Annotated in this window: 49 protein-coding genes and 2 pseudogenes; 31 read left to right on the top strand and 20 right to left on the bottom strand. The window is 65.4% G+C overall.

The annotated features are described in order from the left end of the window. Positions 1-9 precede the first annotated feature (9 nt). Positions 10-159 (top strand): SDR family oxidoreductase, encoded by a 150-nt coding sequence (locus ACFQ50_RS05815; RefSeq protein WP_377994691.1) that lies wholly within the window; start codon positions 10-12, stop codon positions 157-159. A 408-nt stretch (positions 160-567) separates the two neighbouring features. Next, the gene (locus ACFQ50_RS05820; protein WP_377994579.1) at positions 568-1,098 is read left to right on the top strand and encodes a GNAT family N-acetyltransferase; all 531 of its coding nucleotides are present in this window, start codon (positions 568-570) and stop codon (positions 1,096-1,098) included. A 13-nt stretch (positions 1,099-1,111) separates the two neighbouring features. Here the strand turns inward: ACFQ50_RS05820 and ACFQ50_RS05825 are convergent, their stop codons facing one another. Together ACFQ50_RS05825 and ACFQ50_RS05830 are read right to left on the bottom strand one after the other, a co-directional pair. Then, on the bottom strand, positions 1,112-1,570 hold the full coding sequence (locus ACFQ50_RS05825; RefSeq protein ID WP_377994580.1) for a hypothetical protein: 459 nt from the start codon (positions 1,568-1,570) through the stop codon (positions 1,112-1,114). 90 nt (positions 1,571-1,660) lie between these two features. Continuing rightward, the gene (locus tag ACFQ50_RS05830; protein WP_377994581.1) at positions 1,661-2,065 is read right to left on the bottom strand and encodes a VOC family protein; all 405 of its coding nucleotides are present in this window, start codon (positions 2,063-2,065) and stop codon (positions 1,661-1,663) included. A 1,764-nt stretch (positions 2,066-3,829) separates the two neighbouring features. Here ACFQ50_RS05830 and ACFQ50_RS05835 point away from each other — a divergent pair. From ACFQ50_RS05835 to ACFQ50_RS05845, 3 genes are all read left to right on the top strand, one after another. Continuing rightward, positions 3,830-5,578, top strand: coding sequence for an Ig-like domain-containing protein (locus ACFQ50_RS05835; RefSeq protein ID WP_377994582.1), 1,749 nt, complete (start codon positions 3,830-3,832; stop codon positions 5,576-5,578). A gap of 636 nt (positions 5,579-6,214) precedes the next feature. Further along, positions 6,215-6,931: a glycoside hydrolase family 16 protein gene (locus ACFQ50_RS05840; RefSeq protein ID WP_377994583.1), complete on the top strand. Its 717-nt coding sequence runs from the start codon at positions 6,215-6,217 to the stop codon at positions 6,929-6,931. 55 nt (positions 6,932-6,986) lie between these two features. After that, positions 6,987-8,057 (top strand): alkaline phosphatase family protein, encoded by a 1,071-nt coding sequence (locus ACFQ50_RS05845; RefSeq protein ID WP_377994584.1) that lies wholly within the window; start codon positions 6,987-6,989, stop codon positions 8,055-8,057. A 244-nt stretch (positions 8,058-8,301) separates the two neighbouring features. Here ACFQ50_RS05845 and ACFQ50_RS05850 read toward each other — a convergent pair. Continuing rightward, positions 8,302-9,285: pseudogene (locus ACFQ50_RS05850) on the bottom strand (phospholipase C); the annotation flags it as partial. Beyond that, a complete protein-coding gene (locus tag ACFQ50_RS05855; RefSeq protein WP_377994585.1) occupies positions 9,168-9,689 on the bottom strand; it encodes an alkaline phosphatase family protein in 522 nt (173 codons plus the stop codon). The gene ACFQ50_RS05855 and the pseudogene ACFQ50_RS05850, both read right to left, overlap by 118 nt. 290 nt (positions 9,690-9,979) lie before the next feature. Between ACFQ50_RS05855 and ACFQ50_RS05860 the strand changes: the two genes are divergently transcribed. Continuing rightward, a complete protein-coding gene (locus ACFQ50_RS05860) occupies positions 9,980-12,808 on the top strand; it encodes an alkaline phosphatase family protein (protein WP_377994586.1) in 2,829 nt (942 codons plus the stop codon). 545 nt (positions 12,809-13,353) lie between these two features. Then, the gene (locus ACFQ50_RS05865) at positions 13,354-13,794 is read left to right on the top strand and encodes a universal stress protein (RefSeq protein ID WP_377994587.1); all 441 of its coding nucleotides are present in this window, start codon (positions 13,354-13,356) and stop codon (positions 13,792-13,794) included. 29 nt (positions 13,795-13,823) lie between these two features. Here the strand turns inward: ACFQ50_RS05865 and ACFQ50_RS05870 are convergent, their stop codons facing one another. Further along, the gene (locus tag ACFQ50_RS05870) at positions 13,824-14,033 is read right to left on the bottom strand and encodes a hypothetical protein (protein ID WP_377994588.1); all 210 of its coding nucleotides are present in this window, start codon (positions 14,031-14,033) and stop codon (positions 13,824-13,826) included. A 142-nt stretch (positions 14,034-14,175) separates the two neighbouring features. On the opposite strand from ACFQ50_RS05870, the gene ACFQ50_RS05875 reads away from it, so the two are divergent. Then, positions 14,176-14,421, top strand: a complete 246-nt coding sequence (locus ACFQ50_RS05875; RefSeq protein ID WP_377994589.1) for a hypothetical protein — start codon at positions 14,176-14,178, stop codon at positions 14,419-14,421. 297 nt (positions 14,422-14,718) lie between these two features. After that, on the top strand, positions 14,719-15,135 hold the full coding sequence (locus ACFQ50_RS05880) for a helicase associated domain-containing protein (RefSeq protein WP_377994590.1): 417 nt from the start codon (positions 14,719-14,721) through the stop codon (positions 15,133-15,135). A 74-nt stretch (positions 15,136-15,209) separates the two neighbouring features. Here ACFQ50_RS05880 and ACFQ50_RS05885 read toward each other — a convergent pair whose 3' ends face one another. Next, a complete protein-coding gene (locus ACFQ50_RS05885) occupies positions 15,210-15,800 on the bottom strand; it encodes a hypothetical protein (RefSeq protein WP_377994591.1) in 591 nt (196 codons plus the stop codon). 404 nt (positions 15,801-16,204) lie between these two features. Here ACFQ50_RS05885 and ACFQ50_RS05890 point away from each other — a divergent pair, with 404 nt between their 5' ends. From ACFQ50_RS05890 to ACFQ50_RS05935, 10 genes are all read left to right on the top strand, one after another. Beyond that, positions 16,205-17,317: a hypothetical protein gene (locus ACFQ50_RS05890; RefSeq protein WP_377994592.1), complete on the top strand. Its 1,113-nt coding sequence runs from the start codon at positions 16,205-16,207 to the stop codon at positions 17,315-17,317. A gap of 108 nt (positions 17,318-17,425) precedes the next feature. Next, the gene (locus ACFQ50_RS05895; RefSeq protein WP_377994593.1) at positions 17,426-18,826 is read left to right on the top strand and encodes a hypothetical protein; all 1,401 of its coding nucleotides are present in this window, start codon (positions 17,426-17,428) and stop codon (positions 18,824-18,826) included. A 263-nt stretch (positions 18,827-19,089) separates the two neighbouring features. Beyond that, entirely contained in the window at positions 19,090-21,948 is a 2,859-nt protein-coding gene (locus ACFQ50_RS05900) for a hypothetical protein (RefSeq protein WP_377994594.1), read from the top strand. Continuing rightward, a complete protein-coding gene (pstC, locus tag ACFQ50_RS05905) occupies positions 21,945-22,967 on the top strand; it encodes a phosphate ABC transporter permease subunit PstC (protein WP_377994595.1) in 1,023 nt (340 codons plus the stop codon). Before ACFQ50_RS05900 ends, pstC begins: the two co-directional genes overlap by 4 nt. Before the next feature lie 2 nt (positions 22,968-22,969). Further along, entirely contained in the window at positions 22,970-24,331 is a 1,362-nt protein-coding gene (locus tag ACFQ50_RS05910; RefSeq protein ID WP_377994596.1) for a PstA family ABC transporter permease, read from the top strand. Then, positions 24,331-26,100 (top strand): substrate-binding domain-containing protein, encoded by a 1,770-nt coding sequence (locus tag ACFQ50_RS05915; protein WP_377994597.1) that lies wholly within the window; start codon positions 24,331-24,333, stop codon positions 26,098-26,100. Before ACFQ50_RS05910 ends, ACFQ50_RS05915 begins: the two co-directional genes overlap by 1 nt. Next, the gene (locus tag ACFQ50_RS05920) at positions 26,097-27,092 is read left to right on the top strand and encodes a sortase (RefSeq protein WP_377994598.1); all 996 of its coding nucleotides are present in this window, start codon (positions 26,097-26,099) and stop codon (positions 27,090-27,092) included. The genes ACFQ50_RS05915 and ACFQ50_RS05920 overlap by 4 nt, the downstream gene beginning before the upstream one ends. A 14-nt stretch (positions 27,093-27,106) precedes the next feature. Further along, complete coding sequence (gene pstB, locus ACFQ50_RS05925; RefSeq protein ID WP_377994600.1) at positions 27,107-28,045, top strand: phosphate ABC transporter ATP-binding protein PstB; 939 nt, start codon at positions 27,107-27,109, stop codon at positions 28,043-28,045. Between the two features lie 4 nt (positions 28,046-28,049). Beyond that, the gene (locus tag ACFQ50_RS05930; protein ID WP_377994601.1) at positions 28,050-28,916 is read left to right on the top strand and encodes a lytic murein transglycosylase; all 867 of its coding nucleotides are present in this window, start codon (positions 28,050-28,052) and stop codon (positions 28,914-28,916) included. A gap of 930 nt (positions 28,917-29,846) precedes the next feature. Beyond that, on the top strand, positions 29,847-30,614 hold the full coding sequence (locus ACFQ50_RS05935; RefSeq protein WP_377994602.1) for a polysaccharide deacetylase family protein: 768 nt from the start codon (positions 29,847-29,849) through the stop codon (positions 30,612-30,614). 6 nt (positions 30,615-30,620) lie between these two features. Here ACFQ50_RS05935 and ACFQ50_RS05940 read toward each other — a convergent pair whose 3' ends face one another. Both ACFQ50_RS05940 and ACFQ50_RS05945 read right to left on the bottom strand, forming a co-directional pair. Continuing rightward, positions 30,621-32,183, bottom strand: a complete 1,563-nt coding sequence (locus tag ACFQ50_RS05940; protein ID WP_377994604.1) for a N,N-dimethylformamidase beta subunit family domain-containing protein — start codon at positions 32,181-32,183, stop codon at positions 30,621-30,623. A gap of 168 nt (positions 32,184-32,351) precedes the next feature. Next, a complete protein-coding gene (locus ACFQ50_RS05945) occupies positions 32,352-32,627 on the bottom strand; it encodes a hypothetical protein (protein ID WP_377994605.1) in 276 nt (91 codons plus the stop codon). 300 nt (positions 32,628-32,927) lie between these two features. Between ACFQ50_RS05945 and ACFQ50_RS05950 the strand changes: the two genes are divergently transcribed. Next, positions 32,928-33,230 (top strand): DUF4193 domain-containing protein, encoded by a 303-nt coding sequence (locus ACFQ50_RS05950; RefSeq protein WP_377994606.1) that lies wholly within the window; start codon positions 32,928-32,930, stop codon positions 33,228-33,230. Positions 33,231-33,502: 272 nt separating this feature from the next. Here the strand turns inward: ACFQ50_RS05950 and ACFQ50_RS05955 are convergent, their stop codons facing one another. Beyond that, on the bottom strand, positions 33,503-33,808 hold the full coding sequence (locus ACFQ50_RS05955; RefSeq protein WP_377994607.1) for a transketolase C-terminal domain-containing protein: 306 nt from the start codon (positions 33,806-33,808) through the stop codon (positions 33,503-33,505). A 5-nt stretch (positions 33,809-33,813) separates the two neighbouring features. Further along, positions 33,814-33,999: a transketolase C-terminal domain-containing protein gene (locus tag ACFQ50_RS05960; RefSeq protein ID WP_377994608.1), complete on the bottom strand. Its 186-nt coding sequence runs from the start codon at positions 33,997-33,999 to the stop codon at positions 33,814-33,816. Between ACFQ50_RS05960 and ACFQ50_RS05965 the strand changes: the two genes are divergently transcribed. Then, complete coding sequence (locus ACFQ50_RS05965; protein ID WP_377994695.1) at positions 33,914-34,216, top strand: hypothetical protein; 303 nt, start codon at positions 33,914-33,916, stop codon at positions 34,214-34,216. The genes ACFQ50_RS05960 and ACFQ50_RS05965 overlap by 86 nt on opposite strands. A 354-nt stretch (positions 34,217-34,570) precedes the next feature. Here ACFQ50_RS05965 and ACFQ50_RS05970 read toward each other — a convergent pair whose 3' ends face one another. Next, positions 34,571-34,729, bottom strand: a complete 159-nt coding sequence (locus ACFQ50_RS05970) for a hypothetical protein (RefSeq protein ID WP_377994609.1) — start codon at positions 34,727-34,729, stop codon at positions 34,571-34,573. A gap of 142 nt (positions 34,730-34,871) precedes the next feature. Here ACFQ50_RS05970 and ACFQ50_RS05975 point away from each other — a divergent pair, with 142 nt between their 5' ends. The 3 genes from ACFQ50_RS05975 (at position 34,872) to ACFQ50_RS05985 (ending at position 38,126) form a co-directional block, all read left to right on the top strand. Then, complete coding sequence (locus tag ACFQ50_RS05975; protein ID WP_377994610.1) at positions 34,872-35,378, top strand: hypothetical protein; 507 nt, start codon at positions 34,872-34,874, stop codon at positions 35,376-35,378. After that, the gene (locus tag ACFQ50_RS05980; RefSeq protein WP_377994611.1) at positions 35,345-36,064 is read left to right on the top strand and encodes a nucleotidyl transferase AbiEii/AbiGii toxin family protein; all 720 of its coding nucleotides are present in this window, start codon (positions 35,345-35,347) and stop codon (positions 36,062-36,064) included. The genes ACFQ50_RS05975 and ACFQ50_RS05980 overlap by 34 nt, the downstream gene beginning before the upstream one ends. Before the next feature lie 688 nt (positions 36,065-36,752). Continuing rightward, positions 36,753-38,126, top strand: a complete 1,374-nt coding sequence (locus ACFQ50_RS05985; protein ID WP_377994612.1) for an MFS transporter — start codon at positions 36,753-36,755, stop codon at positions 38,124-38,126. Positions 38,127-38,222: 96 nt separating this feature from the next. On the opposite strand, the gene ACFQ50_RS05990 is transcribed toward ACFQ50_RS05985, so the two are convergent. The 3 genes and pseudogenes from ACFQ50_RS05990 to ACFQ50_RS06000 form a co-directional block, all read right to left on the bottom strand. Next, the gene (locus tag ACFQ50_RS05990; RefSeq protein WP_377994692.1) at positions 38,223-38,876 is read right to left on the bottom strand and encodes a helix-turn-helix domain-containing protein; all 654 of its coding nucleotides are present in this window, start codon (positions 38,874-38,876) and stop codon (positions 38,223-38,225) included. Positions 38,877-39,449: 573 nt separating this feature from the next. After that, a pseudogene (locus ACFQ50_RS05995) lies at positions 39,450-40,052 on the bottom strand (GAF domain-containing protein); the annotation flags it as partial. A gap of 10 nt (positions 40,053-40,062) precedes the next feature. Beyond that, positions 40,063-41,121, bottom strand: coding sequence for an alcohol dehydrogenase (locus ACFQ50_RS06000; RefSeq protein WP_377994613.1), 1,059 nt, complete (start codon positions 41,119-41,121; stop codon positions 40,063-40,065). Positions 41,122-41,375: 254 nt separating this feature from the next. Here ACFQ50_RS06000 and ACFQ50_RS06005 point away from each other — a divergent pair, with 254 nt between their 5' ends. The 3 genes from ACFQ50_RS06005 (at position 41,376) to ACFQ50_RS06015 (ending at position 45,432) form a co-directional block, all read left to right on the top strand. Next, positions 41,376-42,311 carry an alpha/beta hydrolase gene (locus ACFQ50_RS06005; RefSeq protein ID WP_377994614.1) on the top strand — a complete coding sequence of 312 codons (936 nt, stop codon included), beginning with the start codon at positions 41,376-41,378 and terminating at the stop codon, positions 42,309-42,311. Between the two features lie 73 nt (positions 42,312-42,384). After that, positions 42,385-44,010, top strand: a complete 1,626-nt coding sequence (locus tag ACFQ50_RS06010; protein WP_377994615.1) for a flavin-containing monooxygenase — start codon at positions 42,385-42,387, stop codon at positions 44,008-44,010. Positions 44,011-44,052: 42 nt separating this feature from the next. Next, positions 44,053-45,432, top strand: a complete 1,380-nt coding sequence (locus ACFQ50_RS06015) for an NAD-dependent succinate-semialdehyde dehydrogenase (protein ID WP_377994616.1) — start codon at positions 44,053-44,055, stop codon at positions 45,430-45,432. A 62-nt stretch (positions 45,433-45,494) separates the two neighbouring features. Here the strand turns inward: ACFQ50_RS06015 and ACFQ50_RS06020 are convergent, their stop codons facing one another. Next, positions 45,495-46,124, bottom strand: a complete 630-nt coding sequence (locus ACFQ50_RS06020) for a TetR/AcrR family transcriptional regulator (protein ID WP_377994617.1) — start codon at positions 46,122-46,124, stop codon at positions 45,495-45,497. 116 nt (positions 46,125-46,240) lie between these two features. On the opposite strand from ACFQ50_RS06020, the gene ACFQ50_RS06025 reads away from it, so the two are divergent. Then, positions 46,241-46,654 carry a carboxymuconolactone decarboxylase family protein gene (locus ACFQ50_RS06025; protein WP_377994618.1) on the top strand — a complete coding sequence of 138 codons (414 nt, stop codon included), beginning with the start codon at positions 46,241-46,243 and terminating at the stop codon, positions 46,652-46,654. Positions 46,655-46,673: 19 nt separating this feature from the next. Then, positions 46,674-47,507, top strand: coding sequence for an NAD(P)-dependent oxidoreductase (locus ACFQ50_RS06030; RefSeq protein WP_377994619.1), 834 nt, complete (start codon positions 46,674-46,676; stop codon positions 47,505-47,507). 31 nt (positions 47,508-47,538) lie between these two features. Here the strand turns inward: ACFQ50_RS06030 and ACFQ50_RS06035 are convergent, their stop codons facing one another. The 5 genes from ACFQ50_RS06035 to ACFQ50_RS06055 form a co-directional block, all read right to left on the bottom strand. Then, the gene (locus ACFQ50_RS06035; RefSeq protein WP_377994620.1) at positions 47,539-48,441 is read right to left on the bottom strand and encodes a 3-hydroxyacyl-CoA dehydrogenase family protein; all 903 of its coding nucleotides are present in this window, start codon (positions 48,439-48,441) and stop codon (positions 47,539-47,541) included. Next, positions 48,442-49,248, bottom strand: coding sequence for an enoyl-CoA hydratase/isomerase family protein (locus ACFQ50_RS06040; protein ID WP_377994621.1), 807 nt, complete (start codon positions 49,246-49,248; stop codon positions 48,442-48,444). After that, entirely contained in the window at positions 49,248-50,471 is a 1,224-nt protein-coding gene (locus ACFQ50_RS06045; protein ID WP_377994622.1) for an acetyl-CoA C-acyltransferase, read from the bottom strand. Before ACFQ50_RS06045 ends, ACFQ50_RS06040 begins: the two co-directional genes overlap by 1 nt. A gap of 61 nt (positions 50,472-50,532) precedes the next feature. Next, a complete protein-coding gene (locus ACFQ50_RS06050; RefSeq protein WP_377994623.1) occupies positions 50,533-51,738 on the bottom strand; it encodes an acyl-CoA dehydrogenase family protein in 1,206 nt (401 codons plus the stop codon). Between the two features lie 66 nt (positions 51,739-51,804). Next, the gene (locus ACFQ50_RS06055; protein ID WP_377994624.1) at positions 51,805-53,049 is read right to left on the bottom strand and encodes a CaiB/BaiF CoA transferase family protein; all 1,245 of its coding nucleotides are present in this window, start codon (positions 53,047-53,049) and stop codon (positions 51,805-51,807) included. Between the two features lie 106 nt (positions 53,050-53,155). Between ACFQ50_RS06055 and ACFQ50_RS06060 the strand changes: the two genes are divergently transcribed. Beyond that, positions 53,156-54,079, top strand: a complete 924-nt coding sequence (locus tag ACFQ50_RS06060; protein WP_377994625.1) for a LysR substrate-binding domain-containing protein — start codon at positions 53,156-53,158, stop codon at positions 54,077-54,079. A 658-nt stretch (positions 54,080-54,737) separates the two neighbouring features. Beyond that, a complete protein-coding gene (locus tag ACFQ50_RS06065; protein WP_377994626.1) occupies positions 54,738-55,985 on the top strand; it encodes a multicopper oxidase domain-containing protein in 1,248 nt (415 codons plus the stop codon). Positions 55,986-56,944: the final 959 nt, after the last annotated feature.

Raw genomic sequence — 56,944 nt, forward strand, 5'->3', positions numbered from 1 at the left:
GCCGCCATCATTGGCGGGAACAAAACCTCGCTCCTTGAGCGCTTCATCGAGCCTGACGAAATCGCCAACCTCATCGTCTACCTGGCGAGCCCGCTTTCCTCTGCGACGAACGGGGCCGCCCTGCGTGCTGACGGCGGAGTGCTGACCGCAATGCTCTGACGGTGGGATGTCCGCAACGTGACCGCGATTAGCCCAGGACATGGCCCAGCTCCGAAGGAGGGTGCGGGACTTCCCCTGCCCAACTTCTGCCGCGACTCTCTGCACCGTGGTTGCTCGGGAGAAGAACGGCTATGGCTGGCGGCCCGGATACTCAAGGTCTTCGCCCTGACGTCGGATGTAAGGCTCAGACCTGTCATTGTGCCCCAGCCCTATGGCCAAAACTGCGGACGAAGCGGCTGATGATTTGAGCAGCTGCACGGGCTGCTCACCGGCACCCAGGATGTAAAGGGTTTTCTGGATGCACTTGCCGGCTTCGCCGCCGGGACCATGAGCCGGGTAACCGGGACATCTACGACAACGGGCAGCTTTGGAACGGCCGGTCGCCTAGCAGTCTCGTAGACTCACTGGGTGCAGGACCTGAGCGGGAGCAACATCATGCTGCGGCCTTGGCGAACCGAGGACGCCGGTTTCGTCTACGACCTCTATTCGCGACGGGACGTTCAGCGCCATCTCGGGCATGAACCGAGAGTCATGGAAAGGGCCGACGAAGCTCAGAGCCTGATTGAACGGTTGCGTTCACGGAATGATCCGGTGTTGGGCTACTGGGCAGTTGAAGCGGCCACCACCGACACCGTTGTCGGCACCGTCATGCTGCAAGGGATAAGGCAATCAGGCACGCGCGGACCCTCGGACGAAGTTGAGGTCGGCTGGCACTTCCACCCTGACGCTCGGGGCCACGGTTACGCGACCGAAGCCGCTCGCTTGGTCATGGGGCATGCCTTCGAGTCCGGCCTGAACCGGATCATTGCTCTTGCTCATGTCGACAATAAAGCGTCGCATCGCGTTTGCCGGCGGCTCGGGATGAGGCATGAGGGACCGACGCTACTACGACGCCGAATACGAGCTCTTATCCGCGGATCGCCCCTCCCACTGATCTGACATGAAACTGTAATCAGGTGGGCAGTGGTGGAAGCTGAAAGATGAACCGATCGTCGGGTGACCATGCGTGCCTGTCATCGCAGCGGTACCCACGCAGCCACGCTTGACCGTCTACGACGCGAAGATAGAAGCCCTTCGGATACTCGTCGTCCATAATAAGAGCTTCGGAGGCTACAGTGAGGGCACCGTCGGGTGCCCGCCCCGAAGACATCACCGAGTCGCCAGACGCCACCTGCTCATTCAGAGCCAAGCGCAAGTACGGCCCAGTATCCAACGGGCACAGCAACAGACCCTGTTGCTGTGCAGCCTCAAAGATCTGCGCAAGCGTCGCCCCATCAGGACGCCCGAGTTCGGCGACGGTACGCTCCGTGACCACCACGGGACGACTGGGCTGGTCGTCGAAGACGACGTCCCCAAGCAGGGTTTCTGCGTGACCGTTAAGAAGGACGCCGCGCGAGCTCAGGCTGCTCATCAGCCGTCCCAAGGAAAGCCCTCCGACCCATACTTGGAGCCGTTCGACGCGAGGCAGATCTGGCATCAGTCCCCCTTTGACGTGCGTGTCTTATGCGGTGGCGACGAGCTCCAGCTCGAAGCCATCGGAGTTTACGAGATAGGCGGCGTAGTGTTTGGCCCCGCCGGCATACGGGTACCTGTCTGCGAACAACGGGCTCCAGCCGTGATGCGCGCTCTCGCCAGCCAAGCCGTCTACACTTTCCCGGCTCCCGGCCTTGAACGCCAGGTGATTCAGCCCCGGCGCGGTGCGCTGATGCTTTTGGCTGCTCAAGTCAGGCGATTCTTCAATCACGATATAGGTGGCGCCCAGCCGCCAACTGACTCCGCTGCCCCAATTCTGATTAATCTCGTATCCCAAGCTAGACAGAATCCAGCCCCATTCAACCTTGGCCCGCCTAAGATTCGGTACCCACAGTTCGATATGGTGCAGGTCGCCTTTGGAATCATCGTTCACGATGTGAGTCTTTCATGCGTCCGGATCCATCCCGTTTATGCCAGTCGCGTCGTCGTGTTTGACGACTGCCTCAGCGCGCGCGAGCGACGAAGATCATGATCGGCGCTTTCTCGGTGAGCGGGCCGCGGTTCCAGTCGCCGTTTCCGACATGAGCTGAAAGAAATAGTTACACGCTTCGTGTTCGTTGAAGAAAACCTGTTCGTCATGCCGGTGGCCGCGCTCAGAATAATAGACGGCCCATTCATAGCCACGGTCCTCTAAGCAGTAAGAGTCGTCTGGCGTGCCACCTTCAAAGTTGTAGGCGCCGGCTTTGCACCCGTCAAACTCCAGAGCTGCTTTGAGTTCGCTTCGATTCACACCAACCACCTTACGGAGTTCTGGTGCAACGCTGAGTGGTGGGGCCAGATACCCCCGTCCAGGCGGGACCCAAAAAAGGTTGACATAGTCATCCTTCCCCTCACAACGGGCGGCCCGTGACGAAACGGCCCCGCCAATGACCTGATACGGCCCGTAGTACGCCGGGAACACTCGTTCGTCAACGTCCTGTGGATGCCGGAGGACTTGGCGGCGGTGCCCAGCATTAAGATGCAGCCTGCCCTGGAGGGTCGACTGCCGTTCGCCGGCGCAAACCGGCTCCGTCTGGTGCCGGCCGGTGTCATCGCCTCAAACAGCGAACGAGGGGTCAGCGTCAACGCCGGGCCCGCTTGCGACGGGGGGAGTGCGCTACGGACCCGGCGATCTGAAGCGGCGGTTCGCGGCTACCTTTGCCCCAGTGACATGACCAGTGTGCCGCGCGCACGTTGTGGAATCCGGGGCCCAGGTGAGGGAGGCTGCCTGTTGTTTGAGGGGGAGTTTGCGGTGTGTTCAGGGTTTTCTCAAGCTTCGACCGCGCTTCTGGTGCGGCTTCTGTCCACGACGCCGCTCCCGCCAACCGGGCGGGGCCACTGGTTGCCGGCAGCCCGGTCAGCTGCGGTGGCGCAACCGGCTGGCCGTAGAGTGCGCAGGAGCAGTTAGCCACGTCGGCGTAATCTTCTCCCATGAGTGGGGCGGGCATTTACATCGTGGAGGTGAATCCGGCAGACGACGGGTCAGTTGCATCTGCAGCAAACGAATGGTGGCCGTGCTTCATGCGCGGACTCAAAAATCGACCGGTCCCAGGCGGCCCGGAACGGGCGTCCGCCAGTGAAGGCCGCCCTCGCCACCCGGCCCACGTCCGAGCCCGGCTGTCGGACCGACTTTGGTCTGCCGCCACGAGCCACTGTCAGCGGGGTCGGCCTGATCGGGTCCCCCTTGCCCCGGCTATCGCCAAGATTTCTGCAGGCTTCCCGACCAGTTAGTGGCGCCGGCCAGCAGGCCCGGGCCGCTTCGGTCGGGATTGTCCGGGTCAGCGCTGATCGCCTGCAGTGAGTGCAGCGTTGGCCCCCACGACCCGCTGGGGCTGAAATCCGTCGGCAAGAGGGCAGGAAAAAGCCCCCGCGGCCTTTGAGGGTGGTACGGGGGCCCTTCCTAGCGGCAGGACCGCCAAGTCCGGGACTCAGTGGGCCTGACATCCACGCTAAAAACCTATCCTGAGAATTGCCTCCAAAAGTCCGAGGAGTTCGCCTGTTCCCGGCAGTAGCCCTACCTGATGCGATAGTTCTTCGTCAAGGTTTCCGCAGGGTCCCGTCCTGATACTGACTGCACCGCGGACCACTGGCCGGAGTGCACCGGCCGGCCGGTAATCGGTCCGCGTGAAGTCTGGGGATATTAGTAGGGGAGCTTTCCATGCAATCACAAAGAAATCGTCAACGTGTCGCGGCAGGTCTCGCTGCTGGCGCCCTGGCCGTCGCGGTCGTCCAAACCGCCGCAGGACCGGCCTCTGCCGCCATTAACCCGGTACCGGCCGCCCCGCACTCCATCCTTGTTTTCCCTGTCAGGGACTTCGTCTCCGCGTCCGGGTACGCCAGGACCGACGTAGCCACTGTTCAGGTGCTCAGAGGCGGTGCCGTCATCGGCACAGCCGCCAACCTCATCCCGCAGGACGACCCGGCCACACCAGGCTTTGACGGCCTCGTGGAAGTCAACCATCCCGGAGGTGGATGCTGGGATGGCGCCACCCCGGACATCCGCACAGGCGACGTCGTCAGGGTCCTCACGGCGCCCGGCGTCGGTGACGAAACGTTCACGGCGAATGTCACCGTGACGCAGCAGGCGACCAAGACCGGTCCCGGGACCGTGGTCATGAAGGGAACCGCCGTCGCCCCCGGCGGCGGACAGATCCCCATCGACCAGCTGCAGGCCAGGATCGTCGCGAAGAAGCAATCGTTCGTGCTCAACGGGAAACGGACACTACGGGCCAGCGCCGCCGCAGGCGACGACGGCACGCTGGCCTATGACGGCCCGGGACTCACCACCTGGACGGCAACCTGGACAGGGCTGACCGGCGTAGGGATCGATGGTCTTTCCGACGCGGACAGGGCATCAACCCCCGTCAACTCGGAAAGCCGCGGGATGTGGCTAGGACGCAACCCTGCCCTGCTGACGGAGAACACTATCTTCGAGTTCGGGCAGATCGGCGGTCCTACCGCACCGTGCACGGCGCCGCTGGCGAAGGGCCCGTCGGTTCCGGACATGACCGCCGCGTCGGACACCGGCAGCTCCGCCACGGACAACATCACCCGCAACACCACTCCCACGTTCGCGGGAGCCGTGGCATTGCCTGACTCCACGACGGCAACCCTGTACGTGGACGGGGCCGCGAATGGCACGGCAGCGGTCGCAGCGAACGGCGGCTTCACGCTCACCCCGGCCACGCCCCTGGCCAATGGCCGCCACACCGTCACTGCCAGTGAGACCACCGCTGGCGGAACCGAAACCATGTCCGCCGGTTCCCTGGCCGTGACCGTCGACACCGTGGCGCCCGCCGTGACTGCCAAGGCGCCGGCGCTTAACTCGATGGCGGTCAGCCAGACCGGCAACGTCACCGCCACCTTCAACGAGGCGATTTCCGGTCTGAGTACTGCGCGCTTCACGCTGAAGAACGCTGCCGGGGCGGTCGTGGCCGCACCCGTGAGCTGGACCGCAGCAACCCGCGTGGCCACACTCAACCCGACGGCGACATTGACAGCGGACAAACGATACACGGCCAGCCTCACGGCCGGGATCACCGACGTCGCCGGTAACCCGCTGGCCACGTCCTCCTGGGCCTTCACGACCGGCCCAGGGCCGGTCATGGCCACCAGGACGCCCGCGCCAAACGCGACCCGTGTCAGCCGGACCGCCAACGTCACCGTCGCCTTCACCGAGGCTGTCAGCGGCGTCACCAACGGAACCTTTGCACTCAGGAACGCCGCAACGGGGGCCCTGGTCAGCTACGCCGTCAGCTACAACGCCTCCACCCGGACCGCCACCCTGAACCCGAACGTGACCCTGGCGGCCAACACCAGGTACACGGCGTCGATGTCCTCGAGCATCAAAGACGCCGCCGGAAATACTCTGGCCGGTGGCTCGTGGAGCTTCACCACCGGGCCGTAACCCAGCCACGGGGCGAAGTAAGCCCGGTGCCGGCCAGAAAAGCCGGCGCCGGGCTTACGCCTGGGAACCGGCGAATTGACGGTCACCTCCGGCTTCGTGTCCGGCGGTCGGGTTGTTGCCCTGTCCCGGGGGGTATTGCAGCTACCTGCCGGAGTGCCGCAACGCGGCCCTCCGGCAGCGGGACGCCTGCGTTCCCTTTCCAAGGTCCCGGGGCACGGGTATCTTTTGACAATGTTCAGGGTGCTGGGACATCTCAAAGGGAAGGCCTGCGGCCGCTACCGCACGCTGATGGTAGTCGGCGGCCTGAGTGTTCTGACGATCCCGATTGCAGGCTGTGACCCAGGTGCCCCGCGGACGTCTGCGGTCTCGGTCGAGTCAAGCCCGGCAGCGACGTCCACAGACGGTGCGATATATTCGGCCGTCCCCCTCCCGGGAGGATCCACCGCTGCCGTTTCTACCGGGTCAGTCCCGGCCCCAGGGCCGCACGCTGCCGGGACAGCACAGACACCAACTCCGGGCGGCCCCGGAACGGTGGCGCCCAGTCCGACGCACGCGCCTGTGCCGAACCCGGCCGGAACGCCGGGTTCATTCCCGGAGGATAAGTCGGTTTCGGGGCAGCGCCTGCCCGTCGGGGATATGTCGGGGTGGCGGCAGGTATTCGCCGAAGATTTCACCCACGGCGATGTCCCCGTCGGCGAATTCCCTGGTGCCGCTTACCGCGGTAAATGGAGCTCGGGCTACGCCGACGGCACGCCCGACACAGCCGGACAGGTCAGTGGTGGCCAATCCGGTTACTACCCCACGAAAGTCCTCAGCGTCGGGAACGGCGTTCTGGACTGGTATTTGCACTCCGAAAACGGAATCTCCATGGGCGCGGCCCCTGCACCCGTGATCGCGAACACCAGCACCGGCCCGCACCGGCCCAACAGCCAGCTGTACGGAAGGTACGCCGTACGCTTCAAAGCAGATTCGCTTCGGGGCTTCAAAACTGCCTGGCTGATGTGGCCCGACAGCGGCATATGGCCCAGGGACGGTGAACTGGATTACCCGGAAGGGGATCTCGCCGGGCCATTCTTCGGTGCCGTGCACCGGAGCGGATCCTCGCACAACATCTATGACGTAATCCCCTCACATGCCCTGTTCACGTCCTGGCACACCGCCACCACAGAATGGATACCCGGACGGGTCACCTTCCTTCTCGACGGAAAACGGCTGGGCACTCTCAGGACCGGCATCCCCAATAAGCCCATGCATTACATCCTGCAAACCGAGTCATGCCTGACCGGATGCCCGCTGCCCGGGACCGCCGGCCACGTCCAGGTCGCCTGGGTCGCGATCTGGTCAAGGATCTGACGGGAAGCCCTTGCTACCACCAGCGTTGAACCAGCCCCACGGGAACCCGCATGGCATGCAAGGCCTACGCCGGCTCTTGCTGGCCACTGCGGCGACCCTGGCTGTCGCCGCCTGCCAGGGTCCGTCGCCGGCACCGCCGGTACCCGGCGGCAGCACCGGCATGGGGCGGGCTGGGCATGTATTCGTCATCAACCTTGAGAACAAGGGCTTCGAGACGACCTGGGGCCCTGACTCGGAGGCTCCCTATCTGTCTGAAACGCTCCGCTCCCAAGGCGTTCTGCTCTCGAAGTACTACGCGATCGCCCATCACTCAACGCCCAACTACATCGCACAGATTTCCGGGCAGGCAGCGAACCCCGCGACCCGGAACGACTGCGGCACCTATGTTCCCTTAGTTCCGAAAGGCACCCCGCCACCGGGACAGGTCAAAGGATCCGGCTGCCTCTACCCGTCCTCGGTACCGACAGTCGCCGGCCAGCTCACCGACGCCGGGAAAACCTGGAAGGGCTACATGGAGGACATGGGGACCCCGTGCCGGCACCCGGAGCCCGGCGCCGAAGACCAGGGCCAGGACGCCTCACCCGGTGACCAGTACGCGACCCGCCACAACCCCTTCGTGTACTTCGCCGCGATCATCTCATCCCCGGACTGCACGCGGAACGTGGTCGACTTCACCGAGCTTTCCAAGGATCTGCAGACTACAGCAACGACGCCCAACCTGTCCTACATCAGCCCCAACCTGTGCAATGACGGGCACGACAGCCCTTGCATCGACGGGCGGGAAGGCGGCCTGATCAGCGCCAATGTCTGGCTGAAGAAACACATCCCCGCCATTCTGGAATCCCCGGCATACAAACAGGACGGGATGCTGGTCATCACCTTCGATGAGGCCGACGGCAACAGGCAGGGCCCACGAGGAGTACCGGGCGGCACCGCCGGAGGCCGGGTCGGCGCCCTCGTCCTGTCGCCCTTCGTCAAGGCCGGCACCGCCTCAGACAGGATCTACTCCCACTACAGTCTTTTGGCCACCATCGAGGACACCTTCGACCTGCCCCGCCTCGGGTACGCCGGAGCACCCGGCGTCAACAGTTTCGGGCCCGACGTGTACAACGGCGGGCCCTCGTAGGAAGCACAATGGCGGCGGCATTGATGAACCGCGGGCTGTGTTCCGTGGGGGCCGGCTACCTCCCGCACCGTCTTCGAGGGAAGAAAAGGATGGCCGGCCGGCCGCGGTCGGTGACGGTTGGCTGCTGCATCGACGCTCTTCCCCTCGCACGACCAAAACCGCCCCCGGGCCCGCGGGTGCGGGGACCGACAACAGAAGCGCCGCCGGGCGGGAATGCCGGGCGGCGCTTCTGTTGTCGTGGTGTTTACAGCTGCCCTTTGCAGGGCGGCAAGGGATGTTTAGTCTCCGGCGGTGCCGTGACCGTTTCGGATTGGTCATACCAGCCGTCCGAGTCGTCGTAGGCGAGCACGACGGCGGTGCTGTCCCAGTTCCTGGACTGCTGGATCTGGTTCACGGTCTTGGTGACGAAGTTCTGCTCATTGACTGGGTCTGAGTAGGCGGCGTGGCCGTCCTGGAACTCCTAGGCTTTCAGGAGGGACACGGCGGGCATGTTGTTGCTGTTGACGACCTTGCTGAAGTCGTTCAGGTCGTACTGGTGGTTGGCCTGTCCATTGTGCCCGATTTCAGCGTCAGAGGCGGGGGCCAGGTGGTGCGGATTGGCGGTGGAGGCGTAGTACTGGAACGGCTGGTGGTGCGGGGAGTGGTCCACCACGGAGGCGCCGGCGGCGTTGGTGTGGCTGGCCATGCACGAGGCCGGAGTGGTGCCGGTGGCCGCGGTGGTGGGTGCGAAGCCGCCCTGGAACCAGCCCCAGGACGCTCCCTGGGCATTGAGCAGGTCGCCGATGTTTTTGCCGGTCATGCCGGCCAGGTTGTTGGCCATGGCGTGGCTGTTATTGGAGCAGTCGTCGTAGACCGGGTCGGGGTCGTTGATGACGGTGCCGACACCGTTAGCGTCCGGCTGGCGGACCGCGCTGGTCCCGGCAGCCGGGGTCGTCACGGGTGCTCCGGCTGCCGTGAATTCTTTGACACCGTGGGTCTGGCCGGAGATCAGATTCAGCGCGCCCGGGGTGGAGGGGCCGAAGACGGTGCTGAAATGATTGTCGCTCATGGCGTAGTTCTGGGCGTAGTTCCAGATGCCGGTGACGGTGTTGCCGTCGTAGTAATCCATGGTCAGGCCCGGACGGCCGTACTGGTTGGTGCCGCAGGCGTCGCGGCTTGTGAACTGGACGAACTTGTCCATGAACCCGTCGTTGTAGGCGTTCTGCTCGGCTTTGTAGCCGTGGTCCTGGTCGCAGGTGACGGCCTGCATGGGGGAGAGCCTGGAGGGCTGGACGGAGTTGGGGTTGTTCGGAGCCAGGAGCCCGGCGCTGGCCAGGGTGTTGATGGCCTTGGGCGGTCCTCGGAAGCGGTGAAGGCTGCGGCCGGGGCACCGGAGCCCTGCTGGGTTTCACCGGGAGTGTTGGCGGCCTTGGGGTAGGTGGCGAAGTAGTGGTCGAAGGAGACGTTCTCCTGGAAGAGCACCACCACATGCTTGATCGGTGTCGCTGTGCCCGAAGGGCTTTCGGCGGCGGTCGCGGTGTCAGTGCCGAACCCGACCAGACCGGATGTCAATGCTGAAGCGGCGAGGACGGCCGCGCCCGTGGCCGCGACGCATTTGTGGTTGAATCTGCGTTGTGCCTGGAGATGAGGCATGGGGGACCCAGTCTTTGGTGTGTGAAGGGGGATGGCCGTAAAGCGCTCCCAATTGTTACTAGCCGGTAAATAACTCCCGGGGACGGCTTCGTGAACACGAGATGGCGGGCAGTCAGGGCCCCTCACGAGCGGACCCTTGGCGCGGATTGGGTGTCCAATCGTTGCCTGAAGTAATCAAAACCGTCACCTCGATTTAAGCCGGGGTCCGTAGGTTCGCTTGCGTGAAAAGACCTTTCAGAGCCGTCCACCCATCCACTGAGCAGCAGCCCGGCCTCCCCGGTCCGGGAAAGTTGTCCGCATTCGTACGGGGCCGCCAGCCCCTCGCGATCGTTGCCGCCGGCTGCACCCTCGCCGTTCTGGGCGGCGCCGGCATCGCCGCCGCTTCCACCATCCCCTTCGGCCAGCAGCAGGTCGGCTCGCAAAATGAAAGCGGGGAGCAGGTCTCCTCGAACCAGGTGATCAAGCCCATCGGCGACCGCCTGATGACCCCGTTCGGCAAGATGATGGGCTCGACGGTCAGCCCGGACGGCCGATATCTCGTCGGGACCAGCGCGGACCGCTCGGTTGACCTGCAGGTCTTCGACCTCACAACCTATAAGCCCGTGGCTGCGGCGGGCACCCAATCAGCGACCGCTTTTGCAACAGCGGCAGGCAATGCGGGCTACGCGAACATGGCGTACCAGCACATCACGGATGGCTCGGTGGGCCAGGAAGGCCCGGTCTTTTCGCCGGATGGCAAGTTCCTCTTCGAGCCGGTCGCAACCGGCATCATCCGGCATCCGTTCAACACGGACGGCTCGCTCGGTGTCGGCACAAAGATCAGCATTCCGACCGCGGGCAGCAAGCAGGCCCTGACCGCCGGCATGGCATTCTCTCCCGACGGTTCGACACTGTACGCGGCAGTGAACGGCCAGAACACGGTGGTCTCGATCGACCCGGCGGCTGGCACCATCAAGCAGACCTTTAGTACAGGTATCGCCCCGCGCCAGCTGAAGTTCGTCGGCACAAGGCTGTACGTCTCCAACGAGGGAGGCCGCCAGGCGGTCGCGGGCGAGGCGACCATGAACTCCTACGGCACGGAAGTTCCCGCGGACACCAAGCTCGGTACCTCCACGACCGGCACCCTCAGCATCATCGACACGGCCAACGCGTCGGTGCCCGTCTCCTCAATCGACGTTCAGCTGCACCCGACGGCGATGTTCCTGGACGGCCCCACCCTGTACGTGGCGAACACCAACAGCGATTCTGTCTCCGTGGTGGACACGGCCACCAACAAGGTCCTGCAGACCATTGCGACCCAGCCGTGGGCCTCCTCACAGGTCGGCTACGAGCCGACCGCCATCACCATGCAGGGCGATCACCTGCTGGTCTCCCTGGGCCGCGCAAACGCGATCGCGGTCTACAAGGTCAACAAGAAGGACCCGAAAGACCCGGCCAGCTACATTGGCCTGCTGCCGACGGACTACTACCCGGGCAACGTCACCACGGCGAACGGCCAGATTGTGGTCACCAACGTCCGCGGCATCGACGCGCGCGGCCCTGAGGTGACCATCAGCGAGGGCCCGAACACGACGACTGCGACCGGTCACGGCACCCACTCCACGACGGCCTCGCTCACCAAGTTCACGTTGCCCGGCGATGAGCAGATCAAGCAGTCGACTGAGACGGTCTTCGAGCAGAACGGCTGGGACGGCAGCTCAGTCAAGGAAGCCACGGCGGCAGCCGCCGCGAAGATCCCAGCCGTGGCTGTGCCGAAGCGGATCGGGGAACCGTCAACGATTAAGCACGTGTTCCTGATCGTGAAGGAAAACCGAACCTACGACCAGGTCTACGGCGACATGAAGCAGGGAAACGGCGACGCGTCGCTGGCCCAGTTCGGCGCGAAGGTCACCCCGAACCAGCACGCCCTCGCCGGCCAGTTCGGCCTGTACGACAACACCTATGACATCGGCACGAACTCGGCCGAGGGACACAACTGGATGATGCAGGGCGACGACCCCGCCTACACCGAGACCAGCGGCGGTGAGTACAAGCGGTCCTACGACACCGAAGATGACGTCCTGGGCCACCAGCGCTCCGGGTTCCTCTGGACCGCTATCGGGGCCGCAGGCAAGACCGCCAGGAACTACGGCGAGTTCGACTCGGACGAGGGCAAGCCGGCCGGTGCCACCTGGCAGCAGTACTACTGCGCTGCAACGAGCACGATGGGGGGCGGCGACCCGGCCCAGCTCTTCACCCCGGCGCTGCAGATGCACGCGAGCTCGGCCATCCCGTCGCTGAACGAGATCACGGACCCGAACGCGGCCCCGTTCGACACTTCGGTGCCGGACATCTACCGCTACGAGACCTGGAAGCAGGACTTTGAGAAGAACGGTCCGAAGAACTTCCATATGACCTGGCTCTCGAGTGACCACACCGGCGGGACTGCCGGCCCGCGGGCCCAGGTCGCCGACAACGACCTCGCTGTCGGCAAGATCGTCGATGAGATCTCGCACTCGCCGTACTGGAAGGACTCCGCGATCTTTATCGCCGAGGATGACAGCCAGAACGGCACCGATCACGTCGACGGTCATCGCGCCCCCGTTCAGGTGATCAGCCCGTACGCTGTGCACGGTAAAACCGTCAGCACCTTCTACTCCCAGATCAACATGGTCCGCACCATTGAGCAGATCCTCGGTGCACAGCCCCTGAACCAGAAGGTGGCCGCGGCCACCCCGATGTTCGACGCCTTCGGCAACAAGGCGGATCTGACGCCATACTCCGCGGTCCCGAACCAGGTCCCGCTCACCGAGGGCGTCAAGACCGCCCCTGCCTGCGGCCCGGACACCCTGGGCCAGAGCGGAGCGGCCGCCGCGGCAGTCAATGACGCCGCAGCCAAAGACACCGCTGTTCCGGCCCCGATGAAGCAAACCGCCGAAAAGTGGGAGGACTGGTCCGAAAAACAGCACCTGACCGGCAACGGCGCGAAGGAAGACTACGCGGACCCCAACCTGTTCAACCGCTGGACCTGGTACCAGACCCACAAATGGGAGAGCCCCTACCCGGGCGACGAGAAGATCTACGGCCCCGACGAGGTGCCCGGCATCCCCGCCGGATCAACCAGCCACGAGGACGACTGACAACTCATTGACCGGGGAGTTGAGCGCCAGTCGCTGACATCCCACCTGAGCGGGCTGGGCGCAAAGCGCTCAGCCCGCTCTTTTAGGAGCCCACGAAGGTCGGGTCAGTACTGGTTCGTTCTCGAACATGAAGCGATCCCCTGCCCGTCGACTTGCGGGCCATACCCGTGGCCGTCCCTCCCGGGGGAGAGGGGGAGCATCGCGGTGCCCAGCAGCGCGGCACCCAGAAGACTGGCATCTGAGGTTTACGGGTGTTCACCCGCCAGACGCTAGGGCCGGTGATTTCCCAGCTGGCCTACAGGCGGGGTACGCAGGCTGAATAGACGCTTAACCAAGATGGTCATGACCATAGAACGGAAAGTCCCGCTTGAAGACTGCCTGTTTCAAATCGCTCCAACGGGGTGGCACTCTGGTGACATCACACTCTGTTCCATGGACGGGGCGCCGGCTGTGACGTCCCGGCCACCCCGCATTCGCCTTGCGAGGCTTCGATGTCGGATGAAATATGGCTGGACTGCGATGAGGGATGGCCCGACGGTCCTGTCGTGCTTGGCGTAGGGTGGGGCGTTTCAGAACACCTGGTCCGGACCGCGGCCGCCATCGCGGCAGCGCTGGGACAACATCTTGTCTGCGCCTTCGTAGACCCGGCCGGCTACCTGGCGGAGTGGGAACCGGAGCATCAACGGACAGCTCTTTCCCTGGAGCCGGCCAGCAACGAAGAAGCCCACTTCCCATCACAGCAACTGCGTCGGAGCCTCGAATCGGTTCTCGGACAGCCGGGCGAGACCTGGTCCTACCGGGTGCTGGACGGCGACGTTGCCAAGGCACTTATCCGCCTGGCCGAGAACACAGACGCGTCGTTGCTGGTCGCCGGCGCCGGCGGGGCCGGGGCCCTGGCACGGATCGAAAGGCTCCTCGAAGGATCTGTTTCCGCAGCACTGATTCACCGTCAGCCACGGCCAGTCCTCATTGTCCCGCGGAGCTGATGCGGGACGGGGACTGCCTTCACTGGGACCTAAACAGGATTGTTGGCATCCGTTCCGTCTGGATCCTGATCTTCACCATAGGGAGTGGTGGAGGCCAGGCCTGCGACCTGTTGGCCGGCGTTCGTTTGGCTGGGTGCGAACCGGTCCGCTGGTTCGTCAGGGGTTTCGCTGGAAGCAGCGGAGATGTCTTCCTGGAGGTGGTTGTCTGCCGGCAGGTTCTTCGTGTCGTCGTCTCTCATGCCCACAGCCAACCATCCCGGGCAGGTGCGGACAAGGGAGCAGGCGCCGGGTCTGGGAGTTCAAGGGACCTAAGGTACCTGCGGCAGGCGTTTCGCGGGCCAGGTTCACGGACTGTTCACCGCCACCTGATTAGATGATCAAATGGACACAAATCCTCCCGCTGCAGGCGATGCTGAACCCCAGGTAGCATGGACGAAGCTGACGCCCGGACAGGACGTGGAGGTCCGCGAAGCCGGACGGCCGGCCGGACGGGGTGTCGTGGACAACGTGACGCCTGACGCGTCCGTGGTGTGGGTCCGGATCGACGGTCATGCCCCGCGACGGATGTACTTGGCCGGCGACCCCGTGGAGCTCTTGCCTGTACTGGAAAACCCCGAGGCTTTCTAGGCCGCCGCACCGGCCAGCAGAGCCAGGCAAGGCAAGCCCCAAACGCATGTGGGAGGATGCAGCCGTGACGAAGAACCGGCCCGCCGCGGCGGCGCACCCGGAGTGGGTGCTGATGTACCGCAAGGGGCTGTCGCGGAAAAAGATCGCGGAACTGACACGGAACGACGTCGCCGCGGTTTCCCGTGAGATTGCCGAAGCGAAGGCTGCCGATCCCGGCCTGCACGCCGAGCACGCGGCAGCAGCGAAAGGGTCACCGCGCACGGTACCCGGCCTGAACGCCTGTACCAGGTCGTCGCGATGGTCGAGGCAACCGGCCGCCACCCTTCCCGTAATTCCGAGGACCGCGCGGAGCGGGAGCTCGCGCAATGGCTGCGCCGCCGGCGCCGCGACACCGAGGCCGGGATTCTGACCCCGGTCATCCGCGACGGACTGGCCGCGCTGGCCGACTGGCAGCGGAAACCCCGCGAGATCCGGCACGAACAACGATGGCAGGCCCGGCTCCAGGAGCTGGTCGTCTACCGGGCACCGGGACAGCCGTGGCCGCGTTCCGCGCCGTCCTTCACCGGGCACGAGCACGAACCCGGCGTCTGGCTGCGCGGGCGGCGGCACAAGTACAGGCGGGGCCAGATGGACCCCGCCCGGGCGCAGGCGCTGGACGCGGCACTGCCCGGATGGGCCGACGGACGGAAAACCGGTCCCGCCCCGCTCCAGTAAAAGGGTACGAGAGCCACCGGAGGCCCGGGATGGTGTCAGGTGTGAGGAACCAGGCAGCGCGCAGTTTCGTGCGCTCAGCACGGTTGAAGTGCCGGGACGGCATCCCCTGGCGACTCGGTGGCATACCGCGGACCGTGCTTGGCCACTGCGGCGCTAATGGTGGCGTCCATCAATGCGCGCAGGGCGGAGGCCGCGGACTTTTCACAGTCGCGGGCTGTGCCGTACCAGGCGGGGGCCATTATCAGTGGGCGGCTGCCGGATCCGGCATGCCAGCCGTAGGTCCCGGTATCGGGGTGCCGGATGAAGCTGACTTTGAGAGTGCTCGCGTGGTCCAGTGCTGATTGCGCGTGGCTGACTGCCAGGGCTTCGGAGGCGAAGGTGCCGGCTCCGCGACCGAGCTCCCTGTGGTTGCCGGAGATGAGCCGCCAGATCGTCACTGGCTCCCGGTATCCGGGCACCCGTCTCGTCAGCGGCCGGGGCGCCACTGGTGCATGAGGCTGGACCAGCGGGACGGCGGGGCGGTGGCGGTACAAGAGTTGCGGGTTCCGCAATGTGAAGCCGGGATGCGGAACTGAGGCGAGCACCTCGGTCTCCCGTTCCTTCCAGCGTGCGACGGCGGGGGCCGCCTGGTCCTTGAAGGACGTCAGGGCAATGCGCTCGTTCACCAACTCGTTCTCCTCCATGGCTGGGCCCCGATCAAGTTGTCAGGCGCGGATCAAGATTTGCCCCAGTGAAGATCAAGATTCGTTCAAGAACGGCGCGGGCTGCGCGAGGCCTCCGGGATGTCTCCGCTGGGCATTTCCGGTCGCTAAGCATCGGCCTTTCAGGCCCGCACGGTCAGACCGCATTGGGTTTCCCTCCGGGTCGGCTGATGTTCACCTGGAAGGCGCCGTTCCTTTATCCGGGGCTTCGTGGGGCCGGGCCGCCCTGCCGCAGACTTTCTCTGGCTCCACCCGTACACAGCGGCGTGCCAACCAAGAAGCGGCTGCTGACCAGCGGCAGGAGGGCATCGTTGATGCCCTCCCGGCGGCCATCCGTCAATTAACTGATTCCTAGATGGGGAAACATCATGAATTCAAAGACCCTCAAGAAAGCCGGGGTCATCAGCGCGTCTGTGCTGGTTCTGGGGCTTACCGGTGTCACCCTCGCCTCGGCCGATCCGGTATCGGCCGGCCGGCCGTACGCGGCCGTCGGCTCCGACACCACCCAGGATGTCTGGAACGGCCTGACCAACGCCGGGCCGCTGAAGACCGTGGCCTCCTACGACGCGTTCGGGACTCCGACCGTCACGCTGGAAACGGGCAAGCAGTTGTCCCGCCCCGCCGGCTCCGGCGCGGGCGTTAAGGCACTGAGTGCGGCCCACAACCCGCTGAACCACGTCTACAAGGACACTGCCGGCAACGCCTTCACCCTGGCACCTGAGGACATCAGCATCGCCCGGTCGTCGTCATCGCCGTCGGTGGCGGGGAACGATCTGACGTTCCTGCCGTTCGCGCGTGACGCGGTCACCGTCGCCTACAAGGACTCCGCCGGCACCGCGGCGCTTGACCTGACGGCTGAGCAAATCAGGAACATCTTCACCTGCACCGCGGGGGCAGGTGTCACGATCGACGCCGGCGGCAAGCCCGTCGTGAACGGTATCACGCTGACCCCGAAGCTGCCCCAGGCAAGTTCCGGCACGCGCAGCTTCTTCCTGAAGGCGGCCGGCGTGAGCGTCAGCACCACGTGCATTCCGGCCGGAAACCAGACGTCAGCGGAGAACAGCGGTGCGGCACTGGCCAATGAGGGCGACATCATCCCCTTCTCCGCCGCACAGTGGATCGCCCAGAAGAACGGGGCCACCGCCGACACCACCGCAGCCGGCCAGATGATTGCCGATATTGACGGCCTGAAGGCCGTGGATCCGGCATCATCGGGCTCCTCCCTGCGCCCGGGAACCCTGTTCGGAAACCCCTCTCTCGTTCCCGACGGAGCGGTGGGCACGTTCGCCCGCGACACCTACAACGTGGTGCCTGCCTCCGTGCAGACGGCGACTGATGGGCGGTCCATCATCCTCCGGAACACGGTGACCACGCTGCTGAAGACAACCGCAGGCAAGAGCATCATCACCCGGTTTGGCTTCAGGAACGTCGATTACGCCGGCGACTGGACCAAGGGCAAGCCCTCCGGCTACACCAACTAGCAGCCACCCCGGGCCGGCTCCCGCTCCCGTGCCCGGACAAAGTCAGTTCCCGCACACAGCAATCACACTTCCCGCTTTCGGGCGAACCATTCATGAAAGAGAAGGCTCATGGCCATCGAAGGCACTACATTGATCCGCCGGGGGGCCAAGGCCGCCGCCGGCGTTGCCGCCGGCGCGCTGCTGTTGACCGGCAGCATCGTCCCGGCCCATGCTGTTGTACCCGCCGGTTCCGCCGGCACCGTGACCTCGGATAAAACCACGGGTGCCTGGTCCGCCGCGGACCTCGCCGCAACAGCCCTGACAACGGACATCACCTGCCCCGTCATCGATGCGATGTCCGGCGCCCTGGTCTTCCTGTCCGAACCTGGCGCCGAGACGCCCGCGGTTGCCGGCCCGGACGTCCGGGTGGAGACGCTGTACCCGTTCACGCAGGACGCGCTGTTTCAGATGTCCCTTGACGGCAACGGCAACCTGGCCGCGCCGAGCACCCTGGAAAACGGCTTCCGGGACAGCAGCAACGCCGCGGTCGCCAGCATGGCTTCGGCGATGGCGCCCAACCACACCTACAGCATCGGCTACGTCTGCACCCAGCAGTCCGCCGACTTCGCCACCGCGACCGTCAACGCCGTGAACGGAAAGCCCGTCGCGGCCTGGGCGACCCTCACCACCGACGCCGCCGGGCAGTGGAGCATCAAGGCCGCCCAGGGAACATTCACCTCGGTACCGGCCCCGGCCATGAGCGGAACAACCGCCGTCGGCTACACCCTCACGGCCAAGGTCACCGCCCCCGTGCCGGCCCCGGACAGCACCTCGTTCCAGTGGCTGCGCAACGGAGCCCCGATCGCCGGGGCGACGGCGGCCACCTACAAGCAGGTTGCCGCCGACCAGGGACAAAAGATCAGTGTCCGGGCCAAGCACAGGAAGGCCGAATACGCCGACGCCGAGGCAACCTCGGGCGCCGTCACCGTCCAGGGAGTGTTCGGCGGTCTCGCCGCACCGAAGATCTCCGGAACAGCAGCGGCAGGCTACACGGTGAAGTCCGCGGTGACCCTGCCGACGCCCAAGCCGACTGCCGTAACGTACCGGTGGCTGCGCAACGGCGTGCTGATCAGCGGCGCAACATCCTCGAGCTACAGGCTGACCTCGCTGGACACCGGCAAGCAGATCCGGTCGCGGGCCTACTTCGCCCGTGCCGGGTACCTGTCGACGTACCGGGATTCCGCAGCCGTGGTTTCCAAGGCCGTCTTCAGCTCCGTCACGGCTCCTGGCATCACCGGGACCGCAAGGTCCGGCCACACCCTCAAGGCCGTCGTCAAGAGGCCCAACCCTGCCCCTTCGGCCACCAGCTACCAGTGGCTGCGGAACGGAGCCGCCATCAGCCGCGCGACCGGCGCCAGCTACAAGCTGACGGCCGCCGACCGCGGGAAGCAGATCCGTGTCCGGGTCATCTTCAGCCGCACAGGACACCTGAGTGCGTCGGCCACTTCGGCCTACAGGCTCTTCCGCTAACAACAATCCACCTGGGACGGGCCGGCGAATCCGGCCCGTCCCAGGTGTTTTACCCACTGTTCACCTGAAGGCTTTCGTTCCTTCGCCTGCCGACAGATGCCCCGGACCGGCGCCCCCGCATACTTACGGGGTGCCCGCCGCGGCGCTGCTGACGGGGCCCGTGCGGCCCGCTCCAGCACCCGCTGCCGGCATCCACAAAGACCCCGTTCCGAACCCGCCTGGCTCCGCCGGCACGTGCTGTACCGAAAGAACACGAACCCTTGATGACTCTTCCCAGCGTGCGCGCGCACACTTCCGCCGGCGGCGCCGGCTCCCGGGTCCTCCCCGTCCGGTTGGCTGCGGCGGCCGCCCTTCTGCTCGCCCTCACCGTCGCGGCACCCCTCCAAAGCGCCTCGGCCGCACCGGTTCCCGGATCCGACTGGGGCTCCCAAGGCACCATGGCGAGCGATTCGGCGGTCACGGTCAACTGGGACAACAGCGGCAACCCGGCCGGCGCCGTCGTCCCGCGGGGAGCCGACCAGCTGTTGCCGCACACGGCCGGGAAAACCTACGCTGACGTCAGCGCCCGGCTCAGAAGCGAAGCGGCAGCCACCTTCGGCTCCAATAACGGCCTGGGCGGACTCGCCGTCACCGTGTCACAGACCCGCAACCTGCAGAACCAGGCCGTCACCGTCTCCTTCTCCGGCGCCAAGGCGGTGGCCGGAAGCAACGGAAAGACCTCGACGTATCTGCAGGTGTTCCAGTGCTGGGGTGCTCCGGGTGCGGACGGCAAACCCGACCCGGACGCCGCCGCGCCCGACCCGGCCACGTGCCAGCTCGGCGCCACGGGACCAGACGGGGACATTTCCAACCCGGCCCACCAGCGGGCACTCCTGAACGACCCGCTGGTGCGCGGCGGGGACTGGGAACAGGCGGACAGCAAATCACCCACCATGAACCTCCCGGCACCGTTCCTGGCCATCAGCGGACAGTCGACCCGCATTACCGACGGCTTCAACCTCAGCGAATACCGGAACCCGTACTTCAACCGGACCTCCACCAACGAGCACTCACGCTTCATCGCCGCTGACACCGGCTCCGACACGGTGGCGGCCGCCGGATCGCGCACCTTCGAGGTGCAGACCGGCGCCGAAGCGTCAGGCCTGGGCTGCGGATACCGCCCCGACGCCCCGAGCGTGCGCAAATGCTGGCTTGTGGCGGTCCCGCGGACCGAGGTCATCGACAGCATTCTTGGCGCCGGACCGCTTTCGCCCAGCCTGTGGGCCACCCGGATACAGATCCCGCTGTATTTCCAGGACGTGGCCGCAGTCTGTCCCTCAGACCAGGCAGCAACCCTGAGTTTCGGCTCGGAATCCCTGGCCGCCGCGATGAAGTCCTGGATCCCCGGCATGTGCGCCCAGAAGCACTTCACGCTCGGGTTCTCACCGATGGCGGACATGCAGGCCCGCTCCCAGCTCAGCGGAGGCGAACCCCTCGCCTTCACCACCCGGCCGGTCACCGGCACGAAGCGCACGCTGTACGCCCCGGCCGCGGTGAGCGGCGTCGTGATCGCCATGACCATCGACAACGTCTGCACCCGCCGCTTCACGCAATACACTGCCGCCGACTGCGGCTACGCCAACGTTGCCGAGTTTGAGGCCGACAGGGCCCGCAACGGATCCCTGGTCCGCAACCTCCGCCTCAACGCCCGGCTCGTGGCGAAGCTGCTGACCCAAAGCTACGTCCTGCACACCGCACCGGCCTCCGCCGACAGCGCAGCCTTCGCCAAGCCGGGGAACACCCGCTACGGCCAGCCCATGACCTACAGCCTCCAGCAGGACCCCGAATTCCTCACCCTCAACCCCATCGGACTCGGCAGCGCCGGGAACCTGGCCCCTCCGATCGTGGAAGGGCTCCGCTCCGACGCCGCCTCGGCGGTGTGGGACTGGCTGCTCCACGACCCGGCCGCCAAGGCGTTCCTGGAAGGCTGCCCCGACCCGTCCGGCATGGTGATCAACCCCTTCTACTCCATGCGGACCTACACGTCTTGTGCCGACCGGGCCAGCGCCCTGGATGCGGCCGCGCAGCAGAAGATCGCGGACACCAAACAACCCGCCTCCTTCACCTATGCCACGCCGGTCTACCCCTCCGACAGCGCCCCGTACCCCCAGTCCTACTGGGCCGAAAAGCCTGCCGTTCTGCTCCCTGACGGCAGGACGGTGGACCAGCCGGCCCTGACCGTCGGCGACCAGTTCGCCCGGGTTGCGGACATGGCCACCGCCGCCCAGAACACGGTCCGCGCCCAGCCGGCGTCGGTCACCGAATGGTGCGCGGACTGCAGCCCGCCGGCCTTCAAGTCCGTGCCGCGGCAGGGATTCGGCAGCAGGAACGTCATCTCCGTCACCGACGCCGCGTCCGCCGCCAGGTTCCAGTTGCCGACCGCCCAGCTCTGCAATACCGACGGCTCCGCCTGCGTCGCGGCCACGAACGCCAGCCTGCAAACCGCCGCCACCGCCTTCGAACCCACCGGAACACCCGGCGTCGTGGGCCCCGACAGCACCCCCGACTACACCGCGGGCGCCTACCCCCTGACCGTTCCCGTCTACGGCGTAGTGAACACCGCCGCCGTCACACCGGGGGAGGCGGGCACCTACTCGAAGCTTTTCGACTACGTCGGAACCACCGGCCAGGAGCCGGGATTCGGCTCCGGCATGTTGCCCCCAGGCTATGCCCCGCTGAACACGGCACTGAAGGCCCGGGCCGCCGCAGCCGTGCAAACCCTCCGCACCATGGCAGAGCACGGCAGCAGCCCAGCAACCGCGGTGAAACCAACGTCGCCGCTGGCGGCCATCATCCACTCAACCGCGCCCGCTGTGCCCGAGCACATCGCAGCCGTGACCACCGGCGACGGGCCGGACCCCGGAGCCGCCGGAACCGCGGCCGGAGCCGCGGCCGGAGCCACCCCGGCGGCAGGCAAGGCACCGGCCGCTGCAGCCGCCGGCCAGGCCCCGGAACCCGTCGCGGGCAGCCCGACGGCACGGACCTCCAGCGCATGGCCCCAGCACCTGCTCCTCATCGGATTCGGCCTCGCCGCGGCCGCCGCGATCTCATCCCTGCTTCTGTCCCGAGGAAAACGCCGATGAGCACCTACCTGCGCGACCACACCGATGAACACCTCCAGGACGCGAAACCCCGGGCCCTCAAGTACAGGTTCGAACCGAAAGATTACGTCTTCCGCAGCATCACCCGCGCCGGCGGCGTCATCGTCCTGGTGGTGATGGCCATGGTCGGCATCTTCCTGGCCACGAACGGAATCCGCGCCATCACCGAAGTGGGCCTCTGGAAATTCCTGACCACACAGAACTGGGCACCGGAAAGCAACGACTTCGGCATCGCCGCCGTCCTGTGGGGCACCGTTCAGATCGCACTGGTCGCACTGCTCGTGGCGCTGCCGCTCTCCCTCGGAACATCCCTGTTCATCACCGAAGTGGCCCGCGGCCGGGTCCAGCGCACACTGACCTCCGTGATCGACCTGCTCGCGGCTGTCCCGTCCGTCGTCTTCGGCCTCTGGGGCGCCTACATGCTCCAGCCCAACATCGTCGACTTCAGCAAATGGATCTCGGTCTGGTTCGGCTGGATACCGATATTCCAGGTCCAGGGCGTGGACCCGGAAAGCCCGCTTCGTGACACCGTGCCTTTCACCGCCTCGACGTTCATCGCCGGCCTCGTCGTGGCGATGATGATCGTGCCGATCCAGACCTCCATCATGACCGAATCTTTCCGGCGCGCGCCCGTGGGTGAACGCGAAGGCGCCTTCGCCCTCGGCGCGACCCGCTGGGGCATGATCCGCGCCGTGGTGCTGCCCTTCGGCCGCGGCAGGATCATCGGCGGGACCATGCTGGGCCTGGGCCGCGCCCTGGGGGAGACCATCGCCATCTACCTCATCATCAGCCCTGTCTTCGAAATCAAGTTCCACATCCTCGAAAAGGGTGCGAACTCCATCGCCGCGATGATCGCCCTGAAGTACTCGGAGTCCAACGAGTTCGCGATGAGCGCGCTGATGGCTGCAGGCTTCGCATTGTTCATCGTGACCATGATCGTGAACTTCACGGCCTCGGCCATCATTGCCCGTTCCCGTTCCGGCGCCGAAAGCGAGGGCTGACCATGTCCCTGATCGACGAAATCAGCGTCCGCACCGCCGCGCCCGGCACCGCGGAGAACCGCACCCACCTGCCCCTGCTCGACAAACCCGACGCCGTGACCGACGAGCCACGCATCCGCCTGGGAGCAGCCCGGGAACGCACGCTCGTGCTGGCCGGGGCAGCCCTGGGCGCCCTGGCCATGGGACTGCTCCTGACCGTGGGCACAGGGCTGATCCCGCCGGGCTGGCTGTTCGCCGTGTCCTTCTTCTGGTTCCTGGTGCTCTACACGGCACTGGTCGCGCTGAAAGAACCGCTGCCCGTGGTGCGGGACGGCTTCGTCACCGTCCTGCTGTGCGCAGCCGGCGCCGCCGTCGTCGGCACCCTCGCCCTGGTGGTCTCCTTCACCTTCGGCCGCGGCCAGGAGGCCCTGGCCCATCTGAACTTCTTCACCCGGGACATGACCGGCGCCGGGCCCCTGTCCGGCCTGGGCGAAGGCGGCATCCTGCACGCCCTGGTGGGCACACTGCAGCAGATCTCCATCGCCCTCATCATCACGATTCCCCTGGGCCTGACCACCGCCGTCTTCCTCAACGAGGTCGGCGGCCCGTTTGCCCGCCTCGTGCGGACCGTCGTCGAAGCCATGACCGCGCTGCCGTCGGTGGTCGCAGGCCTGTTCATCTACGCCGCCGTCGTCATGGCCATCACCCGCCAGACGAACGGCTTCGCCGCCTCCCTGGCGATCACCGTGCTCATGCTGCCGATCATGATCCGGTCCGCGGACGTGGTACTGCGCCTGGTGCCGGGCAACCTGCGCGAGGCAGGGCTGGCCCTGGGCGCGGGGCAGTGGAGCGTCGTCTGGTACATCGTGCTGCCAACCGTCCGCTCCGGGCTGGCCACAGGCGTCATCCTGGCCACCGCCCATGGCATCGGGGAAACCGCACCGGTCCTGCTGACCTCCGGATTCACCGGAGTCATGAACCTCAACCCCTTTTACGGACCCCAGACCCCGCTGCCGCTGGCGGCCCTGGACCTGGTCCGCTCACCCGTCCCGGAAATGGTCTCCCGCGGCTTCGCCACCGCGGCCTTCCTGCTCCTGGTCGTCCTGCTGCTGTTCATCATCGCCCGGCTGATCGGCGGCCAGGAAGCCGGAAAGACCACCGACGCCCAGCTCCGCCGCATGGCCGCCGTGTCCCGCCGCGACCTGCCGCGAATCGAAGAGAACTACACCCGGCTGCTCCACGACCGGGACCGGTCCGCGGGAGAGCAGCCAGCGGCCAAAGACCACGCGGAACCCCCGCACGCCACCGAACCCACCGCTGAATCCGCCACCCAATCCACGGGTCAGGACAGCGCCACCGATGTGAACTGGCAGGAGAAGCCATGATGACCCGCAGACCGACCAGGACCCGCACCTTTGCCCGCATCGCCGGCATCCTCATGGCACTGGGGCTGATCTTCGCCGGGCTGGCCCCCGCCCAGGCCGCCAGCTACATCAGGATCGGCGGCTCCGGGTCGTCCTGGGCCGGCAACGCCCTGCAGGACTGGGTCTCCCGGGTCGGCTCCCAGGGCGTCACGGTCGATTACGAAAACAAGGGATCCTCCACCGGCCGCAAGGAATTCGCAGACAAGATGAAGCAGTTCGCCGTCTCGGAAATCCCCTACACCGGGGACACCGCAGATCCCCGCGACAACAGCCTGCCGTCCTTCAAGTACGCCATGCTGCCCGTCGTCGCCGGCGGAACGGCATTCATGTACAACCTGAAAACCGGAGCCAACCGGCTGACCAGCCTCAAACTCTCGCAGCAGGCCATCGCCAAGATCTTCACCGGGCAGGTCCAGAAGTGGAATGAACCGATCATCCGCGCCGACAACCCGGGCGTGCCGCTGCCGGACGCCCGCGTCAACGTCGTCGTGCGCTCCGACGGCTCAGGCGCGACCGCCCAGTTCACGCTCTGGCTGCTCCGCCAGTTCCCCGGGGACTACGCCAAGCTGTGCCAGAAGACAGGCTGCGATCCCCAGCGTGCGACGTCGTTCTTCCCGATAGGCAACGGACAGCTTCAGAACTTCGTGGCCCAGAACGGCTCCCAGGGCGTCACCACCTACACGGCCAACAACCAGTACACGATCAACTACGACGAGTACTCCTACGCCAAGGGCATCGACTTCCCGGCGGCACAGGTGAAGAACGCCGCAGGCTTCTACACACTGCCCACCGAATCCGCGGTCGCCGTCGCCCTGACGCAGGCGAAAATCAACCTCGACAGCAAATCGGCCAACTACCTCTCCCAGGACCTGTCACGGGTCTACGACTACCGGGATCCCCGCTCCTACCCGATGTCCGCCTACTCCTACATGATCGTCCCCACCCAGGCCACCGAGGCCCTGAACAACGCCCAGGGTGCAACCCTGGGATACTTCGCCAACTACGCCCTCTGCGAAGGGCAGCGGCCCATGGGCCAGCTCGGCTACTCGCCGCTGCCCATGAACCTCGTCCTCGCCGCGATGGACCAGATCCAGAAAATTCCCGGCGTCGACAAGTCCACCGTGGACAAGATGAACCAGACCAAGGCCAGCGTTAAAAGCGGCGGAACGCCGGCCTGCAACAACCCCACCTTCAAACCCGGCGACTCGCCCGCGATGAACCAGCTGGTCAGGGGCGCACCATTCGACCCCGCCTGCAACGCTGCCTGCCAGGCGCCCTGGGCCGGCTCCAACGCCGCTGAGAACCAGGGCCCGGGAAGCACCGGATCCAACACCGGCAACGGCGGCGGCAAGGCCGTGCCCGCGGCTGCCGGCGCCAAACCCTCGGGGTCAACGGCAGGGACGGCGGCAGCAGCGGCCGGATCCGCCGCGGCACCCGCCGCTGCGGCAGCTGCCGCCGGCATGAACACGTCTGCCGGATCTGCCGCCGCCTGCGACCCGGACACCGGCGCCTGCGGCACCACGGTCCAGGCCCAGGGCGCAACCGCCGGACAGGCGCTCACCCCGGTATCAACCACACTGGCCTCCACCAACGGCTGGGGACAATCCCAGACATTGCTGGTGGTCATCGGACTGCTGATGCTCGTGCTCGTGCTGGCCCCGCCGCTCGTGGCCCACCTGCTGGGCCGCCGGACCGCCTCCAAGGCCGGAAAGCAAGGATCCCCCACGTGAGCACCCTGACCAGCCCGGACACAGCCGAACCAGCCACCGCCGCATCGACCCCAGCGGAAGAGTCCGGAAACCGGACAACCCCCCGTACCGCCGGCGCGCGCCGCCGCCGTCGCCCGAACCGCCGGCCCAGGACCGTGACCCCGCCCAAACCCCTGGCAGTGGTGCTCTCCATGGCGCTGACCATGGTCGCGGCGATGATCACGCTTCAGCTGGTCAACATCATCGTCATCTCACCCCTGCAGCACGGCACGGCGCAGGCGCGCTTGTACGAGCAGCTGCGGCTCACCCTGAGTGAAGGCTCGGCGCCGCTGGGCCAGGCCGACTACGAAGGCAAGCTCGTGACACCGGGAACACCAATGGCACTGCTCACCATGCCGGACCTGAACGTGCGCGAGGTCATCGTCGAAGGAACCGCCGCCACGCAGACAATGGACGGGGTAGGGCACCGCCGCGACACACCGCTGCCCGGGCAGCCGGGCATCAGCGTGCTGATGGGCCGCTCGGGAGCCTTCGGCGGGGTCTTCCGGAATCTCCATCTGGCAGGAGCCGGCACAAGATTCACCGTTACCACAGCCCAGGGCGTTGCCAGCTACGAAGTCATCGGGCACCGCAGGGCCGGTGACACCGCACCGCCGCTTCCTGCGGCCACGGAGGGCCGGCTCACCCTGATCACTGCCGAGGGGCCGGCCTTCATGCCAAACGACGTGCTGCGCGTGGACGCCAAGCTGGTGTCCAAGGCCTTTGACAAACCCGCACCCGTCATCCTGCCGGGCTCGCTTCCGGACACGGAACAGGCCATGGGCCAGGACACCTCAAACCTGTTCGCCCTTGTTCTCCTCCTGCAGCTGCTGATCCTGGTCTCCCTTGCCGCCGTCTGGTCCTGGACACGGTGGGGCAAATGGGAAACCTGGCTCGTCTTCCTTCCGGTCGTGGGCGCCACCGCGCTGCTGACAGGAACCCAAATCAACCACCTTCTGCCCAACCTGCTCTAAGGGACATATCTGCCATGAACAAGCCTTCAGAGCCACACACCGTGGCCATAGACACACTGACGGACGCGCAACCGGACGGCCGGCCACTGGCCGTCTTCGACACCGACGACGCGTTCGACGCCTCAGCCAGCTTCCAGATCAGCGCCACGAAACGCTTCGACCTGGCTGCCCGGAACCCGGCCGCGGGACTGGACGCCGAAAACATCAGCGCATGGTTCGGCGACCGGAAAATCCTGGACCGCGTGTCCCTGAGCATGCCCGCCGGCACCGTCACCGCACTGATCGGCCCGTCAGGCTGCGGCAAATCCACCTTCCTGCGCATCCTGAACCGGATGCACGAAATGATCCCCAGCGCCTCCCTCGCAGGAGAAGTGCTCCTGGACGGCCAGGACATCTACGATCCGCGGCAGCGGATCACCGCAGCGCGCCGCAACATCGGCATGGTCTTTCAGAAGGCCAACCCGTTTCCGGCCATGTCCATCTACGAAAACACCGTCGCCGGGCTGAAGCTCGCCGGGGTCAAGGCCACCCGGGCCGAAAAAGACTTCCTGGTGGAGGATTCCCTGAAGAAGGCGTCCCTGTGGGACGAGGTCAAGGACCGCCTGCACCAGCCCGGGGGCGGGCTCTCAGGCGGGCAGCAGCAACGCCTGTGCATTGCACGGTCGCTCGCCGTCAGCCCCCGCGTCCTGCTGATGGATGAACCGTGTTCAGCGCTTGACCCCACCTCCACCCGGAGGGTCGAGGAAACCATAGACTCGCTGCGCGGCCAGGTGACGGTGGTGATCGTCACCCACAACATGCAGCAGGCGGCCCGCGTATCCGATACCTGCGCCTTCTTCCTCGCCGCACACAACACCCCCGGCGTCATCGTGGAGCACGGCGACACAGGCGCCATGTTCAACAACCCGCGGGACCAGCGGACCGACGACTACGTCAACGGCAGGTTCGGATAACCGCATGCCGCGCCTGAAACCCATCCTCCTGCTCAACCTCCTCGCGCTGGGCGTCATCGCGGGGTTCTGCTGCTGGGCCGTCCGGCTCCCAGTCCCCGACGCCGCTGCCCAAACTGCCCCGAACCCGGGGGAGGGCATCCGCTCCGTGGCAGGCGGCGTCACCCTGGCCCTGCCCGTTGACGCCGGACAGGCCGGCAGGCCCCAGCCTTTGCCGGCGGCCAGTGGCGCCACCGACAGCGCCGGGAAGGAGCCGGGCCCGGGTGTTCAGCCGCTCTCCGCCAGTCAGGGCACGGCGGAGAAATCGCCAGCGCCCGGCGCCGCGTGGCTCGCCCGCACGGCCGCCCGGACCGGGATCCCGTCCCGGGCCCTGCAGGCATACGCAGAGGCGACCAGCAGGACCAACGCGGCTACGCCCGGCTGCGGCATTGGCTGGAACACCGTGGCGGCCATCGGCCTGGTCGAGTCCGGGCACGGAACCCACGGCGGCGGTTCACTGACTGACACCGGCAACTCGAGCCAGCCGATTATTGGTCCTAGCCTGAACGGGGAAGGGTTCGCGCCGATCCCCGACACCGACGGCGGCGCCCTCGACGGCGACACCACCTGGGACCATGCTGTGGGGCCGATGCAATTCATTCCGTCCACATGGCAATCCGCCGGCCGCGACGGCAACGGGGACGGGGTCGCCGATCCACTGAACATCGACGACGCAGCGCTGAGCGCAGCAGCGTACCTGTGCGCGGAGGGCCGCGACCTCCTGTCGGGCGAAGACTGGACCAACGCCGTCCTGTCGTACAACCACTCGGAAGCCTATGTCAGCCAGGTCCGGGACCAGGCCAACGCCTACTCAGCCCTCGCAGCTGCTGGCTGACCGCGCTCCCAGCGAACCGGTGCCCGAAGCAGCGTCATCCTAGGCGGCGGGTGCGCCGGGAAAGTCACTAATCGCAGAAACCATCCGGTCCAGGAGTTCTGCCCGTCACTTCACGGCACGTACGGACGGGGCCAACGCTGCAGCGGATCCAGACAGGGGCGTACGGCGGCCCAGCATCGTGGCCAGGGGTCCGCCGAAGAGTTCGGAAACCAACAACCGGGTACCGCCATTCACCGGGGGCAAGGGTGCAGGTACGTACAGCACGGAACAGGCCGAACGCTCCGGAGTACACGAGGGACATCGGGCGCCTGGCCTTGCGCGGACGCTGAAACTGCGGGGTCTGGCTCCGGCTTTCCCAAGCCTGATTTTCTGACCGTCAACGATGGCGCCGTCGTGATGCGTCAAACCGGAGTCCCAAACCTCGAAATTGCTCGTATCAGTCAGGACATTCCAGACGGATTCCGGGGCAGCAGCAACGAACTCTTGGACCTGAAGGCTAACAGTTGGGCGGCCGCGATTCCGGCCCAGGCGGCCGGCCCACGCCCGGTTTCAGGCCGCGAGCCCCACGCATAGCAGTCGCACCCACGGCCTTCAACGGCAAGGCTTGTTCCACCCGGCAATTCCGGGTTACCGGCGTTGACGAAGCGGGCCCGCACGGAAGCCGATTCGCCACAGTCTGAAACAGACAGTTCTGGCCGGTGGTGCGCTTAGAGTCTTTGTGTGACTCCGACCGCTCACCCCGATTCCACCTCCGGCGCTTACCTCCCAGCCGGCCAGGTACCTAAGCGCAATTCATCCCTCCGAAGCCGGCGCGTATTTCTGTTGGCAGGCGCTGCGGCTGCCCTTTCCGCCTGCGCACCCGCGACTGCGCCCAGTGCCACGGAGCCGGAAATGCCCGCGGTCGGCCGGCATCCGGGTACAGGCGCCCGCGTGCCGACCGGGCCGACCAAGGCGACCTTGTCGGCCGAGCGCGCAGGCATTGTCAAGAAATTCGGCGAGGCGAGCCCGCGTTACTGGGGCTTGGAGGCGCCAGGGGTGCAACTGCGGACGGCCGCCCACGACGCCGTCGCACTGACGTTCGACTGCTGCGGCGGCCACGGAGGGAACCGGGTGGACTGGGACCTGCTCGACTTCCTGGAGCGCAACGACGTCGCGGCCACATTTTTCCTCAATTACCGCTGGGTGCACGCGAACAGGACCGCAGCCCGGCGCCTGATCGCCAACCCGCTGTTCGACGTCGCCAATCACGGGTCAGCGCACCTGCCCTTGTCCGTAAGCGGAAGGAGCGCCTACGGAATTGCCGGTACGCGGGACGCGGGCTCCTGTTTCGACGAGGTGAGCATTAACCAGGAGTACCTGGCTGGCCTGATGCCCAAACCCCCGCGCTATTGCCGGTCGGGTACGGCCTTCTTCGACGACGTCGCCGTCGAAATCACCAGGACGATGGGGTTGCTTCCGGTGGGCTTCAGCGTCAATGGCGACGGCGGGGCGACCTTCCCGGCGCCGACGGTCGCTGCCCAGGTATCCGGGGCCGTAGCCGGGGACATTGTCATCGCGCACGCCAACCACCCCCGCGGCGGCACCGCCGACGGTATCAAATCAGCCGTCCCCGTGCTGCGCCGGCGCGGGCTGAAGTTCCTGCGTTTGTCCGACGTGGCCCCTGCCCCGGCTTCCGTTCCCGCGCCGGCGGCCTCGTGAACAGATCTAGCTGTGGCGGTGGCCCAGGGGGCCTGTTGCGGCTGCGGCGATGATGTTTTGGGTGACGCGGGTGGCGAAGGCCCGTGAGCGGGCGGGGACTGTGCTTTCGGTCTGGGCGAGGAGCCAGTCCATGGAGGCCATGTCGAGTACGCCAGCGCCGGCGGGTGTGGTGTAGAAGGTGGAGTCGGCCCAGCCGTGGTGGGTGTGGTGACCGGATTCGGGGGAATGTGCGAACACGTGCAGGTTGGCAGGGTATCGCAGCAGCGGGTACCTGGCTGTCGGGTAGACCTCATCGGTTTCGCCTTGTACGAGTCCGGGATAGGTCTCGCCCCTGGCTGCGCCGGTCCCTGTGAATGCGAAGAAGCGGGGGGCTGTGACGGTGAACGTGCCGGTGGCCTGCAGGTCCCCGTAGACCGCGCCGGTGAGGGTGGATTCGGCGTCGGGCCTGGGTCCCTGGCGCCATTGTGTGGTCACCGCGTCCGGATGGCTGAACCGGGCGGGGTCCAGCCGCGCCTCGCGGTAGCAGACCTCGACCCGGTTGGCCCCGGTCCGGGATGCCTCCAGCCGGGTCCGCCAGTACACGTTGTTTGCCCCGAAGAAGACGACGTTGGTGCCGCCGTTTCGGGCTGTCTCGATATTCCGTCGCAGGGCCGGGGACCAGTATTCGGAGTGTCCGGCAAAGATCACGGCCGCGGCTCCATTGACCAGGGACGGGTTCCCACTGATCCGGGCCTCGGTGGTGTAGGCCAGGCGCAGGCGAGGGTCGCGGATGGCTTCGGCGGCGCGGATCAGCGGGGTGTCGCGTCTGTCGATCTCGGTGAAATTCCTGTACGGCCGGTCAAAGGACACCTTGTACGAGCGGGTCCGGTACCGGTTTCCTGGGCCGGCGTAGAGGGAGTAGCCGCCCCACCTGTTGTAGGCCTGCATCGTGCAGTCGTTGACGACGAGTACGGCTTTTCCCTTGACTGCCGCGGACTCGACGACGAGGGGGATCATGTGGGCCTGGCCTGCGGCGCCGGTCAGTATCAGATAGTAGAGACCCTCCGGCCAGTTGCCGGTGTCCAGCCTGGTTGTCATGGCCCACGGGCACGAGACCATCCGGGTGACGCGCTGGACGGTGCAGGAGCGCTGCCTGCGCACGCTCACGGGTCCGGATGCCCAAACCAGGCGCTGGCCGGCTCCGTTGTAGTAACCGACCCGGAAGGCCCGGACGTTGATGCTGCCCAGGGTGGAGTTGATATAGAGATCCACGGTCCGTTGCCGGGGCGTGGAGGCGTTCTGGCCCAAGAATCCTTCCAGCGCCGCCGTCGACGACCAGTGGGTGGGGACCTGGTCGCGGGGAGTGCCCGGGCGACGGTTTTCCTTCGCCACATCGAACACGCCGAGCGAACCGGTACCCGCAGCCGACGCAACAACACCAACGGCGGGACTGGCGGCGCCGCCGCCTGTGCGCGGATATTCCAGTGGCGCCAGAAAGGAAAGTGCCAGGGAGAAAATTGTCAGGCAGGAAAGCGCAAAACCCGCGCTGAATGCGATGCGGCGCCAGGAGGCTGCATACTTCACGGTCATGTCCCCGGTGACCTTTCTCCCGAACCCCGTTGAGGGGGCGCACCTGAATGCATGAACAGAACGGACGTCCAAACCTCTACGGACCGGGCAGCTGCCTCAGACTTTGGAGGGTTATGTGTTCTTCCCGGAGGGCCGGGTGGCGGTGCTGCCGCGCCGCCTTCCGGCTGTTCATCGCTCGTGGTGGCCTGGTCTTCGAAGGTCCGGGTCGCGAAGATGATCAAAAAGTGCTCTTTCCGGGTGTCCGGGGTTGTTCGCAACGTGCCTGAGCAGCTTCTCCCGGACTTGCGGACGTACGGGTGAAGAGAGGATGTCCACGATGATGCCGATGACCTGTTCGTAAAGGTCGGAGCGGGCCGTTGGCTCAGGCGTGCGGGAACCCGGCGCTTGCAGCTTCTGTGCGCCATCCGTGGCGTGTCCGGTGACGGGCTGAAATCCAATCAGCATGTCAGTATCCTTCCTGGCGCTGTTGGTTTCATCATGGGGCTGCACTCTGAGCCGACGATGAGACGTCGCTGAGACTCTTCTCATCATGAGTCGATGGAACGCATGCGCTCCGGGGGAGCACGCCCGGTTGGGCTCCGTTACGGTGCTTTGGCAAGATTCCCGCTTGGGGACCGGGCTGAAGCGAAGGACAAGTTTGCGGTCTCCCGGGCACTGCATGCGGTTGGCCAGTTGCGGGAACACCGGAGACATCATTTGCGTTGCAGTTCCGTCAGGCAAAACGCCCGAGAGAGAAGGACCGAAGTGGCAACGGATTACGACGAGGTACGCTCCGACGTTAAGGAGTCCCAGGACCGTTCGCTGGAGGCCCTGCAATCGGCCAACGCCCCGGATGCGCGGAGCGTCGTCCGTGAGCTGGACGAAACCGATGCGCTGGATGAGGCCATGACCCCGGGCGGGGAGTTCGTCGCCGAGGAACTGATTGTTCAGGTGGTTCCCCAGGCCAAGGATGAGTTCACCTGCTATTCCTGCTTTCTGGTCCGGCACAAGTCCCAGCTCGCACGGGTAATGGATGGCCACTCATATTGCATCGAGTGCGAGGGATAAGGGCGAAACTGGATGCCGGCCAGCAACAGCCGCAACAGCTGGATACAGTTTGAAGTTCCGGTGGGAGCCGGGCCGCAGGGGCGCCCAGCAGCAGGCGAATTGCAGGGAAATGTGCTGTTGCCGCTGAATGGTGCGCCAGCCGCCGGGCACAGTGGGTGCCATCTCAGGCGAGGATGATTTCCAGCAGTGTGGCCAGGGCAGGGATGATGTTCAGTGTTGAACGCCTCTGCGGTGACCCCGGCGAATTCCCGTGGCCTGGCGTCTCGCGAACGTCAGGGTTTTTGGCCAGGAAGGGCCAAGTCACTGCGACCGGCGGGTGTTCCTGCCTGGATCAGGTGCCGGGCCGCCTGGGCGATGTGTTTGGCATCGATTCCTGCCCATGCGAGGAGTTCCGGCCCGGTTCCGGACCCGGGCATTCCGTGCACCGCCAGGTGCGATATCGACAGGTCACTCGGTGGGGCCAGGAGTAACGCGTCCTTGACCGCCGAGCCGAGGCCGCCTTCGGGGTGGTGGTCTTCTGCGATGATGACGCGGCCGCGTGTCTCGCCGGCGGCGGTGAGCAGCGTTTCTGCGTCCACGGGTTTTACGGAGTAGCAGTCGATGACCCGTCCTGGATTCCTTCAGCACCGAGGATTTCCGCCGCCTTGAGTGCCTCGTGAAGGGTGACACCTGCCCCTATCAGCGTGACGTCGTCTGTGTCCGATGAGCGCAGATCGTCGGCGGGGCCGCTCCTGCTCCATGGAGTGCTGGACCGCGCGACAAGGGACATCGACGCACGATACGCCCCTGGCGACCTGGTCGACGAGGTGGCGGACGATATGGCGCGGGAGTACGGTCTGCCCCCGAAGTGGCTGAACCCCAATGCGGCGGCATTCCTGCCCGACCAAGCCCAGTGGATCGCGGGACCGGAGGGGACATCCCCAGCGGTCAGGCTCGCTGATCTGCCCACTCTGGCCGCGATGAAAATGGCGGCAGAGCGGACTTAAGACATCGAGGATCTCGGACACATAGTGCTCGCATTGGGCATTGGGCATTGGGCATTGGGCATTGGGCATTGAGCATTGAGCAGGCCGGGGAACTCGTGGGGCTCGCGTTTGAGAAATATGGCGAACATTCCGTGGCTCTCAGTGCGCCGGCCGAAAAGCGCATGGCCAACCTCCCCAGGGATAACGCGGCCGGTCGTAGCGCTGTTGCTCGGTAAGGAATCACAGAGCAGTCACGTTGAGTCCCCTGAACCGCCCCAGCGGCAGGGGAAGGGACGGCGCCGGCACGCGGCAAAGCGTCGGCCTAGGAGTTCAGCCGTACTGGGTGAACCCGTCACCCAGCGTGTCTCGCTGCGGTTAGAGGAAGCCTTGGACGGCGCGTTCGATGGCGTCCGCGCCGTCCTGGAGTGCCTGCGGCATGAGGTGCCCATAGACTTCTTCGGTGGTTCGGGTGGCGGCGTGGCCGAGCCGGCGCGAGATGGCGAACATGGAAACTGTTCCGTCCTGGATATTCATGGCACGGCTCCCGGCTGGCTGCGTGGCTGTCACCTCAAGCCCGGTTGCCGCTGGCAGACCTTGACAAAAGCATTCCTCGGTGTCATGACACCCTGTAACGTTAGAAGCGGAAGGAACAGGAAGGTAGCGAGGGGATGGTGCTATGTCAGCCGGTACAACGAGGCATACGATCCGCATCGAGGACGACTTGTGGGACCAGGCCCATGCCAAGGCTGCCAGCGAGGGTACGACGGTTTCTGAACGCGTGCGGGCGGGACTGCGGGAGTATGTTTACGGGCCGGGGGCCCGGCACACCATTGCTGATTCCCTCGTCTACCTGGTCCCGCATGCGCTTGAGGATTTGAAAGGGCCGGTGTCGGGTACGGTGCAGCTGCCGATCCATTTGGACTGGGGCCCGGACAGGGTCTACGACGTGGCTGACGATGGAAGCTGCGCCGCGGTGTACCAATTGACGCTGCAGAACTCGGGGTCGGTCGATGAAATGGGCGCGATCGTCAATGCCGGTCGGCTGCTTGCCCTGTGGCCCTCGATGCGGCTGCCCGGCCGGTGCCGTCACCTCTGGGAGAGTGCCTTCCCTCAGCTTCCCCAGCACCGTGAGAGCAGGGAGCATCCGTCGTGGACGACGCTCAGCGCGCAGCCACCGGAATAGCTTTGTCTGTTCTCGCTGAAGCCGGCTTCATCCTCGCCGGTGGGCAGGCGCTGGCCGAACACGGCGTGATCGCCCGGATGTCGGAGGACGTCGATCTGTTCGCGCTGTACCGGAGGCACACCCCCGAAACGTTCGCGGCGTCCGTGGACAAGATGAGAGCAGCCCTTGAAGCGGCCGGGTACACGGTCGAGGTCACGCGCCAGTACCAGGCGTTCGCCAGCGTGACCGTGGAACAGGGCGACACGACAGTCGTCATGGACCTCGGCCTGGACTGGTGGGAGCACCAGCCCGCCGACCTGGACCTCGGTCCGGTCATGTCGCTGAAGGATTCGGTGGCCTCGAAACTTCTGACGGTTTATTCTCGCGGTTACGCCCGCGACTATCTTGATGCGTATTCGATCATCAGCAGTGAACGGTTCACCCCGGGGCAGCTGATCGACTTGTGCCGGCGACGGGACCCGCATTTTGACCGAGAGATGTTCGCTGCGGCCATGACGGGTCACCGCACCGTGCCGACCACCGAATTCACCAAGTACGGCCTTCCGGCCGAAGAGCTCTCACGGCTGGATACCACCCTCACGGGATTCGCCAAAACCATCCGTCAGTACAAATACGCCGGCCAAACCATTGAACCGGTAGACCTCACCGGCCCCGGTCACCCCGGAGGCGGCCCTGAACTAGCGTGACGGACCCTTGACGCGGTCAGGTTTCCGCTGATGGGACCCACACAACCCTAAAACGTCAAGTTGCAACCTGAGAGATTCTCTAGCCATTGTCAGAAAAGATCAATCAGAACCCCTCTCTGACGGCTCCATGGACCGCCGCCTGACGTCAGGCTAGGCTGTGCCAGAACTGGATCTGTGGAGTGCGGCACCAGGTCAGAACCCACGAAGCGACGTCTCGGGCGACGGGCGCCGTTGCATGGGCGACGGGCTACAGGACCTATTTCGCCGCGCTGTCGGGATTCTGAGGAGGCAGGAGAAGTCGGCCTGTAGCGCCGCCTCTACAGCTCCCCCGTGCCGTCGTCCCGATCGATTTCCCTGCCGGGCGCCCTGGAATTCTGGAGCCCATCAGGGAGCGAGGAAGCCTCGCTCCCTGATCAACCTCAGCCCTCCATGTCGGCGGCAAGCTAAGGCTCTGAACTGAGTGGCAAAGCTGGCGGGGGTGCGGGTACAGGACGGGCAATTGACGGCGGCGCTGCTGTTTCACATTGGAACACTGTGCGCTGTGACACGCCTTTACCTTGGATACAGATGCCGCGGCGGCTGTCACTTTTGGGGGCGCCGCGGCAAGACTGCCCGTCGCTTCTTAAAGCGGGTGCAAGCATTCCCACCTGTTCCGCTGGCCAGTGAGCCTGTTTCAAGGGAGAAACACATGACAAGCACCACCACCACGTCGTCGCCGCCGGCGATGACACCCCGCCGCGCGGCGACAGCCGCGCTCCTTGGAAGCGCGCTCGAGTACTACGACTTTTTTGTGTACGGCGCCGCAGCGGCCCTCGTCTTCAACGTGCTGTTTTTTCCGTCCGGGGATCCCGCTGTAGCGTTGATCGGATCGTTTGCCACCTTTGCGGGGGGCTACGTGGCCCGGCCTGTCGGCGCGGTCGTGATGGGTCACTTCGGTGATCGCCTTGGCCGCAAGCGGGTCATGCTTGCGACGGTGGTCATGATGGGCGTGGCCTCCTTCGCCATCGGGTGTCTTCCGACGTACGACCAGGTGGGTGTGCTGACCCCGGCGCTGCTGGTGGTCCTGCGCGTAGTCCAGGGCTTCTCCGCGGGGGCCGAATCTGCGGGTGCCTCGACGTTGACGGTCGAGCACTCCCCGGCTGGGCGGAGGGGCTTCTTTACCAGTTTCGTCATGGTGGGCTACGCCGTGGGCTGCTCCTTGGCGACCATAGTCTTCCTGCCAGTGGCGCTTCTACCCGCCGAACACCTTTACGGTTGGGGCTGGAGGGTTCCCTTCTGGCTCAGCGCCGTCGTGGTGGTGATTACGTACTACGTGCGCAGCCATCTGGATGAAACGCCGGTGTTCGCCGAGGCCAAGGACGTAAGTGCTGTCCGGAAGCTGCCTTTGAGCGACGTGTTCAAGCATCACTGGCGGAGTGTGCTCTGCGTTGCCGGGGCGTCGCTGATGGCAGCGATGCAGACCCTGTTCGCCGTGTTCAGCTTGTCCTATGGTGCCTCGGTCGGGGTGGACCGGAGCGCGATGCTAGCCGTTATCTCCGGTGCCATAGCGTTGTCCATCTTCACCCTTCCGGCAGCCGGCTACCTCTCCGATGTCATCGGCAGGAAGCGGACAATGTTGATCTCCTCTGCCGGCTGTGCGGTTACGATCTTCGGCTACCTGTGGGCGATCTCGACGACGGACATCCTGCTCATTGCGGTCTTCGCCTTCATCAACATGACGCTGTTCTTCAGCTGCTACAACGGCGTGTGGACCTCCTTCTTCGCAGAGCAGTTCCCGGCACCTGTCCGCTTCACGGGCATGGCCGTCAGCAACCAGCTAGGAAATCTCCTGGCCGGATTCGCCCCCATGGTCGCGGCGATACTCCTTGTGCCCGGCCCGTCGGGTTGGCTGCCGGTGGCAATCTTCGGCGCGGTCGCCGCCGGCATCGCTGCGGTCGCCGTGACGGGAATGCGCGAGACGTCCAAGACCCCCACGGAACTGCTTGGCGGTCCCCGGGTTGAGGCTTTGCGGCAGCACCTGAACCGGACCGAACCAGCTGACTCCACGCGCGCCTTGACGTGATCCCGGACCAGACGAACTAGAAAAGCGGCCACGAACGGGCCCCCGACACAGCGTCGGGGGCCCGTTCGTGTGGGGGAGAAGCGCCAGATTCCCGGGTTATGGTCCGGGGGCGATCATTCGTTCGTCGTCGTCAATTTTCAGGGCACGCATCTTGCGGTACATGGTGGTGCGGCCGATGCCCAGAATTTCCGCGGCACGGGACTTGTTGCCGTCGGATTCGGCCAAGGCAGCCACGATGGCATCGCGCTCGGACTGCTCGTAGCGGCTGAGCGAGGACAAAGCCGTCTGGCGCATGGGGGCTGGCAGGTCCTTGGTCTGGATGAGGCCGTTGCCGACTGCACGTCGAAGGTCAGCGAGGAGCCGTGCCAGCTCGGCCATATTGCCCGGCCAGCGCCAAGCCAGCAGGCATTGAAGCGCTGCGGGGGAGAACCGCGGAGAGGGTGCCCCGGGGAAGAGTTCGGCCGAAACCTCGCGCACGATGTCCAGCAGCTCACCGCGCAGGTCCACAAGGGATGGCAGGCGCACCGGAACTTGAAGACCCCCGGCACCGTCGTAGGTCAGTGAGGCGTTGGTCCGTTGGGTGAGGATCACACGCGCCCCGGGGTGGACGCCGGGGCGTTCTACCGCCGCAAATCCCGCGAGCCGCTCTACCAACTCATCGTCGGGGCTGGCTCCAGCGACAACTATCCCGCAGCCTTCATTCAACGCCGCTTCCATGCGCGCCCAGGCCGGCCCGTCCTCGGTGAGCATTTCTGCGGTGAAGGTCTTAGGCTCCCGCCCGGCGTGCTGCCGCAGCCACTTTGAGGACTGGTAACGCTTCCCAGTACCAGGGTCCCCGACAACGCGGATCAGGGCATCGACGGCGGCAGCAGCGGTGAGCCCGCGTTGGAGGGCGCTGTAAGAGGTCGTCGTCCTGGCTTGGCGGGAGGACAGGCCGACCAGCACGTCGCGGAGCGCCGGCTCGGATCTTTGCTCGGGGCGGTTGATGACGGCAGGACCACCCTCGGTGGCCGCGCTGGCTGGCGCCGTAAACTCCAGCGCGAAGATCGCGTCCTGGCCAGCGCGGCCGAGGCGGCGCACCATGGCTTCGGTTCCGAGAACGGGGAGTTCGAGTTGCAGCCTGTCCTGGTCCCAGTGGTGCATGCGCAGCATTTCCCACAGATAGGCGTGGGACTCGGCGTCAAAGTGGGCGAGTGCGGGCAGGTCGGTCATGACGGTTTCCGAGTTCATGACCAGAACCGGGTGTTTGGAGGACCGGAGCTGCCGGTAGGTTCGGGCCAGCTCAAGGTTCCGGGAGTCGGCCATGAGCTCGAGTGCCTCAGCGATCTGATGACCGGCCTGCCGTGCCATGGAAAGCATCAGGGGACTCGAAGCATCAACATGGGATGCGATGGACAGCGATCCCACGATCCGGCCCGTGATGGGGTGTTTGATGGGAGCTCCCGCGCAGGCCAGCCGGGCCAGCGCGTCATTGAAGTGTTCATGGCCGCGGACGAAAACGACTTCGCGCCCTTCAATGGGGGTGCCGAGGCCGTTGGTGCCCAGGGCCTGTTCGGAGAAGACGAACCCTTCCGCGGCGTTGGCGTTGTCCAATGTGCGCGTGTCCTGGGCGTCAATAATGCGCCGCGAGACGATCCTGCCCTCCTCGTCGGCGAGGAAGAGGGCCAGACGGGTGTCCGTGAGGTTGTTTTGCCATTGGTCCAAAATCCTTCCGGCAGCGCGCAGGATGGCGCTGTCCGGATCGACTTCACCAAGGATGTGGGGACCTGTTGCGGGATTTACGTGGTGCGAGACTGAGCGCCGCCAGCTCTGTTCGATTTCTTCAGCTACCAGCGACGCAGGGACGGAGGCCCTGACGAGGCCCTCCGTTATCAGCCGCTCCCGGGCGCTCCGGAGCGCGTCTTCGCGGCGTGATTTGTCCTTCACTTTCTCATTCTCAGGCAGTCAAAACGATGCGTCCAGCGATACCGCCGGCGGTCAGGTCGTCCAGGGCCCGGGAAACTTCGGCCGCAGACAGGGTCCTTTCGGAGACGGGGATGGTGGGCAGTTTTCCTGTTTTCGCAATGCGGACCAGATCCTGCAGCTGGGAAAGCGTCCCGACAAAGCTGCCTTCGATGCGGATCATGCGCAGCGCCAGCATTGCAGTGGGTAGGGTGACCTCACCGCCGAAGAGTCCTACCTGGACCATTGTCCCCGCCTTGGCGAGGACATCGAAGGCGGATGTGGCTGTGGCGCCGTTATTGACGAAGTCCACGACGGCGCTGGCGGGTCCGCCTGCCGCGCGTTGAATGTCGGCTGCCCCGCCGTCGGCTCCGGAGAGGACCGTGCTTGTGGCGCCCATCTCCCGGGCCAGGGCAAGGTTCCGTTCCGCGACATCGACCGTGCAGATGTTGCGGTGGCCCCGGGCCCGGAGGATCGCTATGGCAGTCAGCCCGAGCCCTCCTGCCCCAAAGATGACCACGGGCTCGTCTGGTTCAAGGGGAAGAACCTTGTCCACGGCACTGTGCGCGGTGAGGCCGGAACACGCCAGCGTCGCTGCCCAACTCGGGTCCAGGCCGTCAATGTCCAAGAGGTACTTCTCATCGGGCACCATGATGTACTCGGCGTAGCCGCCGTGGCGGGCCACCCCAAGGTTCTGTCCGGCCGCGCAGCGGTTATCGTGGCCTTCGCGGCACTGACGGCACGTGCCGCAGCCGATCCACGGGTAGATCAGGCGCACGTCGCCGACGCGGACGGATTCAACGTGCGTGCCAACCTGCGCGACAACGCCGACTACTTCGTGACCCAGAACCATCGGGTACTGGATACCGCGGTCCTTCATGCTCATCTGGCCACGGCTGCCCAGGTCATAGCCGCCTTCGCGCAGGTGAGTGTCGGTGTGGCAGACGCCGGCCCGCATGACTTTCAGGAGCACCTGCCGCCCTTCGGGGCTTGGCGTCGACAACTCCAGGTCATGGATGGTGGCATCGTCCGGGAGGACAGCGAATGCGTGCATTGCGGGAAACACCTCTTCATTGTGGCAATGGGTATCCATTCATCATGACCAACTATTGCTGCATCTTCCAATACCAATAGCCGGGTCCTTTGGTGTTCCATCCGGTATCAATTCCCCGGCTCCCGGGCAGTGTTTCAAATTGGAACACCTGTGGCATGGAGCACACTTCTACCTTTGATTCCAGATGCCGTGGCGGCGATCGCAACAGGGAAGAGGCCACAGGCAAGAGACCGAGCAAGTCAAAGGAAACCATCATGACTATCAATGTTGTTGAACAGTCCGGCGTCACGTCTGCCGACGGCAAGAGCCAGGACGTACTGCGCAACCTCTACGCTGACTGGGCCCAGATCATGGCCACAACGCCCGACCTGACCATGCGCCTGTTCCGCTCCATTTTCGACGAGTGGCACCAGCCGACAGTCGAGCCGGAGGGCGTGATGTACCGCGAGGACACGCTTGGCGGCGTTCCGGGCATCTGGTGCCTGCCCAAGGGCGCGGACAGGACCAAGGTGCTCCTGTACACCCATGGCGGCGGATTCGCCGTCGGATCCGCCGCAAGCCACCGCAAGCTTGCAGCCCATGTCGCCAAGGCCCTCGGTTCCGTAAGCTTCGTGCTGGACTACCGCCGCGCCCCCGAGTTCCAGCACCCGGCACAAATCGACGACGGCGTCGCGGCCTTCGAAGCGCTCGTTGCCTCAGGGATTGCACCGGCAGACATCACCACCATCGGCGATTCCGCCGGCGGCAACCTTGCCATCACCATTGCGCTTGCCCTCAAGGAGCAAGGAAAGCCCGGCCCCGGCCAGGTCATCGCCTTCTCCCCGTGGCTGGACATGGAGAACAAGGGCGAAACCCTCGTCACCAACAACGACACCGACGCCCTGATCACCCCGGAACTGCTCGAAGGCATGATCGCCGGGGTCCTCGGAGGCACCGTGGACCCCACCACCCCGCTGGCGAACCCACTCCACGCGGACTTCACCGGATTCCCGCGCCTGTACATCACCGCCGGCAGCGTGGAATCACTCCTGGACAACGCCACCCGTCTTGAGGAGCGAGCCAAGGCAGCAGGTGTGGACGTCACCTTGTCCATCGGCGAGGGACAGCAACATGTCTACCCGTTCCTGGCGGGGCGCTCCGCACTTGTCGCCCAGGAGTTCGAGAAACTCGCCGCCTGGTGCCGGAAATAACCCGGTCGCCCCACGCTGCACCCACACCATCCACTATTTCGTCCCCTGCATCAGAACGACAAAGGAGTTCGCCATGACTGCACAGAACACTTTCCACACCGTTGACGTCGTCGTCATCGGCGCCGGCTTCGGCGGCATCTACGCCGTCCACAAGCTGCACAACGAGCAGGGCCTGACCGTTGTCGGTTTCGACAAGGCCGACGGTCCCGGCGGCACCTGGTACTGGAACCGCTACCCCGGCGCACTCTCCGACACCGAGAGCCACGTCTACCGCTTCTCCTTCGATAAGGACCTCCTGCAGGACGGCACCTGGAAGCACACCTACATCACCCAGCCGGAGATCCTCGAGTACCTCGAAGGCGTCGTTGACCGCTTCGACCTCCGCCGCCACTTCCGCTTCGGCACGGAGGTCAAGTCCGCTACCTACCGCGAAGACGAGGGCCTGTGGGAAGTCACTACCGGCGGCGGCGCGGTGTACCGGGCCAAGTACGTCGTCAACGCCGTGGGGCTGCTTTCTGCCATCAACTTCCCCAACCTCCCCGGCATCGACACGTTTGAAGGCGAAACCATCCACACTGCTGCCTGGCCGGAAGGCAAGTCCCTGGCCGGTCGCCGCGTTGGCGTGATCGGCACCGGCTCCACCGGCCAGCAGGTCATCACCGCTCTGGCTCCTGAAGTGGAGCACCTGACGGTTTTCGTCCGGACGCCGCAGTACTCCGTCCCGGTGGGCAAGCGCCCGGTGGCCGCTCAGCAGATCGCCGCGATCAAGGCCGACTACGACAGGATCTGGACGCAGGTCAAGGGTTCCGGCGTTGCCTTCGGCTTCGAGGAGAGCACTGTCCCGGCCATGAGCGTCTCGGAAGAAGAACGCATTCGAGTGTTCGAGAAAGCCTGGGACTACGGCGGTGGCTTCCGCTTCATGTTCGAAACTTTCAGCGACATCGCCACCGATGAGGAAGCCAACGAGACGGCGGCAGCCTTCATCCGGAACAAGATCGTCGAGACCATCGAGGACCCGGAGACGGCACGCAAGCTGACGCCGACAGGCTTGTTCGCCCGGCGCCCGCTCTGCGACGACGGCTACTTCCAGGTGTTCAACCGCCCCAACGTCGAGGCAGTGGCCATCAAGGAAAACCCCATCCGCGAAGTCACCGCCAAGGGCGTGCTGACCGAGGACGGCGTGCTCCACGAACTGGATGTCATCGTCTTCGCCACCGGGTTCGATGCAGTGGACGGCAACTACCGCCGCATGGAGATCACGGGCCGTGAAGGGCTGAACATCAACGACCACTGGGACGGGCAGCCCACCAGCTACCTGGGCATGTCCACCGCGAACTTCCCCAACTGGTTCATGGTGCTGGGACCCAACGGCCCGTTCACCAACCTGCCGCCGAGCATCGAGACCCAGGTCGAGTGGATCAGCGAGACCATCGACTACGCCGAGCGGACAGGCATCCAGGCCATCGAGCCCACTGCCGAGGCCGAAGCCGAATGGACCGAGCTTTGCACGCAGATCGCAAACATGACCGTCTTCACCAAGGTTGAGTCCTGGATCTTCGGCGCGAACGTCCCGGGCAAGAAGCCCAGCGTGCTGTTCTACCTGGGTGGCCTGGGCAACTACCGCGGCGTCCTGGACGACGTCACTGCCAACGGATACCGCGGCTTCGAGCTGAAGCCGGCCGCCGCCGTCGCCGCCTAAGGCCACGATCCACCAAGCTTTCACGACAAAGGAGAACAAACCATGGGCGTGTACACCACCGCCGACCCGGCGACCGGGGACATAACCGCACAGTACCCGGAAATCTCCGACGCCGGCCTGGACAGCATGATCGGACAGAGCGCCGCGGCCTACCGGTCCTGGCGCACCACACCCCTGGAGCAGCGCCGGGCTGTCCTCACCCGGGCGGCGGAACTCCACCGCGAGCAGGCCGGTGAACTGGCCAAGCTGCTCACCCTGGAAATGGGCAAGCCGATTGCCCAGGCCAGAGGAGAGGTGGAACTGGTGGCATCCATCTACCAGCACTACGCCGACCACCTCGAGGAGTACCTCGCGGACGAGGAGCTGACCATCAAGGGCCCCGGAACGGCTGTAGTCCGCACTGAACCCATCGGGCCCCTGGTCGGAGTCATGCCCTGGAACTATCCGTACTACCAGGTGGCCAGGTTTGCCGCTCCAAACATCGCGCTCGGCAACACGATCATCCTCAAGCACGCGCGCAACTGCCCCCAGTCCGCCCTGGCCATCGAGCGGGTCCTGGGCGAGGCCGGCTTGCCGGACGGCGTGTACCTCAACGCCTTCATTTCCTCTGCGCAGGTGGCGGCCGCCGTCGCGGACGGGCGCGTGCAGGGGGTTTCGCTGACGGGGTCGGAGAAGGCGGGGGCGGCCGTCGGTGAGGTGGCGGGCCGGCATTTGAAGAAGTGCGTCCTGGAGCTTGGCGGTTCGGACCCGTTCATTGTCCTCGACGACGCCGACATCGACGCGGCTGCGGGCGCCGCCGTCGTGGGGCGGCTCTCCAACGGGGGCCAGGCATGCACGGCGTCGAAGCGGTTCATAGTGGCGGACAGCGTGTACGAGGAGTTCCTTCAGAAGTTCGTCGACGCGATGGCCGGGTGGCAGCTGGGCGATCCCACCGATCCCCACACCAAGCTCGGGCCGCTCTCATCCGCGGCGGGCGTTGAAGAGCTCGACGAGCTGGTCCAGGACGCGGTGGCCAAGGGGGCGTCGTTGCTGCTGGGCGGCCAGCGGCCGGACGGCCCGGGCGCCTATTACCCCGCCACGGTCCTGGCCGGCGTCACCCCGGACATGCGCGCCTTCGCCGAGGAACTGTTCGGGCCCGCCGCTGTCGTCTACCGCGTCGGCTCCGTGGAGGAGGCAACCGAGCTCGCTAATAACTCGCCGTTCGGCCTGTCCTCCAGCATCTTCACCGCCGACACGACGAAAGCGGAGCGGCTGGCCGATGGGCTCGAAGTGGGCATGGTGTGGATCAACAGCACCAGCAAGAGCTCCCCGGACCTGCCGTTCGGGGGCGTCAAGGGCTCTGGTTTTGGGCGGGAGCTGGCCCGGTTTGGCTTCAATGAGTTTGCCAACAAGAAGCTGGTACGCAGCCCCGGGGCCCGGTGAGCCAGGAGGACGTGCCAAGTCGCCAGGTTGCGGTCACCTTGACCGCAACCTGGCGGCGGCAGTTAACCCGGGTGGTCCTTCGCGAAGGCGGGATACAGGGCCGCGACCAGCTGCCCGCCGAACCGTTCGTCGAGGGGCTCGCCGCTGAGGAACAGCCGATAATAAATGGGTCCGAGCAGAACGTCCGTTACCAGTTCGGGGTCCAGCCCTTCCCGCAGTTCGCCGCGTTCGACGCCACGTTCCACCAGGGCGGTGACCTCCCGCACGCGCTTGGCCACCACTGTCTCCCGGTAGGTTTTGGCAAGTTCGACGTCGGCAGCCACTTCGGAAACCAGGCCCTGCATGATCCGTCCCAACAGGGAGTTGGACATCAGGTCGACAGTCCGGTCCACCAGGCGGGTCAATTCCTGCCTGGTGTCCTTGGCGTACGGCAGGGTGCTGACATCGCCCAGCATGTCCAGCAGGACCGCCAGCGCCAGGTCATTGCGGGACCGGTACCGGCGGTAGATGGTGGATTTCGCGACGCCGGACCGTTCGGCAACGCGTTCGATGGTCAGGCTGCCGAAACCGGATTCCGCCAGCAGTTCGCGCGTAGCGTCCTGGACCACCCGTTCTGTACGCGCGCGGCGCCTCTGGTGGCCTGAGGCTGTTGCCTCGGCCGTGCCGCCGTCGACCGCGTCTGTACCGTTCATTGAGAAAAGACCTCTTTCGCTTCACAAAAGCCGAGTGCTAATATTGAAACGCAACGTAGCGTTTCATTAATGCTACCCAACAATTACTCCACACCAAAGCCTAGAAGGGCAGCACCATGAGCACTGACCGTTACCAGCGCGGACTGGACCGCATGATGGAACTCGTCTCCACCGAACACAACAACACCTTCGACCACGCCAAGCTGGTGGAGTCCTACGCGGCACTCGATGCTGAACTGTCGGACTACATCGTCTCCTTCGCCTTTGGGGACATCTACTCGCGGGACAGCCTGACCCAGCAGGAACAGACCATGGTGACCATCTCCACGCTGGCCGCTTTGGGCACCGAGGTCCAGCTGAAGCTGCACATCAACGTCGGCTTCAACGTTGGCCTGACCAAGGAAAAGATCGTCGGCGCCCTGATCCAGTGCATCCCCTACATCGGATTTCCCCGCGTCCTCAACGGCCTGACCCTGGTCAAGGAGGTCATGGCGGAACGCGGCATGACCTCCGAAGCCGCCACCAACTGACAGCGAAAGGGAACTCATCGTGAGTAAGAAAATCGGTTTGGTGGGACTCGGAACCATGGGACTTCCCATGGCGGTCAACCTGAACAAGGCCGGCTTCGAAGTCATCGGCTACGACGCCTTCGCGGGATCCCGCGAGAAAGCAACAGCCGCAGGAATCACAGTGGCAGAATCGCTGACGGAATTGGCCGAAAAGGCCGACGACGCCATCGTCTCCATGGTCCGCGACTACGCCCAGAACGTGGACGTCATCCTCGGCGAGGGCGGGCTGCTGTCGGCCGGCCCCCAGAACGTCACCATCATCGTCATGAGCACGCTGGACCCCGACACCATGAACGAACTGGGCCGGCAGGTGGAGGAAAACGGCTACGCGAAGCTGATCGCCGCCGCCGTCAGTGGCGGCGCCACCGGTGCCGAGGCCGGCACTCTCTCGATCATGGCCTCCGGTCCCGAGGAGCAGGTGGATGCGGCGCGGCCCTATTTCGACGCCGTCGGATCCAACACCTTCTACTACGGCGACAAACCGGGCAACAGCCAGGCCGCGAAACTGGTCAACAACCTCATCCTGGGCATCACCATGAACGCTGTGGCCGAAGGGCTCAAGTTCGGTGCACAGTACAACCTGCCACAGGACGAGCTGCTGAACCTGTTCAAGGCAAGCACCGGCGACAGCTGGGTGGCCCGGAACTGGGACTCCGTCTCGGAATGGACCGCGGACACCGCCCTGGCGGTACTGCTGAAGGACCTCAAGGCCGCCCACCTCAAGGGCCTCGAGCACAATGTGGCCATGCCCTTCAACGCCCTGTCCTCCACCCAGCTGTTCGACTCCATGGGAAAGAAGCCCCGGGTCCTGTAGAGGGACCCGGGGCTGTCAGCCTCATGCTGATTTAGTTCCAGTCGAAGAAGTCCTTGCCGGTTTTGCGGCCGAGTTCGCCGCGGGCCACCTTGTTGCGCAGGATCTGCGGCGGGGCGAACCTGTCGCCCAGGGTGGACTGCAGGTACTCGGCGATGCCCAGGCGGACGTCCAGGCCGACGATATCCGTGGTGCGCAGCGGACCGGTGGGGTGCTTGTAGCCCAGCACCATGGCGTTGTCGATGTCCTCTGCCGAGGCGACGCCTTCCTCCACCATCCGCATCGCCTCCAGTGCAATTGCCACGCCCAGCCGCGAGGACGCAAACCCCGGGGCGTCATTGACGACGACGGCGGTCTTGCCGAGAGCCTCCACCCACCTTTTCGCCTCCGCAGCCAATTGCGGTGCGGTCTGTTCGCCCAGCACCACCTCGATCAGGGTGGACGCCGGTACGGGGTTGAAGAAGTGCAGGCCCAGGAAGTTGCCGGGCCGCTTCAATTCCTTGGCGAGTCCGTTGACCGACAGCGACGACGTGTTGGACGCCAGGTACGCGTCCCGTTGCAGCCGGTCTTCGATCCCGCGCAGCGATGCTACCTTCAGGTTCCAATCTTCCGGGACGGCTTCCACCACCAGTTGCCGGTCTGTGAACGCGTCATAGTCCACGCTCACGGTCAGCCGCGAGGCCATTTCTTCCAGGTTCGCGTCGGTCGCGCCGCGCTGGATGCTTTTGGCCGCCGCGGACTCCACCCGTTCCCTGGCAGCCTCGGCAGACTGCCCGTCACGCTCCACCACCAGCACGTCGGCGCCCGTGACCAGGAACGCGTGGGCGATGCCGGCACCCATCCGGCCACCGCCCAGGACGCCAACCCGTGCGGGCAGTCCGGCAGGAGGTTCGGGGGACTGCACGTCAGATGCTGCTTCAGAGAGGGGGCTGGTCATTTACTTCTTCTTCCTGTCGAGGAATGCCTGCATGCGGTCGAACTTGGCCTGGGACTCGAAGAGCATTCCCTGGGCAACGGTGTCGATGACGGGATGGGCTTCCCGGGGAGCATGGAATACGGACTTGGTAATGCGCACCGCCAAGGGATCCTGCGCCGCGATGGAGTCCGCCAGTGCATGCGCGGCGTCCATCAATTCGTCAGGCCCAACCAGCTCGGTGATGAGACCCGACGAAAGGCATTCCTGCCCGGTCAGCACCTTGCCTGCGAGGAGGATCTGCTTGGCCCGTGGCTCCCCAACGAGTTCCTTCAGCCGCCATGTGGCGCCAGCGGCGGCCAGAATGCCCAGGTTCGTTTCGGGGTTCCCCATCCGCACGGCGTCGGTGCCGATGCGGAAATCGGCGGCATACGCCAGTTCTGCACCACCGCCGAGGACATACCCGTCCAGGGTTGCGATGACCGGCATGGGAAGCTTGGCGATGCGGTCGAAGATGCCGGAGTTGATCCCGGCCAGTGCGTCGTCGCGTCGCCGCTCGCGGAGCTGGGCGATGTCGGCGCCCGAGGCGAAGATGGCCTTGGCGCCCGTTGCCTGATCGGCCTGCGTGCCGGAGAGGATCAGGATCCTGGGCGTCCGCTCCAAGTAGGCGCAGACATGGTGCAGTTCGTCCACCATCTGCTGGTCGATGGCGTTCCTGACTTCGGGCCGGTGCAACCGGACCAGCAAACGGTCCTCATATTCCTCTACCAGCAGCGCTCCGAAACTGCCGGCACCGAGTCGGGTGCCGGCGTCGTCCATTACCTCTGTCATTAGATGCCTTCCAGCAGCAGCGCCGTGCCTTGGCCGACGCCGACGCACATCGTGGCGAGGCCCAGCCTCCGGCCGCCGGTGGCTTCCCGTTCAAGCCGCCCAAGCAGGGTGATGACCAGGCGGGAGCCGGAGGAGCCGAGCGGATGGCCCAAGGCGATCGCGCCGCCGTCGTTGTTCACAATGTCTGGTTCGAGCTTGAGCTCGCGCATGCAGGCCAGGGCCTGCGAGGCGAAAGCCTCGTTAAGCTCGACGGCGGCCAGGTCACTCACTGCCGTGCCCGTCCGTTCCAGGACTTTGCGGGTTGCAGGAACCGGGCCGATGCCCATGATTTCCTGGGCGACACCGGCTGACGCGCCGTCGAGGATGCGTGCGCGGGGAGTCAGGCCATACCTCTGCACGGCGGACTCGGACGCGACGATGATGGCGGAGGCGCCGTCGTTGAGCGTGGACGCGTTGCCCGCGGTGACGACTGAACCGCCTTTAACCACTGGGCGCAAGCCGGCGAGGACGTCCATGGTGGTTCCGGGGCGCGGACCTTCATCGGTGTCCACAATGGTCGGGGTGCCTTTGCGGCCCTTAACCGTGACGGGGATAATTTCGTCGGCGAAGCGCCCGGATTCGATGGCGGCGAGGGCGCGTTCGTGGGAGCGGACGGCGAAGGCGTCGCAGTCGTCGCGGGAGATGCCGTACAACCTGGCTACTTCCTCAGCGGTTTCCGGCATGGAATAGGTGGCCTTGCCGTCGCGGGAGAGTTCCCCAGTGAGGAAGGCCGGGTTGGGAAACCGCCACCCGATGGAGGTGTCAACGACGGCGCCGGGCTTGGCGTAGGGCTTGTCGGGTTTCTCCATGACCCACGGCGCGCGGCTCATGGATTCGACGCCGCCTGCAACCACGATATCCGCGGCGCCGGCTTTAACCATGTGGGAGGCCATGATGATAGCGCTGAGGCCGGAGGCGCAGAGGCGGTTGACGGTGACGCCGGGGACCGTGTCAGGAAAGCCGGCGAGCAGCCAGGCCATGCGTGCAACGTTGCGGTTTTCCTCACCGGCACCGTTGGCGTTGCCGAGGATCACCTCGTCCACGACGGCCGGGTCAAGGCCTGCGCGTTCGACGGCGGCGCGGACGGCCACGGCGGCCAGATCGTCCGGGCGGACGGAACTGAGGGCGCCGCCGTAGCGGCCGACGGGGGTGCGGGCACCGCCGATGAGGAATGCTTCGGGCATGGAAAAGCTCCTAATGGAATTTTGGTTGGGGAGAGGGTCTGAGGCAGGACGCGTTCCCGGGTCAGCGGAAGGCTGAGATGCCCGTGATGTCGCGGCCTACGAGAAGTGCCTGGATGGAGTCGGTTCCCTCGTAGGTGGAAACGACCTCCATGTCGGTCAGGTGGCGTGCGACATGGTTTTCGAGCAGCAGGCCGTTGCCGGCGAGCAGTTCGCGTGCCTCGTTGCAGATCCATTTGCCCTTTTGTGCGGTGGCCATCTTGACCATGGACGCCATGGCGTTGGTCAGGGTGCCTTTCTCGGCCAGTTCAGACATGCGATTACACATGAGCTGCATCGCGGTCAGCTCGCTGAGCATGTTGGCGAGCCGGTGCTGGACCAGCTGGTAGCCGGCGATCGGGTTGCCGAACTGGACCCGCCTGGCGGCATAATCGGCTGCGATCTCGAAGCAGGCCATGGCGTGGCCGACGGCTTCCCATGCGGCGCCGCCGCGGGTTGCCTGCAGAACGCGGGAGACATCGGCGAAGGACCTGCAGTTCTGAAGCCGGTTGGTCTCCGGGATCCGCATGCCCTCGATGACGATGTCGGCCTGCAGGATGGCGCGTTTGCCGATCTTGCCGGTGATGACGGTGGGGTTGTAGCCGGCCGGGTGGTTACCGGCCGCGTCCTTTTCGACGACGAAGGCGTTGACCTTGCCGTCTTCGGTGTTGCGGGCGAACAGGACCACGACGTCGGCCGCGTGGCCGTTGCCGATCCAGCGTTTGTGGCCGTTGATGATCCAGGTGTCGCCCTCGCGGCGGGCGCTCGTTTCCAGCGCCACTGTGTCGGACCCGTGGTTCGGCTCGGTGAGGGCGAACGCGCCCGTCTTCTCCAGCCGGGCCATGGCAGGCAGCCAGCGCTGCCGCTGCTCGTCGTTGCCCAGCATGTACAGGGCGCCCATGCAGAGGTTGGAGTGGACTCCCAGAAAGGTGTTGATGCTTCCGTCGGCCCGCGCCATTTCGCGCGCGACCATTCCCGCGCCCTTGCGGCTCATCCCCGGGCATCCGTAGCCCTGAATATAGGTTCCGATGATGCCAAGGTCCGCGAGGCCGGGCAGCAGTTCGTCCGGGAACTCCGCCCGCTCCCAGTAGTCGTTGATGACGGGAAGAACGCGTTCTTCGGCGAACCGGCGGACCTTGTCGCGGATTGCCAGCTCTTCGGGTCCCAGTTCGTCGTCGAGGTTGAAGTAGTCGGAGTTCACGGTGGTGCGGGCAGTTGCAGTGGTGGTCATGACAGGTCCTTTATGTTTCCGCGGGCGGGTGCTGGTTGCTTGTTGGGTGGCCGCTTCGGGAGCGGGCTAGCGTTGCGGCGACGACTGCAGCCACTGGAGGATGTCCCCTCGGTCTGCGTCGATGCCTGGCGGCACGAGGTCGTAGCTGGCGGGCGTCGCTGAAAAGGTGATCGGGTTACGGACCCCGGGGATGGTTTCTTCACCGGCGCCCACTTCCACTACCGGTTCCAGTCCCAGGCGCCGGGCAAAATCAATCCCACCGCGGACATCATTGATCGGAGCACATGGCAGCCGTGCCTCGGTGAAGATGTCGAACCACTCTGAGGCGGTCCTGACAGCCAGCAGGTCGTGCAGGATCGGGCGCAGTGCCGAGCGGTTGAGGCTGCGGTCCGGGGGTGTGGTGAACCGGGGATCGTCGGTGAGTGCGGGGGCGCCAATGACGTTGCAAAGCGTCCGGAATTGCCGGTCGTTGCCGATGGCCAGGACAATTTCCCCGTCTGACGTAGGGAGCGGTTCATAGGGGTAGATGCTGGGGTGTTCGTTGCCCATGCGGGTGGGCACGTTTCCGCTGAGCAGGAATCCGCCTGTCTGGTTAACCATGCCTGACAGGGCCGATGACATCAGGTTCACCTCGATGCGCTGTCCGCGGCCGCTCTGGCTGCGTTCGTGCAGGGCTGACAGCACGCCAATGGCGGCATGGAGTCCTGTGATGACATCAAAGACCGCAACACCGGAACGGTATGCAGGAAAGTCTGGGTCCCCGGTGAGGCTCATGAGCCCGGACATGGCCTGGACGAGCAGGTCGTAGCCCGGCAGGGCTGTTCCGCCGGCGGAGCCGAACCCGGTGATGGACGCGTAGATTACGGCGGGGTTGCGTTCAGCGATAGACGCATAGTCCAAGCCGAAGCGGTCAAGCCCGCCAGGCTTGAAGTTCTCAATGACGACGTCGGCGCCCGCAGCAATGTCTCTTGCCGTCTCAATTTCGTCGCTATCGCCGAAGTCCAGGGCGATGGACCTCTTGTTCCTGTTGATTGAGAGGTAGTACGTGGATTGGCCGTCATAGACCGGGGGCTTCCATGCCCGGGTTTCATCGCCGGAAGGGCTTTCGACCTTGATGACTGTGGCACCCATATCCGCCAGGAGCATGGTGCAATACGGCCCGGCGAGGACCCGGCTGAAGTCGGCAATGACAATTCCGGCCAAAGGGCCGCTCACCTCGCGGCCAAAGGCGTCCCGGCGTGCGTGGCCGGGTTGGCGGTCGTCGGCAGCCCCCGGAGCCGGGGGAGCGGCGCTGCTGCTCTGCAATGTCATGGGTCCTCTTCCATAGGGGGTTCGTTTTCACTATCCCATCGGTGATTACAGCGCGTCCAATACTTATTGAGCGTCAGATTATTGATACTTCTGCAATAATGGGGGAATGGAGATTCAGCAACTGCGGGTGTTCCTCGCCGTAGCGGAGGAATTGCATTTCGGCCGGGCGGCGACCCGACTCCATATGGCCCAACCGCCCGTCAGCCGGATAGTGCGGCAGTTCGAGAGAGACCTTGGGGTTGACCTTTTCATCCGGAGCACACGCAGCGTTCAACTCACCGCGGCGGGAGTGGCCATGATGGCATCAGCCGGCGAGATCCTCGCCGCAGCGGAGCGTGCAAGAGCCAGCGCGCTTGCCGCTGGCCGCGGGGAAGTGGGAGTGGTCAAGCTCGCCTACGCCGGCGCATCAACCCACGTACTGGTGGGAGTACTCGCCCGGGAAGTTCGGAAGATCCACCCTGGGATAGAAGTTCGCCTGAACAGTCAGGACTTCGCGCTCCCTGCCCTCGCCCGCGTTCTCCGAGGCGAAGTCGATATCAGTCTCGGCCGCTGGGATTTTGTGCCCGCCGGTGTCACATCCCGCATCGTCGTTGAAGAACACCTCGTCATGGCCGTCCCGGCATCTCACCGACTGGCCTCCCGGGAAGACATCCACATCGAGGAACTGGCTGGGGAACCGTTCGTCGCGCTTCCCCCGCATGAAGGGTCCGTACTGGGTGACCGCCTGCGCCGACTAAGCCTAGGTGCAGGGTTTGATCCTGACATCGTGCAAAGGGCGCCGGACTCCTGGACAGCAATGGCTCTGGTCGGGGCCGAAGTGGGATGTTCCCTGACGGTTTCCTCGGTTGCAGAAAATGTCACTGATCCACACGTGCGATTCATACGGGTCCTCGACGAGACCCTACCGATCTACCTGCGGATGGCCTGGCGGGGAGACTCGGACAACCCTGCCCTCCCTCCAGTCCTCTCGCTTGCGGAACAGGTCTGGCCCAGCCGAGCTCTTGTCAGTCACGCTGATGTAGAGCATTAAGCCCGGGCATCCGGTGGACTAACCACTGCAGCACTAGCAATTACTCGGGTCTTTAGGTCGTAATCGCCGTTTCCGGCGGCTGCCGGATCATATCTGATGGGCTCCGTTCAGGGAGAGTCGCCCAGGTATTCTCAGCAGCCTTGGTTCCCTTCCCGGATCCCTGGCTGCCGAGACGCGCCTCTGTCGGGCCGGTCGGAGGGGTGTATCGCCGTACGCCATGCCTTACCCGTCATCGGCCTTCATAGTCGCCCATGAGCGGATTCCCAAAACGGTGCTGAATGCGTGGATATTGGCATGGGATTCAACAGTGCACGTAGGCGCTGTCGCCCGGACCTTGCCAATATCGGGACACATGCGTTCTTTAGTCCGGTAAGACGATGCAGTCGAGCAGGATGGGTCGCGAAGCCACCGGAGCCGGGGGGACGGTGTTATGCGGCGGTGGGTGGCGGACGGCCTATTTCCGGGACAGGCGGGGAAGCTCCATCCATCTCCGGTGCCGGTTGGGAAAACCCTGCGCTGTTTCCCGGGCCTTCCCCCAACTGGGTGGTGGGCGGCCCGCCCGTATGAAGCCCCCAAGAATTTCACAAGCGGACACCCCTAACTTCGTGCCATTCGGGCCGGCCGTTGCGGCGGGCAACTAAATCAGGGGAGGAACGCCATGGAGAACCATGGATTTTTGAAGGCGCGGTCTCAATCGGTCCCGCCGGTATGGGTCATCGGGACGATTCTGCTGGGGATCCTGGCCGCGCTGGCGCCGCTGTTCCTGGCATCGGGAACGGCCACCGCCAGGGTCAGCACCGCTACCGCCTACGTGCCGCAGGCCCGCACGTACTACATCGCCGCGGATGAGGTGGAGTGGAACTACGCCCCCACGGGCAAGAACCAGATCACGGGTGAACCGTTCGACCCGGAGGCGTCGGTGTTCACCAAACAGGGCCCGGACCGGATCGGCAGCACATACATTAAGTCCCTCTACCGGGCCTACACCGACGCCACGTTCAAGACCCTCAAGCAGCGGACTCCGGCCGAAGAGCACCTGGGCTTCCAGGGCCCGGTGATCCGCGGCGTCGTCGGGGACACCATCAAGGTGGTGTTCAAGAACAACCTGGACCGGCCGGCGTCGGTACACGTCCACGGCGTGTTCTATGACAAGAGCAGCGAAGGCGCCCCGTACGCTGACGGCACGTCCGGCGCCGCGAAGAACGACGACGGCGTGGCCCCCGGTGCCACGTACACCTACAGCTACGAGGTCCCGGAGCGGGCCGGTCCCGGCCCCATGGACGGCAGCTCCGTGATGTGGATGTACCACTCGCACACCGACGAGGTGGCGGACGACTACTCCGGGCTGGTCGGCCCCATGGTGATCACCAGGGCCAGCAACGCCCGCGCTGACGGCACCCCGAACGACGTCGACCGCGAGTTCTTCCTGCAGTTCAAGGTCAGTAACGAAAACCACAGCCCGTACCTGCAGGAGAACATCGACAAGTTCACCGGCAAGCCCTCCACGGTGAAGACCGATGACGAAGGCTTCCAGGAAAGCAACATGATGCACTCGATCAACGGCTACGTCTTCGGTAACCAGCCGATCGAAACCATGACCATGAAGAAGGGCGAACACGTCCGCTGGTACCTCATGGGCATGGGCACCGAGGTGGACCTGCACACCCCGCACTGGCACGGCAACACGGTAACGGCTCTCGGCATGCGGACCGACGTTGTCAACCTCCTGCCCGCCAGCATGGTGGTGGCGGACATGGTGCCGGACGACGTGGGAACCTGGCTGTTCCACTGCCACGTCAACGACCACATCAGCGCCGGCATGATCACCCGCTACCGGGTCCTCAACGCCGACGGCACCCAAGGCGCCGTAACCGAGGCAGCACCCGCCCACGCCGCGGGGCACTAGGCACCTCCGGGCTCTGCTGGCTACGAGTCAATGGGCGTTTGCTGTCTTCACCCGGATTTCGAACGCGGGGTGTATGCCACCACCCATAACAAAAAAGCCGCCTGGGCCGGAGCGGTTGAGGTCCTGCCACAGCGCCTGCCAAGCGCGCGTGGCTCCCGGGCCGCTAGCGTCGTCCATGTGGCACCGACGCCTCCGGCGGTGCCATGCAGTAGCCGCTGCCCCCACCTCTTCAACCCAGCGCGGGGTGGGGCGGCGCGGCCCCGAGCTCCCCCGGAAGGTTGGCGACCTGAACCTTCAGCGAACGCTCGCCGGCCCCAGGCTCTACCTGGGCGGTTGCATCAGGGAGCGCTCGAGCCGCTGCCCCCACCTTTCCCAACCCCTGACTGCAACGGTATTGCTGTCTCAAGCATGGGTGGCGGCAAAACCCTTGGGGACAGGGCGGTGCCGACGGCGGTGCCTCGGAGACCCGGCGCCCCAGATGCCGTCGGTCCCTGCCTGATGAGTTGCTCATTAAGCCCACTGCATTGGCTTCGTCCTCAGCGGCGAAGTGGCTGCTCCTGAAGGGGAGTCGGAGACGGAGTAGGCGGTGGGCGAGGACCGATCGACAGGAGTTGGCCCCACTATGGCGACAGCCAACGGGTCAACGGCGCCGGCAGCACGGATGGCCCTTAATCGGGCAGGCCCGGCACCGGCATTTCTGACAGGTCATTCGTCGCTACGTTGATCTGGGCGGTGAGCCTCGCGTCGTCCCCCTTCGACTTTTGATTAAGCTCCGAAACCGGCGCGCAAGGGCCGCTGATCAGGAAACCTGACCCGTCTGGAGGGGGCGCGGTCGGAATGCGCGGGGGTCAGTGTGACGCCAGGCCCGGCGGGCCGGTTTCGAAGTGTCGCGAACAATTTCGGTTAGCCGGACAGTCAACTCGCACATGGGTTCCTTGGTGCATGCTGGATGCAAGCCT

The sequence above is a fragment of the Arthrobacter sp. NPDC056493 genome (genome assembly GCF_042795115.1).
Lineage (GTDB): Bacteria > Actinomycetota > Actinomycetes > Actinomycetales > Micrococcaceae > Arthrobacter.

Excerpts from the sequence above, each read along its gene's own strand:
- ACFQ50_RS05825 (WP_377994580.1), bottom strand. The coding sequence starts at position 1,570 with ATGAGCAGCCTGAGCTCGCGCGGCGTCCTTCTTAACGGTCACGCAGAA.
- ACFQ50_RS05835 (WP_377994582.1), top strand. The coding sequence starts at position 3,830 with ATGCAATCACAAAGAAATCGTCAACGTGTCGCGGCAGGTCTCGCTGCT.
- ACFQ50_RS05840 (WP_377994583.1), top strand. The coding sequence starts at position 6,215 with ATGTCGGGGTGGCGGCAGGTATTCGCCGAAGATTTCACCCACGGCGAT.
- ACFQ50_RS05845 (WP_377994584.1), top strand. The coding sequence starts at position 6,987 with ATGCAAGGCCTACGCCGGCTCTTGCTGGCCACTGCGGCGACCCTGGCT.
- ACFQ50_RS05855 (WP_377994585.1), bottom strand. The coding sequence starts at position 9,689 with ATGCCTCATCTCCAGGCACAACGCAGATTCAACCACAAATGCGTCGCG.
- ACFQ50_RS05870 (WP_377994588.1), bottom strand. The coding sequence starts at position 14,033 with ATGAGAGACGACGACACGAAGAACCTGCCGGCAGACAACCACCTCCAG.
- ACFQ50_RS05875 (WP_377994589.1), top strand. The coding sequence starts at position 14,176 with ATGGACACAAATCCTCCCGCTGCAGGCGATGCTGAACCCCAGGTAGCA.
- ACFQ50_RS05880 (WP_377994590.1), top strand. The coding sequence starts at position 14,719 with ATGGTCGAGGCAACCGGCCGCCACCCTTCCCGTAATTCCGAGGACCGC.
- ACFQ50_RS05890 (WP_377994592.1), top strand. The coding sequence starts at position 16,205 with ATGAATTCAAAGACCCTCAAGAAAGCCGGGGTCATCAGCGCGTCTGTG.
- ACFQ50_RS05895 (WP_377994593.1), top strand. The coding sequence starts at position 17,426 with ATGGCCATCGAAGGCACTACATTGATCCGCCGGGGGGCCAAGGCCGCC.
- ACFQ50_RS05900 (WP_377994594.1), top strand. The coding sequence starts at position 19,090 with ATGACTCTTCCCAGCGTGCGCGCGCACACTTCCGCCGGCGGCGCCGGC.
- pstC (WP_377994595.1), top strand. The coding sequence starts at position 21,945 with ATGAGCACCTACCTGCGCGACCACACCGATGAACACCTCCAGGACGCG.
- ACFQ50_RS05910 (WP_377994596.1), top strand. The coding sequence starts at position 22,970 with ATGTCCCTGATCGACGAAATCAGCGTCCGCACCGCCGCGCCCGGCACC.
- ACFQ50_RS05915 (WP_377994597.1), top strand. The coding sequence starts at position 24,331 with ATGACCCGCAGACCGACCAGGACCCGCACCTTTGCCCGCATCGCCGGC.
- pstB (WP_377994600.1), top strand. The coding sequence starts at position 27,107 with ATGAACAAGCCTTCAGAGCCACACACCGTGGCCATAGACACACTGACG.
- ACFQ50_RS05930 (WP_377994601.1), top strand. The coding sequence starts at position 28,050 with ATGCCGCGCCTGAAACCCATCCTCCTGCTCAACCTCCTCGCGCTGGGC.
- ACFQ50_RS05940 (WP_377994604.1), bottom strand. The coding sequence starts at position 32,183 with ATGACCGTGAAGTATGCAGCCTCCTGGCGCCGCATCGCATTCAGCGCG.
- ACFQ50_RS05945 (WP_377994605.1), bottom strand. The coding sequence starts at position 32,627 with ATGCTGATTGGATTTCAGCCCGTCACCGGACACGCCACGGATGGCGCA.
- ACFQ50_RS05960 (WP_377994608.1), bottom strand. The coding sequence starts at position 33,999 with ATGTCCCTTGTCGCGCGGTCCAGCACTCCATGGAGCAGGAGCGGCCCC.
- ACFQ50_RS05970 (WP_377994609.1), bottom strand. The coding sequence starts at position 34,729 with ATGAATATCCAGGACGGAACAGTTTCCATGTTCGCCATCTCGCGCCGG.
- ACFQ50_RS05975 (WP_377994610.1), top strand. The coding sequence starts at position 34,872 with ATGTCAGCCGGTACAACGAGGCATACGATCCGCATCGAGGACGACTTG.
- ACFQ50_RS05985 (WP_377994612.1), top strand. The coding sequence starts at position 36,753 with ATGACAAGCACCACCACCACGTCGTCGCCGCCGGCGATGACACCCCGC.
- ACFQ50_RS05990 (WP_377994692.1), bottom strand. The coding sequence starts at position 38,876 with ATGCTCACCGAGGACGGGCCGGCCTGGGCGCGCATGGAAGCGGCGTTG.
- ACFQ50_RS06000 (WP_377994613.1), bottom strand. The coding sequence starts at position 41,121 with ATGCACGCATTCGCTGTCCTCCCGGACGATGCCACCATCCATGACCTG.
- ACFQ50_RS06005 (WP_377994614.1), top strand. The coding sequence starts at position 41,376 with ATGACTATCAATGTTGTTGAACAGTCCGGCGTCACGTCTGCCGACGGC.
- ACFQ50_RS06010 (WP_377994615.1), top strand. The coding sequence starts at position 42,385 with ATGACTGCACAGAACACTTTCCACACCGTTGACGTCGTCGTCATCGGC.
- ACFQ50_RS06015 (WP_377994616.1), top strand. The coding sequence starts at position 44,053 with ATGGGCGTGTACACCACCGCCGACCCGGCGACCGGGGACATAACCGCA.
- ACFQ50_RS06020 (WP_377994617.1), bottom strand. The coding sequence starts at position 46,124 with ATGAACGGTACAGACGCGGTCGACGGCGGCACGGCCGAGGCAACAGCC.
- ACFQ50_RS06025 (WP_377994618.1), top strand. The coding sequence starts at position 46,241 with ATGAGCACTGACCGTTACCAGCGCGGACTGGACCGCATGATGGAACTC.
- ACFQ50_RS06035 (WP_377994620.1), bottom strand. The coding sequence starts at position 48,441 with ATGACCAGCCCCCTCTCTGAAGCAGCATCTGACGTGCAGTCCCCCGAA.
- ACFQ50_RS06040 (WP_377994621.1), bottom strand. The coding sequence starts at position 49,248 with ATGACAGAGGTAATGGACGACGCCGGCACCCGACTCGGTGCCGGCAGT.
- ACFQ50_RS06045 (WP_377994622.1), bottom strand. The coding sequence starts at position 50,471 with ATGCCCGAAGCATTCCTCATCGGCGGTGCCCGCACCCCCGTCGGCCGC.
- ACFQ50_RS06050 (WP_377994623.1), bottom strand. The coding sequence starts at position 51,738 with ATGACCACCACTGCAACTGCCCGCACCACCGTGAACTCCGACTACTTC.
- ACFQ50_RS06055 (WP_377994624.1), bottom strand. The coding sequence starts at position 53,049 with ATGACATTGCAGAGCAGCAGCGCCGCTCCCCCGGCTCCGGGGGCTGCC.
- ACFQ50_RS06060 (WP_377994625.1), top strand. The coding sequence starts at position 53,156 with ATGGAGATTCAGCAACTGCGGGTGTTCCTCGCCGTAGCGGAGGAATTG.
- ACFQ50_RS06065 (WP_377994626.1), top strand. The coding sequence starts at position 54,738 with ATGGAGAACCATGGATTTTTGAAGGCGCGGTCTCAATCGGTCCCGCCG.